Raw genomic sequence first — 57,671 nt, 5'->3', positions numbered from 1 at the left:
TCTGCTTCATATCAAAAATAAACGGAATATCATTCGGGAGTACCACCATAAAGACCCTGGTGAATGCTACTGCTGCCGCTATATTTACCACTGTTAACAAGATTACCTGGAATATCGTCGATTTTACGAGAAGGCTTGATTTAGCTCCAATTGCCTTCAATATACCAAACTGCGCTGTTTTTTGAATTGTCATAATGTAGAAGAACGCTGCTAAAACAAAAACGGCAATAACAATTAAAAATGAAAGCATCATATAAAGTGAATTTTGCTCAGCGGAATATCCGGGGATGCCCTTTACGATTTGACCTTTTTCTATCCATTTTCCATTTTCCACTGAATTAGCAATTTCTTTTTTCTGAAATTGATTGTTCTTCTTTAGAACGACGGCATTAAATTCATTCCCTTTATTCCCACCAGTTGTTTTCTTCCAACTTTCAAGAGAAATAAGGGCAACAGGAGTATGACTAAAGGTTTGATCCTCCATGAATCCTGCCACTGTAAACTCAAAACCACTCCGAGCATCTTCGAGAATGTCTCCAACCTTAATATTTTCAGATTTAAGCGAACGGTCTAGCAATAAAGCATTCATTCCACCTGTCATTAAGCCCTTTCCATTAACTAACTTTGGTTCTAAGAAACTGCCAGGTTTTATTGCCATAAAGGTAACATCAACTTTATTATCCGAATTCTTTTGTGCTAATGCACCCATTTGGATGCCGATTGGCTGTGCATCGCTGTTAGAATCTAGTTTTTCTATATCGAGGGTTAAGTGAGACCTATCAATACGATTGTCAGCACTTTTTTGCAAATAAAAGGAGTCTGCATCCATATTAATAATCGACGAAGCATTATTCATGGACAAGCCATTGGCCAATCCGCTAATCACAAATACTAATATTGCCACAAAAAAGAGAATAAAGCTGATTAATAAAAATCTTACTTTAAAAAAAGTCATTTCCTTAAACGGTAGAAAGTACATAAAAAAATTCATCTCCCTTGTTTCATTTCATAAGAAGGATACTTAATGAATATGAACGGAAGATGAACTACACTTTACAGTTTTGGAAGAATCACCTTGAAGGCAGATTCCTTGCCCTTTTGACTATTTAATTCAATTTTTCCTTGGTGCAAATCAATAATTGATTTAACGATGGATAGTCCCAACCCAGTACCTTCAACAGACCGCTCTCTTGAAACGTCCGCTCGGTAAAAACGATCAAAAACTCTTTCCTTTTCTTTATCATCTAGACCGACTCCAGTATCCTTGAATACCACTTCCAGTTGTGATTCAGATTCACGTAATTCTATATCAATTGTTCCGTTATCGCGATTATATTTAATGGCATTCGATAACAAATTCTCCCAGACTGAATATAACAAAGAAGCATCTCCATTAACCCAAGCATCATCTATGAGCTCGTAACTAATCATAATTCCTTTTTCCATGATACTCCATTGATATTGGTGAATGACCGTTTTTAATTGGCCGGAAACATCAACCCTACGAACATCCATTATATCCTTCTTGCTTTCAATGGAAGATAGAAGCAAAAGCTGTTTTGTCATTTTTGATAACCTGTCTGCTTCTGAATGCATGACTTGAATATACTTCTGCTTGTCCTGTTCACTTTTATCATTATTTTCGAGCATGTTCAAATACCCTTTAATATTCGCAAGCGGCGATTGAATATCATGTGAAATATTCGATATTAATTCTTTTCGGAGCATATCAACTCGTGCCAGTTTCTTGGACATTCTTGTAAAATTGGCTGCTAAGTTACCCAGTTCATCCATTCGCCCAATATCAAGCTTGATTGAGAAGTTGCCTTCGGAGATTTCTTTGGTAGCCTTGTTGAGCTTTCGTATCGGATCGACTAAATATTTGGTGCTGATCAGCACCAGGAATATACTTAATAAAATGGCAATGATCAGAAGCCAGCCAAATAATATATGCATTTCGTTAAACATAAGCTTTATATCAGGTCTAATAAACAAGGCATATTTTTTATTTTGGTATTGAAACGGTACCCCGATGGAATTCGATAATTCATTCGCAAAAAAGCCTGTTACAAACGTTTTGTGAGGAAACTGACGAATTCCATGATAAACAATTCCTTCTAATACCTTATCTGTTATCTTATCCGGCAAATCCTTCACTCTGAAGGAAGAGCCAAAATAACTCCTATCTCCGTCTTGATTTATCAACACGATTTGATAGCCAATCGAACCGATATGTTCAAAATAATCCTCTAAACTTATCAAGGGGTGCTTGCTTGCAAATTCCGCCATTTCTGAAGCAAATTTAGTTATCTTTTCATCATTTTGCTTCTTTAATTTAACCTGGTAATAAGCATTGGAGATGAAAAAGGAAATAATTCCACTTACAATCATTATCATGATCGTAATAAAAGCGAATTTACTATATAAAGATTTCATAATCATGATCTTTCTACCTCTAGGGAATAACCCACTCCTCGAATCGTTTTGATGGCAAAATCCGCTGACATGTTACTAAATCGCTCACGCAAACGTTTAATATGAACATCAACTGTTCTTTCATCCCCTTCAAACTCTAAACCCCAAACTTTCTCAATCAAATGACTGCGACTGAAAACCTGGTTCGGATGGGTGGCGAGAAAAGATAATAACTCAAATTCCTTTAAAGGCAGCATGAAGGTTTTGTTCTTTATTTTTACTTCATAGCTTTTCTTATTTATCGATAAGGAACCTAGATTAATATTCGCCTCACTCGTGTTGCCATATCTCCTTAGCAAAGCATTGACCCTGAATATTAGTTCCTTTGGTTCAAATGGTTTAATTAAATAATCATCTGTACCTGATTCAAACCCTTTTTCTTTATCTTCTATTTGGCTTTTGGCTGTTAGTAAAATAACCGGGATATCATACAATTTCCGGATTTTATTGGTTAAAAGAAACCCATCCATCACTGGCATCATTACATCCACAATGGCTAAATCACACAGTTCTTTTTCCAATATTTCCATTGCAGCAGCACCATTTTCTGCTGCTTGAATTCTAAATCCTTCTTTTAAGAACAAGGCTTTCACTAAATTACGAATATACACATCATCATCACAGATTAAGATTGTTTTCATTTTTCCTCCTACCCAAATACATTAATTCCATTTCATTTTACTTAAAGAGCAAACGCTTGGAAAGAATGAGCCTCTTATTCAAAATTGGGAGTGAATTCGACAAACTAACAACTTATGTGTTATGATTGAGTTGTCACATTAACAAACACTGTTTCAAAAATAAATAAAGGGGGAATAAAAGTGATACAGTTCAAAGACATTGTTAAGAAGTACCGGACAAAGACGATCATAAATCCTTTTTCATTAGATATTGAAGCTGGTCAACTAGTCGTTTTTATTGGACCGAGTGGCTGCGGGAAAACAACCTTGCTTAAAATGATCAATAAATTGATTCAGCCTACTTCAGGAAAGATTTTTGTCAACGGGACAGATATCTCCACCATGAATCCGATTGAATTACGGAGAAATATTGGATATGTGATTCAAAACACAGGATTATTTCCTCACATGTCCATCAAGGAAAACCTAGAGTTGATCCCGAAATTGAAGGGTGAAGACCAGGTTGCCATTGAAACAAAAACATTGGAATTACTCGAAATGGTTGGATTAGATCCCAAGGAATACTTGCACCGCTATCCGAAAGAATTAAGCGGCGGTCAGCAGCAAAGGATTGGCGTAGCCAGGGCATTCTCCACAAACTCCGATATCATCTTAATGGATGAACCCTTCAGTGCATTAGATCCCGTTACAAGAAGCTCACTTCAGGATGAATTATTCCAAATGCAAAAGGAATTAAATAAGACAATTATTTTTGTCACGCATGATATGGATGAAGCTATTAAAATAGCTGATAAGATTTGTATTTTAAAAGATGGAGATATCCTGCAATACGATACACCTGAAAATATTTTAAAAAATCCTGCTAATGAATTTGTCGAAGGGTTTATTGGAAAACGAAGAGTGTGGAACAATCCTGAATTATTGTTAGCCGAGGATATTATGATTCATAATCCTGTTAAAATTACTGCGATGCGCAATGTTTTACAGGCAATTGAGATTATGAAGGACAATAAAGTGGACAGCCTAATGGTTACAGATAAACACAACGTTCTTAAAGGGCTTGTCACTTTAAAAGGCATCCAATTACTAAATCGAAATACTTCCATTGAAATGATCATGGAACAAAATGTACTCTCTGTATACCAGGATGCGAATTTAATTTCTGTGTTAGCCATGATGAATGAACATAAAATCGGCTATTTGCCAGTTGTAAATAATGCTAAGCAATTAACAGGACTTATTACCCGAAGCAGCATTTTATCGGCATTAAGCAGCCAACTAATTGATTTGGAGGTGGCGTTTTAATGGGTAATTTTTGGAATTATATCACGAATAACTATCAGCAAATTTTTAATTTACTAGGACAACATCTTTATTTAAGCATCGTTTCGGTATTAATTGCGATTGTTGTAGGGATACCACTTGGAATTCTCATTTCAAGAGAACCAAAGCTTTCAAAGCCGATCATTGGGACGACCAACGTTATTCAAGCTGTACCGAGCTTGGCATTACTAGGTTTCCTGATTCCTTTCATTGGGATAGGCAGTACGCCAGCCATTGTCATGGTTGTACTTTATTCCCTGCTGCCAATTGTTAAAAATACGTATACAGGTTTAACAAATATAGATGGGGATATTCTGGAAGCCGCCAAAGGTATCGGTCTGACCAAGAGTCAAACAATGAGAAAGGTACAGTTACCATTAGCCTTCCCGATGATTATGGCGGGTATCAGAATTTCAGCAGTTACCGCTGTTGGTTTAATGACCATTGCTGCCTTCGTTGGCGCAGGCGGTCTTGGTTATCTTGTTTTTTCAGGTGTTCAAACAGTTGATAACAACATGATTTTAGCTGGTGCAATCCCTGCATGTATACTCGCGCTCCTTATTGACTTTATTGTAGGAAAATTAGAATCCTCTCTTTCCTATACAAGTAAAAAACGGTCGACATCAACTAAGGGTAAGAATTCGAAAAAATGGCTTATAGGGATTGCCTCTATTCTTCTTATTTTTGCAGGTGCATTTACGATCTATTCGAAAGCCAATGCAGAAGATAAAATTGTCATCGGATCAAAGAATTTTAGTGAGCAGTTAATTTTAGGGAATATGCTGGCGGATTTAATAGAAAATAAGACTGATATTCAAGTAGAACGAAAATTAAATTTAGGTGGTTCCCAGGTAGCTTTTAGTGCCTTAAATAAAGGCGATATCGATATTTATGTAGAATATACTGGAACTGGATTAGTTAATATCCTAAAGAAAAATCCAGAGAGTAATCCAGACAAGGTTTATAGTATTGTTCAAAAGGAATTCAATCAGAAATATGGGATTCAATTGTTAAAACCGATTGGATTTAATAACACCTATGCATTGGCTGTAAGACAAGATACGGCCGAACAATATGGATTAAATTCTATTTCCGATTTAGCCAAAGTGAGTAACAACTTAATTATGGGACCAACTCTTGAATTCCCCAACCGAGACGATGGCTTAATTGGACTTAAAAAAGCTTATAATCTGAATTTTAAAGGCGTTAAAGCAGTAGACGGAGGATTACGCTATACGGCACTTGATAAACATAAAAGTGATGTTATTGATGCCTTTTCTACTGATGGTTTACTTGAAGCATTTCATTTAAAAGTTTTAAAAGATGATAAAAATTTCTTCCCGCCATACTATGCAGTCCCGATTATTAAACAAGAAACATTGAAAAAGCATCCAGAATTACAAAAAACGATAAATTCTCTAGCTGGAAAGCTTACAGATGAAAAGATGCGGGAGCTTAACTATAAGGTTGACAGCCTCAAGCAATCTCCGGCAAAAGTGGCAAAAGAATTTTTAAAAGAAGAAGGATTAATTTAGACACAAAGAAGCCAGTTTCGGTTGAAACTGGCTTCTTTGCTACTATTCCTTTAAAAAATGTAAGACTCTGTCATAAGTTTTATCGTCACCGATGACAAGCAGCACATCCCCTTCCAATATGACCGCATATGGCCCCGGGGAGATAATCATGTCTCCGTTTCTTTTCATTCCAATAACTGTACCACCAGTATTTTGCCAAAATTTCACTTCGGAAATTGTTTTGCCGATATGGCTACAGTCCGGAAAGACTTCCACCTCAATTGGCGCTAATGGATTTGTGTGCCGAAGCTTGCCTGAATAATCCAAAATTTTTCGAAGTGTATCCAGCAGCTGTTCATCAAGCTTGTCTCTCTCATCGATTAACCGATTCATACTCTTTTCAAGATCTTTAATGCTTGCTAAATTGGAAAAACGATGAATATATTTGAAAGCATTTTCTTTTGATGCGATAACAATCCCACTGCCCATAGCCGAGTGAACAATATCGACATCCTCTAAAATTTTAATGGCCCGCCTGACGGTTTCCGGAGATACTTTATATTCACTTGCAAGTGTTGACCTTCCGTGAATCTTTTCTCCGACCTTAAATTCCCCATCGTGAATTCTATTGGCCAAATCAATTGCAATCCGCTCGTATGTTGGGATTTGTGCTCTTTGCATAAAAACACCGCCACGTTTGAACTATAAAGACTTATTGTTTACATTTACACTATACGCTTTCAAAACCTTGTTTTCCAGCAGGAGATTGAGTTATTTTCTTCAGTTTGGACATAATTGTAAGGAATTCTTTTGAATAGGATGAAATTATAATGAGAAAATTAATTATCATTTTAAGTTCGGTTTTTATCATTTTTATGGCCATCTTATTCATTTTCTATCTGATAAAAGATGATCATTCCAGATGGCAGGTGGCCCTAGGAGGTGTTTTAGCCGGCGGATTTCCGTTAATTTTATTACGTTTGAAAAATATTCCTTTTAATATACCTATAATTATCAGCTATTATATTTTTTTATTTTGCTCCTTATTTTTAGGGTCAATCTCGAGCTTTTACCTTCACTACAAATGGTGGGACTCCACGCTACACTTTTTCAAAGCGATTTTTATTGGAGTTGTTGGGATCGCTCTGTATAAACAATGCATACCAGATAATGTCCGTAGCGATGTATCTGCTGTTATCCTTTTTCTCTTTGTCCTCTCACTTGCTGTTCTTGCAAGTGTACTATGGGAGATTTATGAATTTGTTGGAGATTTAATATTGACCCACACTATGCAGAGGGGTGGTAATACAGACACAATGTATGATTTATTGTGTGGGTGTGCCGGTGGTCTCCTTATCGCTATATACGCCAGTGTTAGAAAACAAAAAGTTTAAAACGGGAGGACTCCTGAATGAATCGGAAACTCGTTATTCTTTTAAGTGCATTATACGTGATTTTCATGGCAATTTTAGCTGTCTATTATCATAATATTGGCCAATCCTTTAAATCGACGGTTGCCATAGGAGGTATTGCATGTGGTGCTGTCCCTCTTTTGTTGGCTTTATTTACGAAACTTCAATTTAATTTACCCATTGTAATCTCTTATTTAATTTTTTTAATCGGCTCACAATATTTGGGGTCCATCCGGGGTTGGTATAGCCTTGGCTGGTGGGACACCTTTATGCATTTTGTCAGCGGAGCGATTTTAGCTTTTTCAGGAATTGCTTTATATGAAAGATTGATCCATCGGAATGCCGGAGATGAAATATCCCCTTGGTTTGTCTTTTTGTTTACTTTATCATTTGCGGCACTGGGCGGTGTCTTGTGGGAAGTATATGAATTTAGTTCTGATCAATTTTTTAACATGACCTTACAAGGAGGCGGCAACAAGGATACCATGACTGATTTAATAGCTGATACTGTGGGAGGACTTGCTATTGCAATTTGGGCGGGGATACGGACGAAGATTAAGTTAAAAAGAGCATAAAAGAGGCTCAGGCCACGAGCCTCTTTTATATAAAACGGTCCTAATTAGCCAACTTTCACGATCGATACAGGTACACCATTCAGTACCGCATTCCCCGATATCGGATCAATTACCCGATTATCCGTCAGCAAGTTAACATTCACTCCTGGGTGCTCTTTTGCAACTCCAAGGCGTGTGCCTGAAAGATTATGTCCCCAGCCATGGGGCAGGCTTACCGTTCCAGGCATGATATCCTCGGTGATTTCCACAGTCACTTGAATTTTTCCTGTTCGGGATTGGACCAATGCCTTCCCTCCATTTTTTAATCCCAAGCTAACTGCATCACTAGTATGAATGAGCAGCGTACAACGGTCCTCCCCTTTTACCAGAACAGGGAGATTATGAAGCCACGAGTTATTGCTGCGCAAATCCCTTCTACCTACTAATAGGAGATCCGTGGATTTAGTTTCAAGTGTCCCTTTCAGACGTTCAACATCTTTTACTAAAATAGCCGGAGCTAATTCAATTTTACCTGAAGAAGTTTGCAAAATTTCAGTAATCCTTGGCTGCATCGTTCCAAAATCCATCCCATGGGGATTTTCCTCAAGCACGGATAAATTAAGTCCATCCGGTATTTCTCCAAAATGATCACCATACGGCCCTACCCGAAGATAAAAATCTAGTAAACGCTCTGGCCCTTTTCGATTTTTTAGCAGGTCAAAAATTTCTTGCGGTTTCCTCTCAGAAATCGGTGAATTCTCGTTTTTAATTTCGTGCTTAATAAGCTCCATCACAGTTAAATCATCTAAAACTTTGATTGGGTCACCTTGTAAATTATGCTCACTCACTTCACCAGCTAAATGGAGAAGAATCTTCCAGTCGTCCAATTGGTCTGGTGGAAGTTCAAAAACTGGTTTTGAATAATGGGCAATATTTCTAACTGCTAAATTGTAAAAAGTAATATCATAGTGTGACCGTTCTAAAGGTGAAGGAACTGGAAGAATCACGTTAGCAAGTCTAGAGGTTTCATTTAAGTAACAGTCTACACTAACCATGAAATCTAGACTCTCAAATGCCGTTGTCAGGCGCCCACTATTTGGTGCTGAAAGCGCAGGATTGCCGGCCAAACAAATAAAGGCTCTAATTTGTCCTGGCCCTTCGGTTTCGATTTCTTCTGCCAAGCATGAAACTGGCAGTTCGCCCAATACTTCCGGCATGGTACTTATCCTGCTTTGATAACGGTTATAACGCATGGACCGAGCTTTTTTTGAAACTGCACGTCTTGTTGCTGGATTTGGAAACATGACACCGCCTTGGCGGTCCAAGTTCCCCGTTAATACATTTAACACATCTATTAGCCAGCTATTCATCGTGCCAAATGGTTGTGTACAGGTTCCCATCCTTCCGTAAACAATTGCTCTTTCTGAACCGCTTAGTTCTCGGGCAATACGGCGAATGGCATCAGCGGGTATTCCACATTTTGCTGCAACAACTTCCGGTGTAAAATCCTGTGATAATGATTTCATTTCCTCTAATCCATTTAGTAGATTAACTAGTTTGCCTGGAGTAACCAAATCCTCTTCAAAGAGCGTATGGATTAAGGCAAAAAGAAAAAGCGCATCCGTTCCCGGACGGATAAACTGATGTTCATCTGCTTGTTTAGCGGTCAAGGTCCGTACAGGATCAATAACCACTAACTTCCCGCCGCGTTCCTGAAGCTCCTTCAACCTTCCTCTCATATTCGGTGCAGTCATTAAACTTCCATTCGATGCAAGCGGATTAGCCCCAATCATTAAAAAGTAATCGGTATGATCGAGATCGGGAATAGGAAGATTAGCATCACTGCCAAACATGATCTCAGAAGAAAGTTGTTTTGGCATCTGATCTAACGTACTGGCAGAAAATACACTACGACTTCCTAATGCTCTTAAAAACGTAGGGCCATATAACATACTCCCTAAATTATGAACAGTAGGGTTTCCTAAATAAACTGCGATTGAATTTCTTCCATGCTCCTTGATAATTGATTGCAGCCCTTTTCTCACTTCTGAAAAAGCTTCCTCCCAAGATACTTCCTGCCAATCCGATCCGCGGCGGATCATCGGCTTCCGAATTCGGTCAGGGTCTGCATGTAGTTCTTTGACACTGAATCCCTTTGGACATAAATATCCTTTGCTGAAAGGGTCCTGCTTATCTCCCTTAATGTGGACAACCTCCTGACCCTTCGTATAGATTTCCAGGCCGCAAGTTGCTTCGCACAATGGGCAAGTCCTGTAACTTATTTTTGTTTCTTGCTCATTCAAAATCAATTGCAATTCCTCCCGCACAAGAGATTAAGGATTTAAAATAAGTTTTCCAATTGTTTGACGGCCTTCTATAAGTTCATGTGCCAATCTCGCTTCTTCTAAAGCAAATGTTTTGCCTATTATTAATTTTAATTTTCCTTCACCAATATAATTCAATAAATCTATAACACTTTCTTTATACTTCTTAGAATCTTTAAGAAAATGAACTAACCAAAAACCGACAACACTTACATTTCGCTGCATTAGTATGGCTGGATCGAATTTAGTTTCCTGCCCGCCAGCACGTCCATAAATGACAAGTCGGCTATTAATCGCCATACATTTTAAGGTGTTTTTAAAAATATCACCGCCAACCATTTCAAGGGCAATATCAACCCCTTTGCCATCAGTTGCTTCCAAAACTTGTTTATGCCAATTTTCTTCGGTGTAATTAATTCCAACATCGGCCCCGAGTGAATATGCAAGTTCAAGCTTTTCAGCGCTGCTCGCTGTCGCTATGACTTTGCCTGCACCCATGATCTTCGCTAATTGCACCGCAAACGTACCTACTCCACCTGCAGCGGCATGGACCAGTACAGTATCACCCTTTTGAATTTGAGCAGAGCTTTTTAAGATGTGATAAGCGGAAACGCCCTGTCCTAAAATAGAAGCTGCCTGATTATAATCAACTGTTTCTGGTAACTTTATGAGCTGTGATGCATGAAGAGCGATATACTCTGCATATCCACCATCATCTGTCAAGGCAACAACCCGATCGCCAATTTTATATTCCGAGACGCCAGATGATACCTCTGAAACAACTCCTGCTACTTCTGCTCCCGGAATATAAGGAAGCGGTGTTTTTGCTAAATATTGTCCATACCTACGCGCTGTGTCAGCAAAGTTAACCCCTGCTGCCTTTACTTTCACAAGAACAAATCCAGGTTTTAATTCTGGTAATGATACATCCACAAATTGTAAAACTTCAGGCTTTCCATATTCTTTAAATTGAATCGCTTTCATCATCATTTCGTCTCCTTATTTCTAATTTTAAAAATACCAACCGGTTAGTATAATAATAGCACACAATCAAATTTCAGACTATTTAATTTTCACCACTTACTTCTTAAGCACAAAAAAACAGTTCCTAATTTACATGGAATTAAGAACTGCTTTTATTAAATGGATTGCTATTAAACTGTTACTGCAACAAAAAACTCCTCGTACAATGCCTGAACTGCTCTTTTTTCATCCACTTCTTTTACACCAAACATCATGCTCACTTCAGACGAGCCTTGGTTAATCATTTCAATATTGACCTGTGCTTTTGCTAGTGCTTTTGAGGCTCTTGCCATGGTTCCGACATTTTGTCTCATGCCTTCCCCAACAACCATGATAAGTGCAAGACTATGCTCAATTCTCACCTCATCCGCATGTAACTCTGCAAAAATCCGGTCTTTAATTTCTTTTTCCATAACTGAATCTAACTGGCTTTCACGTAAAATTACCGACACATCATCAATTCCTGATGGTGTATGCTCATAAGATAAACCGAAATCTTCTAATATCCCTAAAAGCTTGCGGCCAAAGCCAACTTCCCGGTTCATTAAATATTTACTTACATAAATGCTGCAAAAACCTTGATCACTAGCAATCCCAATTACAGGTCCATTTGTATTTTTCCGATCAGAAACAATTCTTGTCCCCGGTGCGGCAGGATTGTTCGTATTTTTGATATGAACAGGTATTCCCGCACGGAATGCAGGGACTAATGCTTCATCATGCAGGACGGTAAAGCCCGCGTAAGAAAGCTCCCGCATTTCCCGGTAGGTTAATTCTTTAATCTCCTTTGGACGATTAACAATATTTGGATTAACAGAATAGACTGCATCCACATCGGTAAAATTTTCGTAAAGGTCCGCTTTCATTGCATTTGCAAGAATGGAACCAGTAATATCTGAACCACTTCTTGAAAACGTGAATACTTCCCCTTCCTTACTATATCCAAAGAATCCTGGAAAAACTAGAAATCCTGGACGTTCATGGAGTGAAAATAAACGCTCATACGACTCTGTTAAAACCTGAGCATTCCCTGGTTCATCACTCACCAAAAGTCCTGCTTCCTTAGGATCAACATATGAGGCTTCTATTCCTCGCTTTCGGAAGTAGGTCGCAACCATTTTTGCGTTATTATCTTCACCACTTGCTTTCAGTCTATCCATAAAACGGTCTGGCTTACTTTTATCCCCATTCAACCTATCTAACAAGTCTTTTTGGATTTCTTTAATAATTTCAGCACCGAGTCCTAATTCGTCTGCAATTGAAGAATATCTTCCGATAACAGCGTCGAACGGTTTCCTTGGATCCCTATTGGATAAACAGAGATCTCCACATTCAATTAATAAATCAGTAACTTTGTCATCCTCAGAATATCTTTTTCCGGGAGCCGATACAACGACCACTTTCCGCTCTGGATCAGACATGACAATCTGGAACACCTTCTCAATTTGCTTTCCGGATGCTAAAGAAGATCCGCCAAATTTTACAACCTTCATCATGACAACTCCCTATTTAGTAAAAATATAATCTTAATTTTATTCCAATTCTGAAAATAATCAAGTGTTTTTTCCATTATACAAGGACATTTGTACATACACAAAGAACATACCTCTAATCAATAAAAAAACAGTGAGATTTCTTGACTTGAAATCCACTTTTAAAATCTCATCCACTAGAGCTACCGTATCATTTCAATAAAATGAGCAAGAATCTTTGCGGTCAGTCCCCAAATCACCTTATCCTCATAAAGATAAAAAAATTCTTCCAACGCTCTTGTGCGCCATTTATAATTTTCTCCGCCAGGAATTAAGTCAAACGGAAAATTTTCTTCTGGTTCTGCCTTAAATTCTATTCGATAAATTTCAGGACCTTTCTCAATAAAAAAGGCTACAGGAACAGAAAAGAGTTCACCCACCTCGGACGGATTAGCATGAATACTGTCTGGATTGTGTATAAAGCCCACAAATGGGTAAAGCATCATCCCAAATGGAGAAAACATAAAGTCGAGCGGGAAAACTTCAGAGATATCTTCCCTTTTTATGCCTAATTCCTCTGTTGTTTCACGTATGGCAGCAGCCTTTTCATCGACGTCCACTGGATCGATTCGGCCTCCAGGAAAACAAATTTCTCCAGGCTGCCTTCTTAAATGCTGCGAACGAACTTCGAATAATACATGTATTCCATCCTCTTTTTGAATGAGTGGCAGCATGACAGCGTATTTCGAAAATTTCTCACTGCCAAGTATTTTAGGAACATGATTTTTTAAATTCGTCAAAATGGTTTCGCGCTCCACGTTTTCACCCCTCATTTCGATAAATAGTATATATAGCTACAATACCATTTTTACAGTATAGTCTGTTAAATTTAAGCTATGTATACAAAAAAACAATCCATTCGCCACAGGGCTGGATTGTTTCACTATCACTATTCTTTTTTTTCAAACCAGGAATACATATAACCGGAATCCTCTAAATCCATAGCACTCTTTACTACTTTTAAAGGATGGAAGGTATCGATCATTACGGCAAGTTCTAGTGTTTCCTTCTTTCCAATGCTCGCTTCTGTTTTTCCCGGATGCGGCCCATGCGGGATACCACTTGGATGAAGAGTGATGGAACCCACTTGAATCCCCTTACGACTCATGAAATTGCCCTCAACATAATAGAGAATCTCATCGCTATTTACGTTACTGTGATAATAGGGAGCAGGAATCGATTCTGGGTGATAATCATAAAGTCTTGGGACAAAGGAACAAACAACAAAATTATTTCCTTCAAAGGTTTGATGCACAGGCGGCGGCTGATGAACCCTTCCCGTTATTGGCTCAAAATCCTCTATATTAAAGGCCCATGGATATAAATATCCATCCCAGCCAACTACATCCAAGGGATGATGCCCCAAAACATGAGAGTGTATCGCTCCACGTGATTTTGTTAATATCTCAAACTCTCCTTTTTGATCAAAGGTCTCCAAACTTTCCGGTCCTCTTATATCCCGTTCACAAAAAGGGCTATGCTCTAAAAGCTGTCCATATTCGTTTCGATACCTTCTTGGAGTCGTAATTTGACTAAAAGATTCTACAAAAAGTAATTTAGTCTTTTCATTCTCACTCGGTATGATTCGATAAATGGTCCCAATCGGAATGATGAGATAATCACCAGGCCGGTACGTAATCGTTCCAAACATTGTCTCAAGCCTGCCTGACCCGTGATGAATAAAAAGCATTTCATCGCCATCCCCGTTACGATAAAAGGTTTGCATCGGCTCTGTCACATTAGCTGTCCCAATCAGCAAATCCTGATTTCCCAAAATGTATTCTCTTGCCTTTAGCCCGTCGCCTTTCTTTTCAACCTTACTTGAAAAAAAATGACGGTGCTTTAAGGATTGCTTCTCCTCATATTCTGGAAAGTAATTTCCAACTAATTCAGATTTTACAATTTCTGTCGGCATGTATTGATGATATAAAATCGATTGAGTTCCTGAAAATCCTCGTGTACCCATTACCTGCTCTCTATAAAGGGTCCCATCCTCTTTTTTAAACATCGTATGGCGTTTATGAGGAATCTTCCCTAATTGACGGTAATACATCTCTTCACCTCTTTTCTTCAATTATGATATTCTCTAAAACACCAAGAAGATTAACCTCTAACTCTACTTTATCCCCTGGAGCCAGCCAGCGGTGCACATCTGTGCCAAGTTCTAGAATACAACCTGTTCCAACGGTTCCAGAACCGATTATTTCACCTGGATAAAGGGTAACGCCAGCAGAAGCCCTCTCAATCATTTCTCCAAATGAAAAATAGAGGTCCTTCAAATTGCCTTCAGATAGCTTGACACCGTTTACATGTGCTCTCATAGTAAGATCGAAGCCCTTCCCGGCTCTAAACGGTTCCACCTCATCTTTTGTGATAATCCATGGGCCAATCGAGGTAGAGAAATCTTTCCCCTTAGCTGGACCTAGGCCAACCTTCATTTCTTTTCTTTGCAGGTTTCTAGCACTCCAGTCATTCAAAACACAATAGCCAAAAATATATTCATCTGCCTCTACAGCAGAAATATTTCTTCCTTCTTTGCCAATAATACAGGCAACTTCAAGTTCGTAATCAAGCCAATCACAATCCGGAGGCATAACGATTTCTTCCCTAGGACCTTTAATGGCAAGGTGATTGGAAAAGTAAAACACAGGCATTTGATACCACTCTGGAATCATTTTTAGACCCCTGTTTTCTCTTGCCGTTTTCACATGCTGCTCAAAGGCATAAAAGTCACGGAAGCTTTTTGGATTAGTCAGCGGGGCTTTTAATTGAATCTCACTTAATGGATAAACCCCTTTTTTTGATACTGGCAATGATGAGGCGATTTTTAAATTCTGGTCACTACTATCAAGAAAATCAATTAGGTTTTTAGGCAGACTGCCATCTGATGCTTCATACATATCTACAGCATGTTTATCATCCAAAAGCCAACCTGCCCTGATTGTCCCATCTTGTTTTTCAAAGGTAACAAATTTCATGGTCTCACCTTTTCTATTTTCTTATCATTTCAAATGTTTTTGCCAAGGGGTCGGTAAACACGTTACCCGCCATTCTCCCAATTGGTTTTAATAGGGCAGCATCAATTCTTCCTTTATCAAATAAGTCATCGTTAACATGGACATGAATTACTTTTCCGATGACAAGACTGCCTGCACCCGGTTTGTCGCCAAAATGCAGTACTTGATATAGTTCACATTCAAGATGGACGAGTGATTCCTTAATTCTAGGAACCTTAACCTTTTGGCTCTGTTCTTTTGTTAACCCCGTTTCAACAATCTCATCCACATCCGGAGAAAATTCAATCGCACAATCATTCATTTGCTCGGCGATATTTTCACTGACAATATTAATCACAAATTGACCATTCTTTTCAATATTAACTAGCGTATCCTTTTTCGCTCCGTCCTTCCCTCTTCTCATTGGTGAAAAACAGACAAGCATCGGCTCGGCGCAAATAGCCGTAAAAAAGCTAAACGGTGCCGCATTGGCTATACCGTTTTCATCGGCTGTTGATACAAAGGCGATCGGCCTTGGTAAAATAGAACCAATTAATAATTTATAGGCCTCTCTCCATTCGAGCGTTTCCGGTGTGATCTCCACTCATTTCCACCACTCTTTCCTATAACAGCTAGTTTAAAAAAGGGAGAAATAATTCTCCCTTACTCCCGACCCTCTTCTGAATCCCCCTAAAAATACACCTTTTCTATTTATCTATTATTCTACAAATTGCCACGTCTTTCCTGTTCTCGTTCGATCGATTCAAATAATGCTTTAAAATTACCTTCCCCAAAACCACGGGCACCCTTACGTTGGATGATTTCCACGAATAGAGTTGGGCGGTCCACAATTGGCTTTGTAAAAATTTGCAGTAAATAGCCTTCATCATCACGGTCAACTAAAATATTCAGTTCACGCAGTTTTTCAATTTCTTCATCAATCTTACCAATCCGTTCTCCCAATGATTCATAATAGGTCGCAGGAGTTTTGAGAAACTCAACACCGTTTTTCTTCAAAGTGGCAACCGTTGATACAATATCTTCCGTTAAAATCGCAAGATGCTGGACACCAGGACCATTATAAAATTCAAGATATTCTTGAATTTGTGATTTGCGCTTACCCTCTGCCGGTTCATTGATTGGGAACTTAATCCGGCCACCGTTATGCATGACCTTTGACATCAGCGCTGAATATTCTGTCGTGATATCCTTGTCTGTGAAATGCTTCATCTCGATAAAGCCCATTACTTTGGAATAATACTCCACCCATTCCTCCATGCTCTCTACATTTCCAACCACATGATCAATCCCGATTAAGCCGGCATCCTCAACTGGAACGTCAGAGGAATAGGATTCAAATCCTGGCAGGAATGCCCCTTGATAATTTTTCCGTTCAATTAACGTATGGATGGTATCACCATATGTACCAAGAACGGCTTTTTTCACAACTCCCTTGTCATCCTTCATTTCATACGGCGCAACATGCGCAATGGCTCCACGATTTACCGCTTCCTCGAATGCCTTGTCTACATCATCTACTAATAGTGCGACATCCTTTACACCATCACCGTGTTTTTTAACAAATTGAGCCACTCTGCTGTCTTCGGTGTATGAGCCCGTTAGCACTAAACGGATATTACGCTGCTTTAACACATAGGAAACGGTTTCACGATTTCCCGTTTCAAGTCCAGAATAAGCAACCGGCTGAAATCCAAAGGCCGAACAAAAAAAGTGGCATGACTGTTTGGCATTTCCTGTGTAAATCTCTATATAATCCACATCTCGTACTGGAAAAAAGTCATTGACTAATTGGTCTGCTTTTACTCTTTTTTCTTTCAAATCAGAAACCCCCATTTAAAATAATAATATTCTGAATTTATTTTAATGGAAGGAATCTTATCCCCTCAAGAGCAGGGTGTAAAGCAATAACGCTTTTTTGCAATAAAGGAAAACTCTCGAACCATAATAATTTCGCGGACCAAAATAAAAAGAAACATGCCTTAGAATAGGGATGTTTCTTCTATCAATATAGTGAATAATATTAAAATTGGGTAAAAAATTTTTCTTTTACGAAAGAACGGCTCTGTCGCTTGCCATCTGAACGCCACGAATCCGTTTAAATTCTTCTAATAATCCTTCAATCGTAAGCTGTTGTTTATTTTCCTCATCGACTTCCAAAATAATCTGGCCTTTATCCATCATAATTAACCGATTACCTAGATCGATGGCTTGCTGCATATTATGGGTGACCATTAATGTGGTAAGGTTGTACTTTTTGACAATCTCTTTCGTCAAATTGGTAATCAACTCTGCCCTTGATGGATCGAGTGCAGCCGTATGTTCATCCAGCAGCAGTATGGAAGGTTCGGTAAAGGTAGCCATTAATAGGGAAAGTGCCTGACGTTCCCCTCCTGAGAGCAATCCAACCTTTGCACTTAGGCGGTTCTCCAAGCCTAGATGCAATGATTCCAGAACTTCTCTAAAATAATCACGTCGTTTTTTCGTCACTCCTCTATGAAGCGTTCTTGTCTTATTCCGTGAATAGGCCATCGCCAGGTTTTCTTCTATCGTCATACTTGGGGCTGTTCCGGCCATTGGATCTTGGAAAACACGGCCAATCAATTTTGAACGGTTAAATTCAGAAATATTGGTTACATTTTTATCGCCAATATGGACTTCGCCAACATCGGGAATTAAAACACCGGAAATGATATTCATTAGCGTGGATTTCCCGGCACCGTTACTGCCAATAACCGTCACAAAATCTCCTGGTTTTAGCGTAAGGTTTATATGGTCAATCGCAATTTTTTCATCAGGGGTACCCTCATTAAAAATTTTATGAATCTGATTTAATTGCAGCATGATGGTCCCCCTTTGCTTGAATCCCGTTCATTTTTTCCATTTTCCTGCGTGCCTTGCGTTTTTTCTCTTTTGAGCCTTCAATAATCTTAGGTGCTGTCAGAGCAATAATTACAATAACTGCCGTAATTAGTTTCATATCCCCAGGGTCCAAGAACTCAACGCGAAGGGCTAAGGTGACAACAATTCGATAAATAATAGATCCACCGATAACTGCCAGCGTAGCTCTGGCAATTGTTTTGGTACCAAAAAGTGCTTCACCGATAATAACTGAGGCTAATCCAATCACAATCATCCCGATTCCCATTCCAACATCGGCAAAGCCGCCTTGCTGGGCAATTAACGCACCCGAGAAAGCCACAAGCGCATTGGATAGGCCAAGTCCTAGCACAACAAGGAGATTGGTATTGGCTGAAAGACTGCGAATCATTCGTTTATTATCTCCGGTTGCTCTGATGGCAAGACCAATTTCAGTTCGCAAAAACAAATCGGTAAGGATTTTAATAATGAATGTGACAATAACCATAAAGATTAAAATTCCCCATGTTTCAGGGAGGCTGTCACCAAGACCCACCGCTGTTAGAATGCCATTAAAGAATGAATCGATTCCTGATTTTTCAAAAATGTCGCTGATCTTTGTAAATGCTGTATCCGTATTTAATAACGGAATATTGGAGCGCCCCATAATTCGCAGGTTAATAGAATATAGGGCAATCATCATGAGAATTCCGGAAAGTAAGTTATTGATTTTTCCAAAGGTGTGGAGCAGTCCTGTTAAACAGCCTGCTGCAAACCCAGCAAAAAGAGCAATAACCGTTGCCAAAAACGGATTCGTTCCTCCTGCAATCATTACCGCTGAAATAGCGGCACCCGTCACAAAACTACCATCTACCGTTAAGTCTGGAAAATCCAGAATACGAAAGGAAAGATAGACGCCCAGTGCCATAATCGCATAGATGATGCCTGCTTCAAAAGATCCAAATATGGCTGTAAACATTGAGATCATCCTTTCAATTATTTCTTTATGTATCAATCAAGAAGTCAACCCTTTCAGGCTGACTTCTTATAAATTCATAGCTGATTATTTTCCGTTATAAAACTCGCCGAGCTTGCTCCACTCTTCATTCACTTTTAGCCCTTGAGCTTCAGCCGCTTTCTTATTAATTACCAGCTTTAAGCTGTTTGGCAGTTCAACTGGAATTTCAGAAGGCTTTTTATTACCTGATAAAATTTCAGCCGCCATTAAACCAGATTGATAGCCAAGGTCATAATAGCTAAATCCACTTGCAGCAACTGCCCCTTTTTTCATTGAATCAAGCTCGCCAACGAAAAGAGGGATTTTTTTACTATTTGCCACAGCAATAACGGAATCAAGAGCGGTAACAACTGTATTATCCGTCGGGATGTAAATCGCATCAACACGTCCCACTAACGATTCTGCCGCTTGTTTTACTTCAGCAGTAGTCGAAACAGAGACATCTACAATTTTAGCTCCTTTTTCTTCTGCGATTTTTTTAACAGCATCAACCTGAACAACTGAATTTTGCTCACCAGAGTTAAAAATAACCCCAATGTTTTTTGCTTTTACTTCATCAGTAATGAAGCTGATCGTTTTTTTAGTTGCATCTGGGTGATTATCGGTTGTACCTGTGATGTTCTTACCTGGCTTGTCAAATGCCTCCACAAGTCCGGCTCCAACTGGATCTGTTACGGATGTAAAAATAATTGGTATTTCCTTGGTTGCATTTAGCGCACTTGTTGCACTTGGAGTAGCATTAGCAAAAATCAAATCTACTTTGTCACCAACAAAGTTTTTTGCTATTGTTTGAACATTGTTCATATCAGCTTGAGCATTTTGTTCATCAAATTTGACCTTAATGCCTTTGTCTGAAAGAGCCTTTTTAAAACCTTCAGTTGCTGCATCTAAAGATGGGTGCGGAGCAAATTGGCTAATACCAACTTTGAATTCCTTATCTTTACCACCCTTTTCTGCATCCCCTGATGATTCTTTACTGCCGCACCCTGCAAGCATCAGCATTCCCGCTAATGCAAAGGAAAGCGCACGTACTTTCTTCTTCATTTTTAGAATCCCCCTATCTTTGTTTTAAAAAAATAATTTTCTAAAAATTTATTATATTAAAAATTATTCTAGTATTTTTTTGTAACAAAAGCAATAGAAAATACTAAAATATTTTTGCGCTTTAAAGCGTTTAATTTAATAGATATTTGCAAAATAAAAATGCCTCCTAATTAATAGAAGGCATTCATGAGTATATTTTTAAGTTATGAACGAATTAAGTGAAATATGATTCCTACCAATCGCGAGTGTTATCAAGCAATTGATCAATTTCAACTGGTTTACCTTTATGACTATTTTTCCCAGATGTTAGATTAACAGTGGCTTCTAGTAATTTGTCAATATCAATCAATACGTTTCCCATATCTAACCTCCAAAGTAGTTTAGATTTTCCAATTTACCAAACTATTCGTATTGGCCATTTCGTCTATGGGGGTACTTTTTTAAATACTTTTCATTTCTTTGTTTCTCTTATCCTGCTTAAAAAAGAATTTCATCATTGGCGGGGTGACTATGGTTGTGACAAGAACGACGATGACTAAAATAGAAAATAGTTCTTCAGTGATTAACTTTGTTTCTAAACCAATAGAGGCAATAATTAAGGCGACTTCCCCACGAGAAACCATGGCTGCCCCTATTGCAAGGGAACTATTCCATGAAAAACGGGCGATTCTCGCACCAATGGCTGCCCCTATCAATTTTGTTAAGATTGCCAGAATACTAAGCACAAAGATTAGCCCCAAATTTTGTGAAACCCCATCGAAGCTAGCTTTGACTCCGATAGAAGTAAAGAAAACAGGGACAAAGATTGAATAGCTAATGGTTTCAACCTTTTCAAAAATTTCCTGCTTATATGTCGTTAAACTGATCGCCGCTCCGGCTATATATGCTCCTATAATTGTTGCTACTCCTGTTAATTCCGCCACATAGGCATATAGGAAGCAAATAATTAGTGCTGCAGAAATAAGTGATTCCGACACCTTTAACGGGGCAAACTTCTGTAATATCCATGGGACTACTTTCCAAGCTACTAAAATAGCACCACCGAAAAAGAGAACCTTTTTCAAAATAATCATGCTCAAATTAGCTTCTCCACCGGCCAAACTCATTAAAAACGCCAAAGCGATAATCACAAGTACATCATCAATGACGGCTGCACCTAAAATCGTTGTCCCTTCCTTTGATTGCATTTTATTTAGCTCTTTAAGTGCTTGAACGGAAATACTTACGCTGGTTGCAGAAAGTAATAATCCTAGAAATAACGCTTCCATTGTGGTCATCTTCATCATCAGACCTCCCAAATAACCTAGCGCCAACGGAACGATTATTCCATGTACTCCCACTAGAGTTGAAGCTTTCCCTGAGCGTTTAAATTCATCTAAATCTGTTTCTATGCCGGCAATAAACATTAGTAAAATGACACCAATTTGACTTAGTTCCTCTAAGGTAGCTGTTTCTGAAACTAATCCTAAAACAGCCGGACCCAAAATAATCCCAATGAGCAGCTTTCCTAAAACCGAAGGCTGCCCTAGTTTTACACTAATGTCTCCGGCTATTTTTGAAGCCAGTAAAATAATTGCTAACTCAAAAATCAATGTCACTTAAATCACCTATCTTTCTGCTAAAATAAAAAGAGCCTGTTAACTGGAAACAGGCCCTTTAATGCATACAAAAAAGCCTGTCTACCAAAGGATATAGATATCCCTTGGTGACAGACTCCTCCAAAAAATGAATATTATATTAATACTATTATAACGAACATTATGGTATTTTTCAAGAACTTTTTTATTGTTCTAATTCAACACGCATTTTCTTTTTCTTTGATTTGCTTAATCCCTCATAAACAATCGGCACAATCACAAGGGTCAACAGGGTTGAACTTGTTAAACCGCCAATTACAGTGACTCCTAAACCGCGTGAGATAACTCCGCTGCCCTCGATACCTAATGCTAACGGTATTAATGCACCGATTGTTGCGATAGCGGTCATCAGGATTGGACGAAGTCTGGTTGCTCCCGCTTCTAACAATGCATCTCTGGTGCTCAAGCCTTCTTTTTCCTTATTTAGTACCCGGTCAATAAGAACAATCGCATTCGTTACTACAATACCAATTAACATTAATGCTCCAATCATGGCTGAGATACTAATGGTTTCCCCAGCTATTAAGAGACCAACCAAACCGCCAATGATGCTGAATGGTAATGAAAACAGGATGGCAAACGGTGCTAGCGCCCCGCCAAACGTAATGACTAAAATTAGATAGACAATCGCAATCGCCGCAAGCATCGCTATCCCTAATTGCGTAAATGATTCTTTAATATCCTCAGTAACTCCTCCTGATTTCACAGTGACATTAGCTGGTAAAGATATTTTGTCTACTTTCTTCTGAATAGCAGCAGATGTTTTTGCAACATCCTTTTTCGTAATTTCGCCGCTGATAGAAACATAAATTTCTCCATTTCTTCTTGTAACCGTATCAGATGTCTTACCTTCGTTAATCTTTACTAAATCTGAAATCTTTACATCTTGTCCTAGAGCCGATTTTATTGTTTTATCAGTTAAATCGTTCACACCTGTAAGCTCTTTTTTCGGAACTTCCAGGTACACATTTAATTCTTCGCCATCTTTTTCAATGGTCGTGATTACAGGTCTTGTGCGATTCTGTGATAACTCCATCCCAATCTGTGCCGCGGTCAAACCTAATTTACTCAGCTTTTCTTGATCAGTTGTTAATGTGTATTCGTCATAGGTTTTTGACATGCTCGTATCAACATTTCGAATCGACTTATTCGCCTTCATGACACGCTCGATTTTTCTTACCGTCGGCTCGATATCTGTCAACTTCTCACCATACACATAGTAAGTAAGACCATTGCTTGAGCCGCCGCCAGAGAAATCTTGTGTTCCCCATTCTCCTTTACCCGTGTCCTTTTGCAGTTCTTTGATAACCAAATCTTTTTCTTTATCGAAATTTTCGGTGTCATTATCGTATTTTACAAAAAACATCGCTTGATTCGAAGCGCCCGGGTTCATTGGGTTTTCTCCGCCAACAGTATATTGAACCAGTTCCACCCCTTTACGCTCCTGAAAATAATCCTCTGCGTCAGTGGCAATCTTGGCCACCTCATCTTGTGTTTGCCCTGGGTCCGGCTTATAGGTGGCAACCACCATTTTCTCTTCATCAGATGGAATAAAACTAACTCCGATTAAGGGTGTTAATCCTAGACTACCTACTAATAAAAGTACTGCTAAACTTATTGTGATGATTTTGTGATTCAGGGACCAGTTTAATATCCGTTTATAGGCATGTGCCAGTTTCCCTGGTTTTTCTTCATCATGATGGTGTTTTAGATTAATTCCCTTTTTGAACATCGTATGTGCCATCATTGGAACAATGGTAATCGCTACAAGCAAGGACGCCAACAACGCAAAAACAATGGTTAACGCAAAGGGTAAAAACAATTCTCCAATTTGTCCCTTCACTAGTCCTAATGGTAAGAAAACAGCTATGGTAACAATCGTGGAAGACATGATTGGAATGAACATTTCTTTCGTCGCCGAACGAATGAGATTCTTTCCTGTCAATTCTTCACCTTTTAGTGACATTCTGCGGTAAATATTTTCGATCACGACGATGGAGTCATCAATTACACGCCCAATTGCGACTGTCATCGCTCCCAAGGTCATGACATTTAAAGTAATATCCATTTGGTTTAATAATAATATCGCGATTAAAAGTGAAAGCGGAATTGAAATAATCGAAATGAGCGTTGATTTAAAACTTCTTAAAAACAGCATGATGATAACGACTGCAAATAGTGCTCCAAATAACGCTTTATTGAGCATGGTGCTCACAGACTCTTCAATCGGCTTCCCTTGGTCAAAAGTTGTTTCGAATTCGGAGCCCTTCATTTTCTTCTCAAATTTCTTAATTTCAGCTTTTACCTCGTTAGCAACTTCAACCGTGTTGGCATCGGCAGCCTTTATGACTTGAATTCCAATTGCCTCTTTGCCATTTGTCCGGGAGATCGATTCAGCACGACCCACTTCCTTTATGTCTGCAATATCCTGGAGCGTGATGGTTGGTAATTGTGGTGTCTGCTGAATGGCACCTGTATTTCCAGTCTGTGGACCTTTAGTGCCTTGGATACCTTGGGTTGCACCAGACTGCTGTGGAAATCCTGTTGCCCCTCCCTGTTGTTGCACTGGCACGACAGGGATCTTCATTTCTTTTAAATCTTTTATCGATTTAATGTTTCCTTCAACCACTACAGATTTTTCAGTATCCTTGAAGGTGTATAATCCTAATGGAAAGGTTACATCAGAGCCTTTTATTAGGTTTTGAACGGTATCTTTAGTTAACCCGTATTGTTTTAGCTTTTCTTCCTTAAAGGTTAACTGAATTTCTTTGACTTCCTGTCCAGCTATTTTAACAGATGAAACACCTTTTAATCCTTCTAATGCCGGCTGGATCTGTTTTTCAACATCCATTGTTAATTGATCTAATGACTTATTATCATTGGCAACACTTAAAGCTAGAATTGGAAATGCATTGAAGCTAATCCGAGAGATTTCCGGTTTTACAGCACCTTCGGGAAGAGTTACATCAGTCAATGCTTCCTCTACTTCTCGCTTCGCTTCATCCATATCCTTTTCGTAGGCATACTCAATTTGGATTGCCGAAGCATTTTGGAAAGAGTTTGAGCTGACAGTTTTCACCCCATTAAGGTTTTTAAGGCGCTGTTCAATCGGCTCGGAGATTTTGTCAGCTACCTGTTCCGGTGCAGCTCCAGGGTATGCTGTAGTAACGGTTACCACTGGAATGGTAATATCCGGAAGTGTTTCCAACTTCATATTTAAACCGGAATATAATCCTGCTGCTGTAATAATTAAAGTGATTAACCAAACGGCAAACTTATTTTTCAAAGAAAAATTAATGATTCGATTCATATATTCGTTTCCTTTCTTTCTCAAAAGAATTAATAATTGACTGACTGGTCATAACATTACTTACTATAAAGGAAATGACTCATTGGGTCAACGATTGTTTTTAAAATTCTTTCTGACTGATTGGTCAGGAAATTCAAAATAAAAGCAGATAGGCTTTACACCTATCCGCTAATAAATTGCCACATTTTGTTTAAGATTATTAGTCCCATTGCTTTATTCTATCAATCACCATTTCCTTCAAAGTAGAAATAAACGTTTTTTCACCCTTGAAAGCTTTTTGTTTATGCCATTCATTAAAGCTAGCAATTGTAATTAAGAATAGGCCAGCAATTAATAAATAGAACCACCACGGCATATTACCCCAATATGGCCGCGTTTGCAGGAAAACATTAAGCAATAATACCCCCGCTCCTACAAAAAAGTACGATTTAATTTGCAAGAACATCCCAGCTACCATCGAAATCATTGAGAGTGAACCTAAAATTATCGCATCATAAATGGTATTGCTTTCTAATCCGTCCTGAATTAGGAGAAGGGAAATGACAATTAATACTCCCCATTGTATAACTTTTGTTACATCCGAGAATCTGCCTTTTAAAAGAATCCTGATGAAACTTACTAAAATAATAAATGGCAGAACCTCTACCTCACGTTCCCAAAGGGACGGAATATTAAGTTGATTGATGACCGAATAATACGGTTCTAATAAGTAAACTCCCCCAAGAATAGCCATAAAAACAGACAAATTTTCGGGAACTCTTTTTCTTTGCAGCCATAATGAAGCTGCAATAAGAACACCTGGGAGCGCATGGCTCCACAAGGATTGATTTTCAATAAAGTACATCAGCCAAAAATACAAGAATGAAATAATGGTGAAACCGTCTACCTTGATTTCTTGCAGTCTCTTTCCACTATGCAATAGCTGTTTAAAAACGGTTTGACCGAGTATTGACATTAAAATACCCAAACCGCCAGTTAAAAACATTTTTTCAAGTTCATTCAAGTTACCAATAAAGGAGAATTCCGCCGTGGCTAGGAAAGCTAAAAACAAAGGAATGATTCCTAGTAAGTCCCATTTTAATTTATGCAAGTAAAATACCGTAGCAAATGCATACAAACATGTCACTATATATGGCATTCCAGAAAATGGGTACGTACCTAACAAGATTCCAATCCCGATGATCGAAAATGGGACTAAGTAATAGGCTGATCTCCTTTGAAACTCTTTACTGACCAATAGTGTGAATATAAAAATAAGACAGCTTGTAATCGGAAATTCATAGTACCCAAAATATTGAATGAAGATTTCTTCCATTCCTAATGAAACCACTATAAATAAGACTATAAAGCTTTCATACAGAAACACTTTAATTTTCCATTCATTTGTTGCTAATTTTGTACTAAGTCCAAATACAAATAATCCGACAATAAAACTGTAGATAGATTCGCTGTTATAAGCAAACCACGTAAACGCAAGAGTTAATGGATAAATGAAGTGACCTGCCCAGGCGAATGCATTGGATAAATCCAGATCCTTTTTTCGGCTAAGCATTGCGATGAGAAGCAGGATTACCGCACTTGTTGAAGCAATTAAAGAATTAACCGTTTGATCGAAGAGAATTTTTTGTGAAAGTGCGTTAATAATAGAAAAGTAAGACAAAAATACAGCAGTACAAACGAGGTAAGGAACCCATCTAGTACCTGCTTTTTTATAGAAGTAATAATACATGCCAATACCAACTAATAAAATAAGTGGCTGAACCCATAAATCATTAATCGGGCTAAACAAGGCATGTGCAATACCACAGCTGTAAATAATTTGTGAAAGATACAATGAGTGTCGAACTAAGTCTTTTTCACTCAATTTTCTCCAAACAAAACTCGACAAAAGTACGAGTAGTGCCCCAGTCGCAAAATTAACTCCATAGCCGTATTCCTGAAAATAAGATTGGGAATTTGCATTTATTTCTTCCCCAAAGGCCACAATAGATAGGCCTAATGCACTAGGCAAGACCCAAAGGGCAGTCTCCTTATAATACTTCCGAATTTCATTTTTTAGTAGTAAATAGCAATTTAACACAACTAGCAGCAGCATGACTCCTAGCTCCCACCAGTTTAAAAAAACAACTGCTAAAAAAATCCCTAATGCCATAATTGCTAATCCAACGTCTTTGGAACTATCTTTAATGATCCGAATAAATTTATTAGGTAAGACTAACCCCAAAACAATAAACAAAATAAAGCCTGATAAGAAAATGGATAATGAACCACTTAAAGGGATCATCTTTCCTAACAAAGCAAAAGCTTCATAAATACTTGAAGCCATAAAAACAGAACTTAAATACGGAAATAATGTTATTTTACTATTATGGGTTAGATAAAGAAAGTTACTGGCTATGACTAGGTAGGCAAGGACCAGCACGACTGAAGGCTCACCTGAACGTAATAGAATGCCTTCTAGACTAATATAGATAAAGGCAAATCCAGAGATGATTGCGCTTGTATACTGGAAAACTTTATTCAGAGAAAATTTATCCCCAAGTACCTTTGGTACAAAAACGATACCAAAACCAACCAATGCATAAATAATCTCACCAAAATAATCGAGGAAACTATGCTCAATTAATTGGTAAACACCAAACACTAGCATGATAGTAAAAATAAAATGATATTCCTTTCTTCCGCTTACAAACATCATCGATAAATAAATAACTGCCGTTAGAAGGAGATTGAAGCTGTATAAGACTTCGTTATCGTAGAAAAACAGCATGAATAGCGTACAAAGAACTAAATTCACTTGTACATATGGGATGAATTCTTTTGTAAACAATTTAATAGCTTCTTTGCCCTTAAATCGATGAAAGATGATGATCAGAATGGCATTAAAAAGCATTATCCCTAGATAAAAGAAATCAACTCTTAGATTAAACGATGCCATTAAAAACGCTGACCCAGCAGAGAGTGAAACAAATGTAAACCAAACAAATAATCTAGATTTCAAATTCTTTGCAATGAAAACGTAGACAAGAAGCGGAAGAAAACTACCCAGTATTCCAAGGACAAATTTTCCCTCACCATATATCGATAAATAAGTCCCTAAAAGACCAAACCATCCAAGGGAAAGGATAAAAATCGGCAGGAACAAACTACCCAGAACAATAAAGGCGAAAGCCGTTTTATCTATTTTTAATACCTTTTTTGCCAGCATTGCAATACCATAAAATAATAGCGAAACAATTGCTATGGAACCGCTTTTCATGATACTTGTCATCGATTCCCAATTACTTGTAGCTACGAATAAACCTCCAATTAGCAGGAAAATAACCCCAATATTCAGCGACCAGGTAATATTCCTTTCGCGTACCTCTTCTGGTGAAAGTGTTTTCTTTACTTTTGGGGGTTTCTTAGGAACCGTTTGTTTAATAATTGGCCCTTTCTTTTCAATAGGCCGTTGAATTTCTTCTTCGTTAAGTAAATCCAAATGGTACTGATGATGGGCATTCGCAACAATTTCGACAATTCCATCTGTTAAGTATCCTTCTTCTCTTAAAGTGAAAAGTTCCTTCCTAAAAACTTTTCTTCTCTCTTCCCTACTATTCGTCTCCATACCAATCCCCCCAACGAATTTTAATGGGCGTTTAGCCTTCTAATTTTTCATATCCGTATATTTCCACTATAGTGAAATTTTACACCATTTAGGGTTATTTTTCAATAATTTCATCCAAGAAAGTGAAAAAGCTGTGCAATTGATTGCACAGCTTTAACGCTCTTTTTCATATAATTCTGCATCGATCCATTCGTCAAGACGGATGATACTTTGTTTGGCTCTTTCAAAATCAATCTTACGGTAATGGTGCATGCCACCTTCTTCTTCATCCTTTTCGTCTGCCCACTTTACAATTTGCTGCAATGGTGTCCGGACGATATCATTCGAAGGTAAAAATGAATCTGTATGAAATAAAATGGCCAAAGCAATCGTCTTTGCTTTTATCGGATTTTCACCGAGACGAATCAATAGCTTATGCGCCCTTTCTGCTCCTTTTATGGCATGAATATCATTCTGCTTGTACAATTCATAATCCCATTTTCCGTTTTTATACCATGTATAGTGCCCCATATCATGAAGAAGACCTGCTTTGGAAGCAATATCAACATCTAAATTGTGCTCTCTTCCTAAATGAAAAGCATGATACGCTACAGCAATCGCGTGGGCAAGCCCTGAACGATTTAAATATTTTTGTGCAATATGATGTTCAAAGATATTTACTAATTTAACGTCTCGCATGTGCTCTCCCCCTGCTATGGCATATTTTTTATTTATTATATGATAATCAAAATTACTTAGCTATTTTAATATGGTAAAAAAATAAAAAAAGCCGTGAGCTTTTCTGACATAGCCCACTGCTTTTTATTTGATATTATCGTTTCATCGTTTTGATTTTCGGTAACCTGCATCCTGTGCTTCCTTTTCCGTACAAAACCAAACGATGTTATCGACTGTTGAAGAATAATATGAACCACCAGGAACATGGTAAATATGAGAATTAGCATTGCCTTTAATTTTCCCTTTACAATCCAGATTTGCTTCTTGGTCGTCGTTTGGGTTATTCTGAAAGTTGTTTTCAGGTGTGGAACCCGATGGTGATGACGAGATTTTTTCTCGGCCCCCCTGAGCAGTTGTAGAATGATACCCATCTTCCTGGGCATAATTTTCTATTGACCAAATGCCGATACCCTTTTTTTGTGCTTCTTTTTGAATCGTATAAAATTCATCTACATACTTTGTATTCGGCGCATAAATATAGGCAACACGAGCTAGTCCCTGTTCTAAAAGCATTTCATTAAACATTTTCCCATTGATATAAATGTAAGCAAGCAATCGGCCATACTTGTCACGGCCTCCACCAATTCCAGGTTCAATTTCAACCTTTGTTCCTACTGAGAGGATCTTTTTAGTGTAATTAGATGCTTCAGGTCCAAACGGCTGAACACCTAAGCGGGGATGATGCGTTTCTGGCGTATCAACACAAAGCATTCTAATCTTTTCTACTTTTCCATTTAAACCGATCTCCACCGTATCCCCATCAATATTTTTTACAATCGTGGCAGGAAGTAATTTCTTATTATCACTTTCAATGGATGAGATAGGCTCTTTTATTGTTTCAGTCTCATTTTCCTTTTTTTGTTCATCTTGCACAGCGGGAATCGTTTTTTTTGGTTGGCTCTTTTCCGTAACATTACCGCTTGTACAACCAGACAAAATGGTAAATGCGGAAATAAACAATAATAATATCAGTTGTAAATATTTACCTTTCATCAATGGTTCCCCTTTCGACTTTACCAACTCAACAGAAAAAAGAGAGAAGAAGGACTCTTCTCTCACTTTTAATTATTATCAGTAGTCTTTGTCACTTTTCCTTTTGGTCCTAAATATTCATAATCGTTAGGATTAATCGGTGTATATCCTTGCGGCTTGTAGAAGCGTAATAAGTCTTTATAAACAACCTCGTCAGACATTTGCAACTCCGTATTTACTTTATCACTAGTATCCTTACAAGCAGTTGATTGAGCCATTACCTCACCAGTTGTTGTTGAGTAGCACTTATCTTTGATTTGGATAACCTCTGGAGAGACAAAGTCACCATTTCTGAATAAAGCCCAATTGCGGTGATCTTTAGATAATAAATCTGAGCCAAACTCCATGTAATCCTTGGTATCAATTCCTAGTAGGTGTAAAAGTGTCGGACGAACGTCAACTTCACCGCCAAACTGCTTCTGAATACCGCCTTTTACGCCTGGTACGTGGATAAATAATGGTACACGCTGTAGATTAGCATTGATTGTTGGAGTAACTTCATCTACTCCAAGAACCTTTGCCATCGCATCGTTATGATTTTCAGAAATACCATAATGGTCACCATACATAACAATGACAGTATTATCATATAAGCCAGAAGCTTTTAAATCGTTAAAGAATTGCTCAAATGCCTGATCCATGTAATGAGCTGATTGGAAATACTGGTTTACAACCGTATCCCCGGTATCACCAGCAGGAAAATCAGTGTCTTCTGGGTCCATTTCAAATGGGAAATGGTTCGATAAAGAAATAAACTTTGTATAGAAAGGCTGCTTTAAACTTGTTAATAATGGCATTGATTCTTTAAAGAAAGGTTTATCCTTCATGCCATAGTTCTTAGTATTTTCATCGCTCATGCTATAGTATTCAGCATCATAAAACTGATCATAACCTAATGCTTTATACATAACATTACGATTCCAGAACGTTTTATAGTTTCCGTGGAATACAGCTGAATTATATCCATACCCCTTTAAGATAGCTGGAGTTGCTTGATAAGTGTTTTGTGCTTTATTAACAAACACTGCACCCTGTGCCATTGGATATAATGAGTTTTCCATTAAAAACTCTGCATCAGAAGTTTTTCCTTGACCTGTTTGATGGTAGAAGTTTTCAAAATAAAACGTATTTTTATCGCGTGTTAAAGAGTTAAGAAATGGAGTAACTTCCTGTCCGTCAGGCATCTTGTAATTAATCATAAAGCTTTGGAATGATTCCATTGAAATATAAATAACGTTCATACCTTTAGCTTTTCCAAAGTATTCTGGGTTTGGTGCTGCGTAATTCGCTTTACGGTAGTTCTCCACATCCGTTATATCACTTGAATCAGCCAATGCCCGTTGACTTGAAGACTTGATGTTTTGAATTACATCGTAAATAGTAAAGTTATAGGCACCCAAGTACTTCACTAAATAATTTCGGTCAAAAGAACGTGTAAGAAGTTGTGGACGATCCTTTTCGGCTAACCCAAGATTAAATAAAAATGTAGTGATTGAAAATAGAAGAACAATTTTAAATGATTTTCTGTTGGTTACCGTTACTTTCTTAAACACGGTTAATGCTAAAGCAATTAAGATAAACGTATCGGTAAAATAAAAAATATCAAAGGGAGACATTAAAGAAAGTGCACTGTCTCCAAGTTGACCCGCATTTGTCTTAGTCTGCATTAAAACGGGAACTGTAATAAAATCATTAAAAAAGCGATAATAAGCTATATTAGCGTACAACAAGAAAGATAAAAGGAAGTTTGTAATAATCATGACAAGCTTTGTACGCTTTTTAAAGAGCAGTGCAATTCCAAAGAAGAAAAGCGCTGAACTTAATGGGTTAATTAATAACAAAAATTTCTGCAGGCTATTATCAATGCCTAAATTAAATTCAATTTGATATGCCGCATATGTTTTGATCCAGAATAATACAACGGCAATAGCGAAGAATGTAATATGACTGTTGCTGAATTTTTTAGGTAATCTAATTTTATTCATCTCTATAATTCTCCTCTCACTTACCAAATTAAGCTCCGGTAAACGAACCTCAATTACTATAACATAAATCTAAAAAAAATAAAAACATAAATTATCCCAATTCAAGTAAGATATGCGCAATAATTTCCTTCTTTTTTCTAACCTATTCGACAAACCGATTCCCCATTCGGCTTGGGCAAATCTTTATTTAATATCCTTTTAATCTTATGATAAATCTATGTTGGACATGACTATTTTCAATCCTCAATTATATAAGACGATTTCATTCATAATTAGTTTCATCTTTTTTATCAATTAATTACATCCAAATGGTGGAAAATTCGATATTGAAATCATTTCTACCTATCTTATACCTGAACTCATATGGATGCAATATGATATTAGTCTTAACTTTAATAATAGGGATTTTGCATGACTTTAATACTTGCTGGTTAGTCTAAATGTATAGTGAATTATATAAAGGAGAAATTAACATGCCAAGAATGAGGCCTGAATTTACCAAAAGTCCATATTTCGTTGATGAGCCTGGAAATTGGCATTTGAAACCAGGTGCTCCAAAAGAATTACAAGTTGAACTCACAAATTACCTAAATAGCCTTGAAGAAATGAATGAACCCGGTACCATTAATGGAGTTCAAATTGAACCATATGAACGATAAGTAGCGTTTTTAACCGAGTTTCTTCTATATTATATAGAGGAAAGCGGTTACATTTTTATCAATATGAAGGAGTGAGAGCATGAATGCAAATCGAGTAAAACAAATATTATCATCTTCAGCAGATATCGAGGTCAAATATAACGGTGCCTCTGTTTGGATTGACCAATTAAATGAAGATGGAAAAACGGCTACTGTCCATTTACGTGGTCCACTCGAAGAAAGAACAATTGTGGAAATAGGTGAACTGAACGAAGTTTAACTTTAGCTAAGACCAAAAATAAGGCAGGTTCAATACCTGCCTTATATCATGTCCTCATTTTCCTTATTAATGTCGCTAGGGTGAGGCTGTTCCTGTTGTACAATACTTCCAAGGACTTCTCTATTATATTTACCAGCATCTTTTCCTGCTCCAGGCGCAATATTTGCCATTGGCAGCTGTTCTAATTCTTTCCCTCTTGGCATCCTTCATCACTCCTTTCTTATAACATAACCATCTATCAGCAAATTATCTGTAAAATTGAAAAACCAGCCAGAGGCTGGATTTAATGATTATGGTTCGCAATACTATGTTTTGCTAAGAGCTGAATCGTCATATCATCCATCGGAGGATTATGAAGACCTGCTCGAACATCTCGATAATAGCGTTGTAGAGGATTTTGCAGGGATAGACTTTTAGCTCCAACGATTCTCATTGAAAGATCAACTACAGAAATAGCCGTATTGGTAACAGTAAGCTTTGCAGCCCCGAGTGCCGGACCCATTTTATCTCTTGCCTGATCATCAGATTGCTCCCATTGCTTAGCTACACCATACAAAATATACTCTGCTTGCATTAGTTTTAACTCTATTTCACCTAATTTCTGCTGAACATTAGGTAAATCAATAATCGGACCTACGATACTGTTAGGTGTATACTCCTTGGCAAATTGAATGGCATACTGCCTTGCCGCTTTGGCTATTCCGAGATAACAAGCAGGAATGTGGAGCAGCCACCCATTTGCTTTTTTACCTTCAGGGCGGACCTGATCCACAAAATACTCATCAGGAATCACAACATTTTGAAGAATTAGATCATGGCTTCCTGTTCCTCTTAATGCAATACTATCCCATGTTTCTTTAATCTCTACCCCTTTCGTTGAACGAGGTATAAGAAAGTTGCCAATTTCATTCGAATCTTTAATGGTCGCACTTACGATAAAGTAATCTAAAACAGGAGACATGGTTGTGAATGTTTTCCCCCCATTAATCACCCAGTTACTCCCGTTCTTACATGCGGTGGTTTCGGGTCTACCGCCTCTTGTGGGACTTCCTGTTTTGGGCTCTGTTGCTGCACTGTTTATTAATGAGCCCTTCATCACTTTTTCACAAATATATTTAAAAACTGACTCCTTCCAAGGCTTTTTTTCACCTAGATTAAGAAGAATTCCCATATGCCAGCCGATTGAAAGGGCTGTTGCCCCATCTCCTTCAGCGATTATTTCCTGTAAGCGAATGAATTCATAAAGGGAAATACCTTTTCCTCCATTCTCTCGTGGAATAGTTAAGGATGTATAGCCTGAATCTTTTAAATCCTGAATATTTTCAAATGGAAAGCTTCCTTCAATATCCACTTGATGTGCCTTAGTAATAAATTTTTTTGATAAAGTTCTCATTAACTCCAATCGTTCATCCATAGTTTTTAATTCATGAAAATTCATAGAACATCTCTCCAATATACCTTTGTTACATCTATAGTAACATGCTACCAATCATCTATCATTTTTTATCGTTTGCTAAAAATTAGGAGTGAGAAATTTGTCTGTTTTTGGTATAATTTCATATATAATGGCAATTGGGAGGCAACTTAAATGTGGCAAACTTTATAAAGGATTTATTTCTTCATTTTTTTATTATGATGATTATACTTTTGTCATGATGCTAAATTATGCCATTATTAGTATTCCATTCTATTACTTGAGAGATTGGTATAAACAATCTTCCCTCTCAAGAAAACTATCGATAGCGTTTCTTTTTTACTTGGTTATTTCGATTACGCGGTTTATTGCCATTTACAATTTAAATAGAAGTGATCATTTTTTTTATTTGCTATTATTTTCGATTATTTCCTATATTTCTTTAGCATTCGTTATTTATTTGATTGAAATTAATGAATTACAATTATTTTTTATGCAGAGGCTTCAACATGCAGAAAAATTAAATTCGATTAGCCAACTGGCTGCATCTGTTGCACACGAAATACGGAACCCAATGACAACCATTCGAGGATTTATGCAACTTTTAAGGGACTCAAAAAATTTAACACCCGACCATAATATGTTTGTTGGTATTTCACTTGACGAATTAAATCGTACGCAGACCATTATCGATGATTTTCTATCATTAGCACGTCCTAATACCAATGAAAATCAAATGGTTAATATCTCAATCCTTTTACGAGAAATTACTGATTTTATGCGTCCATATGCGATGATTTCAGGAACTGAGATTCTTACGGAGATAAATGATCATTTAATGATCAAGTGTAGTCCGCATGAATTTAAACAGTTAATCCTTAATTTAATGAAAAATGGAATTGAAGCGATGCCAAAGGGTGGACAACTAAAAGTAAAGGCAACCTCTGAAGGCCCTAGCATTATCATCATCATTCAAGATGAAGGTATCGGGCTCACTGAATCACAATTAAAACGACTTGGGCAGCCTTATTATTCCACCAAATCACGTGGAACTGGTCTAGGGCTTTTGATTTCTTATGATATCTTAAAGAGAATGCAAGGTAAGGTTCGGATTGATAGCAAAGAAAATGTTGGCACTAAATTTATGCTTATTATACCAAAACAGCCCCCCTATCCGATGTAATTGGGGGCTGTTTTACTCTAGATTTGCAAATCGCTCAAGATCACGATTTTCGCCAATGACAACGAGGACATCGCCATGGTCAATTTTTTTATCAGCCGAAGGTGATATATCAATTTCATTATCATGACGAATAGCAATTACATTTATATTATACTCTGACCTTAAATCTAACTCTCTTAGAGTTTTATATACCATTTTTTCTGGTATTTTAACTTCTTCAACACTATAATCCTTGGATAATTCAATAAAATTCAAAACATTGGGTGATAAAAGCTGATGAGCGACTCTTATACCCATGTCCCAATCAGGAAATACAACCCAATCTGCTCCAACTTTTTTTAAGACTTGCCCGTGCAGCTTGTTTAATGCCTTGGCAATTACTTTTTTGACACCCTGTTCCTTTAAAAGTAAAACACTTAAAATGCTTGCTTGAATGTCATTGCCGATCGCTACTATGACAGTATCGAAATTTCGAATCCCCACTGATTTCAAGGCCTCTGCATCGGTTGAGTCCGCAATTACTGAATGTGTAACATATGGATGGGAATCCTCTACCTTTTCCTCATTCACATCAATACCGAGTACTTCCTGGCCGGATTCAAATAATTTGTTCGCAATACTTATCCCAAATCTTCCTAAACCAATTACTGCGTATTGATCAGCCATATAGTTCAAAATCCTCACTGATGTAGAATTTACCCTATCATGATTTTGCCTTTCGGATATCTGAAAGCATCAGGGTTTCTCCGCATTGTTACTGCAAAAGCAATCGTTAACGGTCCGACCCTTCCTGCAAACATTGTAAAAATAATTAATCCCTTACCAACTGCAGATAATTCTGGCGTCAAGCCCATTGATAGACCTACCGTTGCAAATGCTGATGTAGCTTCAAATAATATCATTAAAAAATCTTTCCCTGATTCTGTAATGGTTAATAAGAACGTAGTAATCATAACTAAAAACAAACCGCTAATCGTGACGGTCAGGGCTTTATAAATGGTTTCATAAACAATCCGCTGACGATAAAAGATAACATCCTCTTTACCGCGAATTTGTGACCAAACTGCTCCAATTAAGGTAGTAAACGTGGTCGTTTTAATACCTCCTCCCGTTGACCCCGGTGATGCACCAATAAACATTAAGATAATAATTAATAACAGGGATGAATGCCATAAATCTCCAATATTTAAGGTATTAGCCCCGGCCGTTCGGGCTGTTACCGATTGAAACAACGATCCAAGCACCTTTCCTGAAAGTGACAATGGTTTAAGTGTTTTCTCATTTGATAACTCTAAGAAAAAAATACCGATTGTCCCGACGACCAGCAAAAATAAACTTGTCATTAGAACAACCTTTGTATGTAAAGATAATCGTTTTGACCGCCTAAATTCAAAAACTTCATTCATGACGATAAAACCAATCCCACCTAATGTGATTAACATACACACTGTTAATGTCACGGTTGGATCATCCACATAACTTGTTAGGCTGTGAAATTCACCCATTAAATCAAATCCAGCATTATTAAAATTGGAAATGGAATGAAATATTCCGAAATAGATTGCTTTTCCAATAGGCATGTCCAAAGAAAATCGTATAGCTAGCGGGACAGCCCCGGCTGTTTCAATCACTGCAGTGAAAATTAATATTCTCCTTGCTAATCGAACAATTCCTTCCATTGAAAGGTTATTTAATGATTCCTGAAGTAATATTCTTTCTTTTAAAGAAATTCGTTTACCAAGCAAGAAAGCAAAAAGCGTCGCGAAGGTCATAAACCCCAGGCCGCCAATTTGAATTAAAGATAAGATAATTAATTGGCCCAACATCGTGAAAGTTGTTCCGGTGTCGACAACAACAAGGCCGGTTACACATGTTGCAGAAGTTGCTGTAAATATAGCATTTAAAAATGACAATCCCTGTCCATTCGTTGTCGAAGCGGGTAATGTTAATAAAAGTGCACCGAATAATATGATAACGGCAAAACCCAAAACAAGAATCTTTGGTGGATCAAGAAAGCTTTTTTTGTGTGGCATAATTTTCTCCCAATCCTTGGTTTTATTCAATATTAATATTTCCAAACCCAACATTAAATATTTTTGTAAATTTGATAGAATTGTGTCTTACCTCACTGTCAATTATGAAAAATTGTTCTATAATACTCAAAGAAAAATTTTCTATGAAAGGGGGATCATAATGTATCAAGGAACAAGACAACTCTTTATTCAAACAGGAAGCCTCGTTGCGGGATTTATGGTTTGGGTGCTGATTTCTTCACTAATGCCTTTTATTAAGGAGGATATTCATCTTACTTCCACGCAAATTGCATGGGCAACAGCTGTCCCTGTTATCCTTGGATCACTTTTAAGGGTTCCTATTGGATTTTGGACGAACCGCTATGGTGCAAGATTATTGTTTTCTATAAGTTTTATCATTCTCCTTTTGCCAATTGTCTTAATGAGCTTTGCTAAAACATTATTCATGTTAATTTTGGCAGGGTTTCTTCTCGGTATAGGAGGAGCTGTTTTTTCCATTGGGGTTACTTCACTGCCAAAATATTACGGAAAAGCAAAACATGGTTTAATAAATGGAATTTATGGAGCAGGAAATATTGGTACGGCAATAACATCCTTTCTCGCACCAGTCTTAGCCAATCAATTTGGTTGGAGAACAACCGTACAGGTATTCCTGATTATCGTATTGCTTTTTGCTTTCATAAATTTTCTTTTTGGTGACCGAAAAGAAATAAAAGTGAATAATTCATTATCGGAACAAATCAAAGCAGTATATAGAAACCCAAAGCTTTGGTTTTTAAGTTTGTTTTATTTTATTACTTTCGGATCTTTTGTTGCCTTTACTATTTACTTGCCCTCTTTTTTAGTAAATCATTTTGAATTAAATAAAGTGGATGCTGGGTTACGCACGGCTGGATTTATTGCTTTGGCAACCATTTTCAGACCGATTGGGGGCTGGCTTGGGGATAAAATCAATCCTTTTCTTATCCTCATGGCTGTCTTTTTCAGTCTAACATTTGCTGGTTTTCTTTTATCATTTACACCTTCCCTGCCGATTTACTCTTTTGGCTGTTTGTTGGTCGCCTTTTTTGCAGGCATTGGAAACGGGGCAATTTTTAAGCTTGTCCCATTATATTTTTCGAAGCAAGCAGGTATTGTTAATGGAATTGTAGCTGCAATTGGGGGACTTGGAGGTTTCTTTCCACCTATAATTTTAACTATTCTTTTTAATTTTACAGGCCATTATGCGATTGGATTTATGTCTTTATCGGAATTTTCTTTAGCAAGTTTAGTTATCGTCGTTTGGCTTTATTATCAGGAAAAACTTGATATTTCTTCAAAGATAGTTAATCATGCAGTAGATGGTATCTGTGTCACTGATATAAATGGAATTATTCAAAAGGTCAACCCGGCATTTACAAAGATAACAGGTTATACACAAAAAGAAGTAATTGGCAAAACACCGAGCGTGCTTCAATCGGGTGAACATGACAACGAATTCTATAAAAAAATGTGGGATGAGTTAAAGACAAAAGGACTTTGGGAAGGCTATGTTTGGAACAAGCGAAAAAACAATGATATATATCGTGAATGGTTAACGATTACTGCAATCAAAGATGATGCAGGGGAAACTAAAAATTATGTCGGTATGTTTTTCGAAGATAATCTAGAATAAATTCAGAGATCCTCAACACGAGGGTCTCTTTTTATGTCCATTTCATTATGGATCCGAAAATATTACAACTTTTTGTCTTTGAAAGCCAGTTCACAATTCCTTCACCATTTTTGTGACGTACGTCACAAAAATCACGTTACCATTTGATTTATAGTAACAACATAAACAACAACTTAAACGACATCATAAAAAATATTTGAAAAAGGACATAGGGGGAATATATTATGGCTCGAATTAATTATTGGAATCCCGAGGATGAAAAATTTTGGAACGCAGAAGGAAAAAAACATGCTAGGAGAAATCTTTGGATCTCTGTTCCATCGTTAATGCTTGCATTTATCGTATGGCAGATTTGGTCTGTTGTAGCAGTAAGACTTAACGATATCGGTTTTCATTTTACCGAAGAGCAATTATTTACGCTTGCTGCCATTCCAGGTCTTGTTGGGGCAACACTACGATTTGTTTATACCTTTGCAGTTGGATCGATTGGTGGCAAAAACTGGACCGTAATCTCTACCGCAATATTAGCTATCCCAGCTATCGGTATTGGTTTCGCTGTTCAAAATCCAGATACTCCATTCTCAATCATGTTATTGCTTGCAGCACTTTGCGGTTTAGGCGGAGGTAATTTCTCATCTTCTTCCGCAAACATTAGCTTTTTCTTTCCAAAAAAAGAAAAAGGTACAGCATTAGGAATTAACGGCGGTTTAGGAAACATGGGTGTTTCAGTTGTACAATTTGTTACTCCATTGATTATTACTTCAGGAACTTTCGCTTTAGTCGGTGACAAACAAGTATTAGCAAACGGTCAGGGAGTATGGTTACAAAATGCAGCTTTTATCTGGGTAATCCCTATCGTTATTATGACCATTCTTGCTTTATTTAAAATGGATAACGTCCCAGGCGCGAAACAATCTGTAGCAGACCAATTTATTATTGTAAAACGTAAGCACACATGGATAATGACTGCACTATATGTAGCAACTTTCGGTTCATTTATTGGTTATTCTGCGGCATTCCCGCTTTTACTTAAATCTCAATTTCCTGAACACATCTCACTTGCCTTCCTTGGTGCGTTAGTAGCGGCGGCTGCCAGACCTGTCGGCGGCTGGATGGCGGATAAACTTGGCGGTGCAAGAGTAACAGCATATGTATTAGTCATTATGGGAATTGGAGCTGCAGGAGTTATTTACTTCTTAAATGGAAAACAATTTGCAGGATTCTTAACCGCTTTCTTGGTTCTTTTCTTTGCATCAGGAATTGGTTCTGGCTCTACCTTCCAGATGATTCCAAATATTTTCATTCCTAAAGAAGCAGCGCCAGTAATTGGTTTCTCTGCAGCCTTTGCAGCATATGGATCATTTTTCATTCCAAAACTATTCGGATGGTCTGTTAATACAACCGGTACTCCTGTAACTGCTTTCTACTTCTTTATTGGTTTCTATGTTGTCGCATTTGGACTAAACTGGTTCTTCTATCAACGAAAAGCAACAGTTTCCAAATCCGTAGTTAAACAGGTTGGATAAGTAAAAAGAGAGTCAGGCACCATTTGGTACCTGACTCTCTTTTATTATTAGTTCAATATTTTAACGGTAATTTGTTTTTTACCCCATTGAATCGCTTTTTGTTCAGATGGAATAAACACGTCAATACGATTTCCTTTAATCGCTCCTCCTGTATCAGCAGCGGTGGCAACACCGTATCCCTCAACATATACTTTACTTCCTAATGGAATAACAGAAGGGTCAACAGCAATTACCTTTGCGTTCGGGTTAGCGTTTAAGTCAACACCTGTGGCAGTTGTACCGGAACATCCTTCGCAGGAAGCCGTATAGGCTGTAGCCTTGACTGTAATTTCTTTTGTCTTTTCCGGTTCACTCACCTTAACCTCAGGCTTAGGAGCAACTTCAGGCTTAGGAGCAACTTCAGGCTTAGGAGCAGCTTCTACTGGTGCTGCTGGTTCAGCTTTAGTTACAGCAGGACTAGCTGCAGCTTCTTTTGCTGGCACAGGTTTATTTATATCCTTTTCGGTTAATCCCTCATAGATTACAAGATTTAAACCAGGATGGATTAAATCAGTATTTAATTTATTCCATTCTTTTATTTGAGGAACTGATACTTGGTAATTTTGCGCAACATCCCATAATGTATCGTCCTGTTTTACTGTATATTGTTTTTCCGTTGCAATCGTTAATACATCTCCTGGATGGATCAGGTCTGTAGAAAGGTGGTTCCATTTTTGAATGTTTTCTACTGATGTGTTATGTACTTGTGACAGATCCCAAAGGGTATCTCCTTTTTTCACAGTTAATTCTGCCGCTTGTACATTAGCGCCTACAGTTCCTGAGAGTGCAGCAACTGCGATGAATGTTTTTAGTTTACTAATCATTGTTTGTTCCTCCCATGTTCTTTCGTTGCTAACTTGTACTCATGATAACATGAAATTTTCTGAAACAAAGAACAGGGAGATGTTAATTGAATGACAAGGATGGCAATTATATTACGATAATATTTCTAAGTAACCGAATAATCTGAATAATAATATTAAAAAAATAGTGCAGTATTACTACCACACTATTTTATAACACCCTTTTTTAAATCTTCGAAATGGACACAGCACAGGCTTTGAATTCGGCTGTTCCGGAAATAGGGTCATATTCATTTAATGTTAAAACATTTGTTGGGGTTTCACTCCAGTGGAAGCTCATAAAGACAAGACCAGGTACCACTTGTTCCGTAATCTTCGCCTTTACCTCAAGCTCCCCTCTTCGCGAACGAACGTGAACAACCTCACCATCGTCGATGCCGAGAACCGCTGCATCATCAGGATGAATATCCACTGTTTCTTCGGTTTGCTTAATCTTTACTCCTGCTGCATAATGACGGGTCTGAGAATGAGTATTGTAAGACTCATAACGTCTACCAGTTGTTAACACAAACGGATATTCATCATCAGGTAATTCTAATGGAGCTGTATAATCAACCGGTACAAATGGTGATTTTTTTACAATAGGCTCAGCTTGATGGAACCTTTCATGCATAATGAAGGTTCCAGGATGATTTTCATCAGGACAAGGATAATGTATACTGTACTCTTTATCAAGCCGCTCATAAGAAATACCGCCATACATCTCCCAAGCCATTCTTCTGACTTCATCCCAAATTTCCTCACTGTTGTTATAATGCATCGGGTAACCCATTATTGTAGAAAGCTCGCAAAGAATTTCCCAGTCCTCTTTAATATTCGGATGACCCTCAACCGCTTTGCGGACCCGTTGAACACGGCGGTCTGTATTGGTATACGTTCCATCCACCTCTCCCCACGAACGTGCAGGCAAGACGACATCCGCCATTTTAGCCGTATCAGTTAAGAAGATATCTTGGACGATTAATAAGTCGAGCTTTTCAAATAATTTTTTAGTATGATTCATATGAACATCGGCAAGAAGCGGGTTTTCCCCAATAATATATAAGGCCTTTAGTTCTCCCATTTCCAAGCGGTCAAATGTACGCGTTTGTGTATCACCAGCCTGTGGATTTAGCACAACATTCCATTCTTTTTCATAACGAGCACGAAATTCCTCATTTGCTAAGCTCATTGCTCCAGCCAATTGATTTGGCAAGCAGCCCATATCTCCCGCACCTTGAACATTATTTTGTCCTCGTAATGGCATGATTCCTGTCCCTTGTTTCCCGATGTTTCCAGTTAAAAGCGCTAGATTGGCAATATCAAATACATTATTAACACCGCAGTGATGCTCCGTAATCCCTAGGGTATAGGCGATCATTGAGCCACTGGAATTTGCATACTCTCTTGCCGTAGCCACAATATCCTCGGCTGCCACACCGGTTATCGATGCCGCATATTCAGGTGTATATAATTCAACCTGTTTTTCCAACTTATCGAAGTCAATTGTAAATTGGTTGATAAACTGAGGGTTGTATAAGCCTTCCTTGAGGATGACTCGAATAAATGCGTTGATAAGGGCAATATCAGATCCCACGTTAATTTGAAGATGACGATGGGCGATTTTCACCATATCAATTTTCCTTGGGTCAATCACGATTACTTTTAGTCCTGATTTAGCCGCTTTTTTTATACGGTTTGCAATAATCGGATGGGCTTCAGTCGTGTTGGATCCCATTAACAACAAAACTTCAGCTTTATCGAAGTCTTCGAGCGTATTTGTAGGGAAACCGCTTCCAAAAACAGTTGCCAGACCGGCAACGCTAGGAGCGTGTCACGTTCGGTTACATCCGTCTATATTGTTACTTTGAATAACAGTCCTCATGAATTTCTGTGTAATGTAATTGGATTCATTAGTGCTCCTGGCACATGCGAACATGCTAATTGCATTTGGGCCCCAGTTAGTTTTGATTTCAGTTAACTTACCAGCAATGAATTGATAGGCCTCTTCCCAAGTTGCTTCCACAAGCTGTCCGGCTTTTCGAATAAGCGGAGAAGATAATCTATTTTTAGCATGCACGTATTCATAGGCAAAGGCACCCTTTACACACGTTTGGCCTTTATTTACCGGGGCTTCCTTATCTCCGCGGATTTTCATAATTTTGTTGTCCTGGACCTCTAGGACTAAACCGCAGCCAGTACCGCAGTATCCACAAATCGTTTTTACAAAGCTTGCTTCTCCCACTGTTTTCCCTCCCATAAAAACATAATTACCTATATAAACATATTAATCTATTTATTACGAATGTAGATTTATTTTTTTATAACTTTTTGACATTTTTATGAATGAAGATTTTGGATATAAAAAAACGAGAGATATGCTCTCTCGTTTTTAAGCTGTTTTAGCCGGCAATAGAATATTAAAAGTAGTTCCTTTATTTGGTTCACTTTCAACGAAAACTTTACCGTTATGACTTTCAATAATTTTGAAACTTACCATAAGTCCTAAACCATTTCCTGTCTTCTTGGTTGTATAAAATGGTTCTCCTAGCTTCTTTAGTTTATCCTTAGGAATTCCGACACCAGTATCTTGAATGGAAATTTGTACGTTATTTTCATGAATAAGAGTCCTAACATGCAAATCCCCGCCATTTGGCATTGCTTCAATTCCGTTTTTAATAAAATTTAAAAATACCTGCTTTAAGCGGTTTTCATCACATTCAATTTGGATGATTTCCTGATTACAATCAAAAGAAAGGTGGACATTTTTCTTTCTTGCTTCAAACTCCAATAATGAAACAACGTTTTTAATAACAGGAACAACATTTTTTTCTTCTAACTCGACTGCCTTTGGTTTTGCTAGCACCATAAAATCTTCAACGATAGTGTTAACCCGTTCGATTTCATCGAGAATAATGTTTAAAAACTCCAATCGTTCCGGATCACTTTCATCTAACTGCAAAAATTCGGCATAACCCTTCATTGAAGTAAGCGGGTTACGAATTTCATGGGCAACTCCTGCTGCTAATTGTCCCACGGCTGCAAGCTTATCTTGACGATGGAGAACTTCTTCGGTTTTCTTTCGTTCCGTAATATCATTTCTTATAGCTAAATATTGGTATGGTTTCCCTTGATCATTTACAAATGGAATAATCGTAGTATCTACCCAGTAAAAAGTTCCATCCTTTGCTTTATTGCGAATTTCTCCCTTCCATACCTTGCCTTCGCCAATTGTTTTCCAAAGATTTTTGAAAAACTCCTTAGTATGATAACCTGAATTTAAGACACGATGATCTTGTCCGATAATCTCTTCACGACTGTATTTTGAAATTTCACAGAACTTATCGTTTACACTGGTTATTTTTCCTTTAGCATCTGTAAATGCAACAATCGAGGATTGATCCAAGGCAAATTTAATATCATTATTTTCCTTGATGGTTTCTTTTAGATGCTCCTCAGCTTGTTTTCGATTAGAAATATCTGTTCTAATTGCTACATACTGATAAGGCTTCCCTTTACTATTCAAAAATGGAACAATCGTTGTATTGACCCAATAAAGTGTCCCATCTTTAGCGCGATTACAAATTTCACCTTTCCACACCTTGCCTTGACCAATCGTACTCCAAAGGTCCTTAAAGAAATCCTTTGAGTGAAAACCGGAGTTGATAATTCGATGATCCTGACCAATTAATTCCTCACGGCTATACTTGGAAATTTCACAGAATTTCTCATTTACAGTAGTAATTTTTCCTTTCTCATCCGTAATGGCCACAATGGAGGATTGATTAAGAGCAAAGGTTATATCCCTTACTTCTTTTGTTGATTCTAAAAGATTTTTTTCAGCTAATTTTCTTTGTGAAATATCCGATCGAATCGCGATGTATTGAATCGGCTTCCCTTTTCTGTTTAAAAATGGAATAATGGTCGTGTCCACCCAATAAAAAGTGCCATCCTTTGCTTTATTTCTAATTTCTCCACGCCAAATCTTCCCAGATTGAATGGTTTTCCATAAGTCCTGGAAAAACTCCTTTGAATGGTAACCTGAATTTATGACCCGATGATTTTTCCCAATGATTTCGTCCTTAGAATACTTTGATATTTCTTCAAATTTATCATTAACATAAACGATTGTTCCATAAGGATCTGTAATAGCCACTATTGTTGAAGCATCAAGTGCTGCTTTAATGTCCTTTAAGTTTGTATCAGAAGCCGCCAGCTGTTTACTTATTAAAGTACTAGATACAATCAGTCCTCCGATAATAAGTACGGATATAAATATCACCAGATAAATGAAAAAAGAACTGTCAGTGTTTGAAGTATTCACTAATTCATTCGATTTACCAAATATGGTGGCCTTCTTTAAAAGGGCATTCCCTACAGCTATCGAACCAGAGATAATGATGGCACTAACAGGTTTTAACCAGACCAGATTCCCATATATGTAGCTTTTTGTAGGAAAAAGGAGTGATAATGAAAATAAAAAGGATGAAAAAATTAATAAACCAGAAAAAATAAATAAAAGAAGATTGTATTTTATCGTTATATTCATTGCATAAATCCCAATAATATGAATAGCAATAACAGCAAGTGTTAAAAGTAAACTTCCTATAAATAAATGATAAAATCGAATTTTCTTATCGAAAAATGGAATAAAAGCCATTCCTGTAAAAGCTACTCCAATAAAAATGGAAAGAATGGTAAGCGGAATATGATAGCTGGCTAACAAATTTGTATCGGCTGCAATCAGCCCCATAAAATTCATTACCCAAATCCCAATGCCCATCGACAGTGTTCCACCAAGAAACAGCATCCGCTTATTTTGATCCGACGATCGAATTAATATAAACATATCTAATGCTGTATATGAAGCCATTATGGTTAAACCAATAGCAATGATAAAGAAATAAGGGTGAAATGTTCCCACTATTGCATTCATTAACAAGCATCTCCCCAATATCTAGTCTTTTTCTACTATGATTGTAATGTAAAGCAATCGATTATGGAAGTATGAAATTTAGAAAGCTCTTTTTTAGCTTATTCTAACCAATTTTTTTCCTTACATGAACGTAACCTTCTTTATGAAAATCAGAAACCGTGATAAAAGACTTATTTTTAAAATTGTGCAAATTTTTTTAAAAAAGGTCTACACATTTTCGTTTTTTTTGTTTATACTGTACTATAACAAAACGAAAATTATTAAACTGTATTAATAAAGGAGGAGTATTAATGTTAGTGAGTCCAGTTGAGTTTTTTCGTAATTTGCCTAAAAAGGAATGTCCAGAATGTGGTCAGCATATGGAGGAACAGGCTGAATCTTATTTAATGGAATGTGATCGTTGTTTGTCAAAAAAAGAGGAATAATTTTTTTGCACACACTGTACTATAACAATAAAAATATTTAATATATTGTATTACCAAAGGAGGAGATTTACATGTTAATGAGTCCGGTTGAGTTTTTTCGTAATTTACCAAAAAAGCAATGTCCTGAATGCGGTCAACATATGGAGGAGCAAGCTGAATCTTATTTAATGGAATGTGATCGCTGTTTATCCAAAAAAGAGGAATAGAATGAAAACTCTCCACAGCTGGAGAGTTTTTTCAATTTATTCATTAATTACATTTTGAATTAAAAATATGTAAGCATAAAGCAATTTCCTGAAGCAAAAGCTGTAGATAAGGAGTTGATTCAAATGACGAAAAAAGAAGATTATCTGACTACAGCTCCAAAAGAAAAACTTAGTACTGTTAATACAGGTGCAGTTTTTCCTAACTTAAAAAATGTTCCTGGTGACTCAGTTGACGAACATGAGGCCCTTGAGGAAGCTAATACCATTCTTGCCGAGGGCGAGATTGGCCAGCAAAATGAAAATCTTTAATATAGAAAAGACTGTCCATGCTTCTTAGACAGTCTTTTTACACAACCATTTTTATATTTTAGGAAGCTCACGTATTTCCTGTGCCATTTGATTACCACACATTGGACATAGTAAATCATCCGTAACAAAATCTTTTCTCATCCAGCCAATACATGAATCATCCATACAGGAGTAAATCTCAGTATCCACTAGGATTGTTTCAATTTCTTCGTCTTTTGCTCGTTTACCATAAAAAATTGGAACCGCCTCCTTTTTTTATAGTATGTCCTAAAAAATCCCTTTCATAGCGATAAAATATTTTTATAAGGGGGTATAAATCAATATGAAAGCAAATTCTAAACACGTTACTGTGGCTGGAACAGATATAGAGGAAGTGAAAAGGTTAAACGCGCAATCAGGCCTTAGCTATAATGAAGTAAAACAGCTGTTAGCTCAACAATATTTGAAAAACAAATGAAACGAAGCCTTCCTGAATCGGAAGGCTTTTTTAGTTATTCTGTATAATCAATCGTAATATTTTCCTCGTGCCTCTTTGAAAAAATTTTACTTTTCTTACGGTTTTCCTTTGATTGAAAAATAATATCAAAGTCGTAATCATCTGGATATAACTCATTCGCTGGGATATAGAGCTTAAGTCTTTTATGGTTTATAGACACTTTCTCCCCTTTGATTTGGACCATATAATTCCCATGAGGATCAGGCCCCGCATAGATGATGCCAAATTCATTCGAAGGTGATACCTTAACATTGTCACCTTGTTGATAAACAGGAATCTCCAGATCTGTTTTCGGTGCTTTCTTATGGTTCTGATATTTATTGATGATTACCTGCTTCTCTAATTCCTTAAGCTTCCATGGATCGGTTATCGTGGTTGAATAGTTTTTTTCTTCCTTATAGGTAATATGGTGTGCTCTGTCAATTATTTTCGGATGGATGCCGAGCTTTAGAGCAATGGCAAATGCCTGACTCTCCCCTCCTCTACCTATATTTAAGCGGTACGTTGGGCTAAGTGTGTTTAGGTCAAACTCCATTGAACCATTTATAAAACCTGTGTGATTTTCAGCAAATTCCTTAATTTCACTATAGTGAGTGGTTGCCAGGATGATAGCCCCTTTTTCATAAAGAGTTTCTAGAATCGCTGTCGCAAGTCCCATCCCTTCACCTGGATCAGTACCTGAGCCAAGCTCATCTAATAATGTTAACGTACGGTTATTTGTTTCCTTGAGAATTTCAATGATATTGACGATTCTTGAACTAAATGTACTTAAATTTTCTGATATACTTTGCCCATCACCTATATCCACCAAAATCCGTTCGAAAATACATATATTACTTCCTTCCGTTGCTGGAATATGAAGCCCGCATTGCACCATTAAGGTTAAAAGACCGACAGTTTTGATTGTAACCGTTTTTCCGCCTGTATTTGGACCCGTTATTACTAATGCTTTTTGATTATGACCTATTTCAAATGATAAAGGTACAGCTTTCTTACCTAATAATGGATGCCTTGCTTCTATAAGTTTAATTTCATCCGATTCATTTACCAGCACCTTACAAGCATTAATAGAACGGCAATACTTGGCTTTGGCAAATAAAAAATCATAATGAACCATGATCTCCATAGCAAGACGGATTTGCTGCTCTTTTTCTTCGACTAAACCAGTTAAATAGGTTAATACTTTTTGTACTTCGATCTCTTCATCAGCATGAAGCCAGGAAAGTTGATCCTGATATACACCCATTTCTTCTGGTTCCATAAAAAGAGTGGAGCCTGAAGCTGAAGTATCAAGCACTGTACCTTTTATTTTGTTTCGATATTCCTTTTTAATAGGAATGACATATCGCCCATTTCGTTGGCTTATGACATTCTCTTGTAGGTAAGTCTTATATTTGTTTGAGCGGATTAACTGCAAGCTTTTTTCTTTGAGTCGCTCCTCTTGGATAGCAATTTGTTTCCTGATTTTTAGCAATTCTTTACTTGCATAATCGTCCACCCTGCCATTTCGGATACAGCGAATAATTTCACCAGCTAATTCAGGTATTTCGTCGATTACATCCACATAGGCAGAAACTCTTGGAGCATAGAATTCTTTATCCGTCATGTATCTTTTCATTTTTCTACAGCAATCCAAAAAATCATAAAGCTTCGATAGTTGTTCTGGTCTTAATGCTACACCTTTATTCATGTTATTCATTAACTGCTCCATTCCATCCATACCATGAACCGGAACACTTGCACTTTTATTCAATATCTCGACCGCCTCTGAAACTTCATCAAGCCATGCCTCAATTTGTTTTTTATTAGTTGATGGAGCAAGTTGATCGATTTTTTCCTTTCCCTCTTTCGTTAACGCATATTGAGCAATAGTTTCCTTTATTTTCATAATCTCCAACGATTTAAAAGTATGCTGATTCAATTTATTAACCTCCCAAATATTAAAATAGCCGCAATGAACAATGTCATTGCGGCTAAAAATAAAATGAGTTTCTCTACTCATTTTGCATACGGAAATTACCCCAAAATAAAAAACTGTCTACACGAGTGTACACAGCAACATTGGTAAAAAGATGTATGCTTATGTTTGCCCATTGTTCTTAACTTCATTCCAAAACATACTTAAACAAGCTTTTTCACTAATCGCGAAAAAACTGGTAGTAAATCGAAATGAAAATATCCAATTGATTGGATTAGTTAAGAACGACACCTAACATAAAACATACTCCTTCTTTTTTGAAAAGTAGAATTCTTCTAAAGAATACGATATTTGGAAGGTGATGTCAATATTAGCATGACAAAATGGGCTTAAAGTAAATATGGGATTATGTATGGAATCACGAACGATGTTAACACAGCTGCAATACCCATCGCTGCCCCGGCTACCGCTCCTTGAATCTCCCCTTCTTTTACTGCCTCTGCCGTTCCAATTCCATGTGCAATGGTTCCTATTGATAGTCCTCTGGCAAAGGGATGATCTATCTTAAACCACTGAAGGAATTTTAGACCAAACATTGCCCCAATCATTCCAGTAATTATTACAACAGCTGCAATAAGCGATAGATTCCCGTTTACTATTTTCCCTATTTCTGTTGCAACCGGCACCGTTACCGATTTAACAGTAAAGGAAAGGATAATCACCTTCGAAAAATGAAAGATTTTTGCTAATATAACCGCAGATAAAATGGTCATAACCGATCCGAAAAATAAGCCAATAAAAGCAGCACTCAAGTATTTAGAAAGAATGTCACGATTTTTGTAAATGGGTAATGCCAATGCCACGGTTGCCGGCCCTAGTAAAAAGGTCAACATGTTTTTTGCAGGGACATATTCATCGTAGGAAACATGTGCCATCAATAATATGGCAATAATGATAACCGTACTTAAGAACACGGGATTCGTTAATGGTGATTGATATCTTTTCGATAAAAACCTTGTAAATAAATAGACAAGTACCGTTATGAATAAATTAAAGAGCGTGATCATGGTCATGAACCTTCACTTTGCCCTTCTCTTTTTTCATTATAACGAATTGGGTAGCTTTCCCGGCAGATAACAGTCCTATTAATGCACTTATTATTAGTACCAATAGAATGGTAAATCCTTGTTTTAAAAAAATATCCCCAAGAGTCATAAGTCCTATTGAGATTGGTATGAAAAAAAAGCCTAGGTGTTTTAACAGCCATCCAGCAGACAGTTCAACTTGTTCGATTTTAATCCATCCCATCGATAGGAAGGCTAAAAGTAGAACAATCCCAATTACATTTCCTGGTATTTGCAAGTGAAAAAAACGGGATAATTGATTACCGATTTGATAAAAGACTATGAGTATGATCATTTGAAAGGAAAATTTCCATACCTGTTTCATTTTTTCCCCACCCATCTGCCTATAATTGAAACAAATGAAGTCTTATTATTCAAAAAATTAATAATAATATTCAAGTATATAGCATTAACCTCCCTTTCGCATTAGTTTTGTTCACAAATTATCCATATCTTTTTTCGTTAAACTTCTTTATCTTAATGATAGGAGGGATACGAAATGAAAAAGATTTATCTTATATGCGGTTTAGCGGTGTTCCTTGGTATTACCGCGGGAATTTCATTTTTCCTTATTCGTGATGCAAACGCTAAAATACCAGCGGATATTACCCTAATTAACCAAAATAAAGACTCTTATAATTTTGGTAAAGATAAAACAAAATTAAAACTTGTCGAGTTTATTTACACCCATTGTCCTGACATATGTCCAACCACAACACAAAAGATGGTGGATTTGAAAAAAGATTTAGTTAAAAAGGGAATATTCGGAAAGGATATTGAATTTATAACGGTTACCATTGACCCTTATCGTGATACACCGGAAATCTTAAAGAGTTATATGGATGGTTTTGAAATACAAAACGATGAAAACTGGCAGTTCTTAACTGGGGACAAACAACAAATAAAAGCGGAACAGCAAAAAATCAAAAAAGTCACGGAAGCATTGCAATTCCAATACAAAGACCCGGGAAATGGCCAATTTATTCACTCCACCTTTACTTACTTAGTGGATGAAAACAACAAATTTATTGAAAAATTTCCTATGGGGAAAGATTTTAACAAACAAGAAGTATATGACAAAATCATAGATGAAATAGAATAATAAAAAAAGCGGTTAGTCCCACAGGATTAATCGCTTTTTATTACCTAGTTTCCTATTTAATTCACGGATGAAGGGAATTTTTTTATTTGCTGTAGAGATAAAAGGTAATTGGACTTTGGTTTTGTTAAACTCGCTTTAATCCCTGCTTTTTTTAATTTGTTAACGAGTTCAGTAAGCTGTTTTTTTGCCATACTTTTCACCTTCTTTAAAACTTCTTAAACCAATTCTACAACAAATTTATGAATAAAGTGTGAAAACGGGAAAAATTTTTTAGAAAATTTTTCTTACACAATATTTCTCTGCAATTGAATTCGCTCTTCCACTCTATTAATGATATAATTAAAAGATATTTTTGTTTTGGAGGATGTTTTAAATATGATTACCGTAAGTAATGTAAGTTTAAGATATGGAGACCGGAAATTATTTGAAGATGTAAACATTAAATTTACTCCTGGAAATTGCTATGGTTTAATCGGAGCAAATGGCGCCGGTAAATCCACTTTTTTGAAGATTTTATCAGGCGAGATTGAATCTCAAACTGGTACAGTACAATTAGGCCCAAATGAACGAATGGCCGTTTTAAAACAGAACCATTTTGAATACGAAGAATTTGAAGTATTAAAGACCGTTATTATGGGTCATACGAGACTCTACGAAGTGATGCAGGAAAAAGATGCGATTTACATGAAAGAAAACTTTACCGACGAAGACGGCATGAAGGCTGCTGAACTTGAGGGTGAATTTGCTGAATTAAACGGTTGGGAAGCGGAACCAGAAGCAGCTATTCTTTTAAAAGGGCTTGGTATTGGTGAAGACCTTCATTATAAAAAAATGGCTGAGTTAACTGGTTCTGAAAAGGTAAAAGTTTTATTGGCTCAGGCCTTGTTCGGCAGACCCGATGTTTTACTTTTGGACGAGCCTACGAACCACTTAGATATCAAAGCAATCCAGTGGCTAGAGGATTTCTTAATTAACTTTGAAAATACCGTTATCGTGGTATCCCATGATCGTCATTTTCTTAATAAAGTATGTACCCATATTGCCGATTTGGACTTTAGTAAAATTCAAATTTATGTTGGGAACTATGATTTCTGGTACGAATCAAGCCAGTTAGCATCAAGAATGGCATCCGATGCCAATAAAAAGAAAGAAGAAAAAATTAAAGAACTGCAAAGCTTTATTGCTAGGTTTAGTGCGAATGCCTCTAAATCAAAGCAGGCAACTTCTCGGAAAAAGCTGTTAGACAAAATTACTTTAGATGATATCAGACCATCATCACGCCGTTACCCTTTCGTGGGATTTACTCCTGATCGTGAAATTGGGAATGATTTATTAAGGGTGGAAGGCTTATCAAAAACTATTGATGGTGTTAAGGTCCTTGATAATATCAGCTTCTTTATGAACAAAGGAGATAAAATCGCTCTCGTTGGCACTAATGAACTTGCCAAAACGACACTTTTCAAAATATTAATGGGAGAAATGGAAGCGGACAGTGGTACTTTTAAGTGGGGAATTACCACGTCACAAGCTTATTTCCCTAAGGATAACTCCGAGTATTTTGAAAACAGTGACTTAAATCTTGTTGATTGGCTTCGTCAGTTCTCTCCAAAAGATGATAGTGAAAGCTTCTTACGTGGATTTTTAGGAAGAATGCTATTTTCAGGCGAGGAAGTATTAAAGAAAGCAAGTGTCCTTTCCGGAGGGGAAAAAGTTCGCTGCATGCTCTCTAAAATGATGCTAAATGGAGCAAATGTGCTTCTACTTGATGAACCAACAAACCACCTTGATTTAGAATCAATTACTGCGCTTAACAATGGACTGATTAATTTTAAGGGTTCGCTTGTTTTTGCTTCCCATGACCATCAGTTTATTCAAACAATTGCAAACCGAATTTTTGAATTAACTCCAAATGGCTTAGTTGATAAGCAAATGACTTATGATGAATACCTTGAAAACGATGAGATTCAAAAGCAAGTAGCGGAAATGTATAAATAAAACTAATGGGCGCCACAATGATGTGGTGCCCTTTTTCCTTTACATTCTTTTCTGCTTTCTTCTTGAAGATGGCTCTTCTCTCGAACCAGTTTCAGTGGTAGTTGTCCCCTGCCCTTCTACTTGTGGAGAGTTAAGCCCAATTGTGGATGGATCAGCTTTACGTTTACTACGTTTACCCATTTAAAACACCTCCCATTTTAGCTTTTGGAAGATTATCGTAACTTATGCGGAATATTTCCTTGAAACTTAGACATGATAATTTACAGGAGGAGGTGTTTTGTATGGCAAAAATTGGAGTAGAACAATCTCTTACAAATATTTCACAGGTACTGCGTGAAAAAGGGTATGATGTCGTCGATTTAAAGCAGGAATCAGACGCTCAAAACTGCGATTGCTGTGTCGTTTCCGGTCTTGATTCTAACGTAATGGGAATGCAGGATACCACGACAAAAGCTTCGGTCATTGATGCGAACGGACTGTCTGCAGATGAAGTATGCCAACAGGTTGAAAGCAGACTGCAATAATCATTTTGAAAGACTAAAGGATTTCACTTTAGTCTTTTTTATTCTTCTTTTTTCGCCTGAATGTTTACTTTCGGGCTCTTTTCTGTTGAACGCTTTACCTTTATTTCATTTGGAATCTTTTCTTCTTTTTCCTCTTCCATCAAATGTGGGGTAAATTCGCTTCCATAAGTAGCACCTATATTCAGCTTTCCCTTTAATTCTTTAATTCCGAGTTGTCCAAAATTATTATTTAGCTCATATTTGTCCAAAATGATTTTTTCTATATTAATTTTTTCAATTATAATTGGCGGATCGTTTTTGCTCCCGTTTGTATCAGCTGGATTTTGGTCTTGGATTGTTTGCAGCGATTTTTTCATTTCTTCCAGACTCTTTTCTAAGGATATCAATTTTTTCTTTAATTCCTTTTCGTAATCATTTTTACGGAATATGGGGAATAAATCTTTTAATGACATGCTCACAAACGCTCCCTTATTTCCTGCCTTACTTTCATTTATATGGGGAAATTCGTTTAACATGTCCACTTGGATCAAGGAGGTAGGAAAAAAATGTTCTTTATTCCAACAAAAGTTAACCTTGGGGTCATTAAAATCACAGGAGTTGGTCTGGGCTCAACCTTCACAATCGGAGGTGCACAATTAATATCACGGAATAACACGAACAAGAAAAACCAAGGATTCGGGCAGCAATTAGCTGATTTTTCTACTATATCATTGCCCATTCATAGTGTTGACGATGCTGATATTCTAGACGCCATTATTTTTCACAGTTAGTCAATTGGAATGATTTCACCCTTTTCAACGAATCGTTGGTAGCTGACTATCAATAGACCATTCCAAAATTTAGCATGCAACTCGTTCGGAGCGACTGTATCCGGCAAGGTAATCTGTCGCAAAAATTCACCGTAAAACCTTTCTGTATAGGTCTTTTTTAATTGTGGATGAATTGGTGAAGCTACGCCCTTAATGGTCAAAATGTTGCCATTTAACCCTAATTCTATATTTTCTTTCATTACACCAGGTAGTTCGATCAGGACAATGACTTCACTTTCACCTTCTAATATATCGATTATAGGAAAGGTGCGTAGCTGTTTTTCCTCCTGGCCTGTCTTTCTGTTTATATTTAAACCATCATTAGGAGTATTAAATTGCTGATCGTTCATCATAAATTGTTTAGTAAACTCCTGATCAAAAATATTGTTCCAGAAATCTCCACCCTGCATATTTTTGGCAAGATCCATCCATTGTTTTAACTTATCCATATCCATATTTCCACACCACCTTCGCGCTTATTTCCATCATACTATTCATTTATAGAAATTAATCCAACTTTTCTATATACCTCATAAACATTTCAGAACCGCATATATTTATAAGCAAGTATGAGGAGGGAGATATAATGCCAACTCCAGTTCCATATATTAATATAAATATCTTTATGATTAAAATTAATTCCTTTGAAAATGCTTCTGCAGTAAATATTGGTCAAAACCTTTTGGCAGAATGGCATAATTCTGATAAAAAAAATCAAGGCTACGGACAAAATTTTGGAGATTGTAGTGATTTTGTTGGAACAAGAAGTTTTGTCGATGATAAAGATCAAATTGACTCTCCAACCTCCTTCGACTCTCAACCTATTAATACCGTAAAGGAGTGAGCGCTCTTGTTATTTGCCCCAATGGTAGTCAATTTACTTGGATTCAAAGTTAATATCGTCGACCAGGGCTCAAATATTGTGATGGGACCGAATCAACAGCTCGATTTATTTGTTTCAACAAAACGTAATCAAGGATTTGGCGAGTTAAACGGCGACGTTTCTACTGTCAATATTCCTATTCAAGCAGTCACTGACCAAGATGTCATTGATAGTGCTTCTGCAAAAAACAGTGTCGTGTAGACGTTAACCAAAAAAAACCATGAAAAGGAGTCTAATCCTTTAGACTAACCTAAAAAAATGAGACACTATAAAACACCTTCGAAATGGTACACTTAATAAAAGTGCTAAATCGG

General features: G+C 37.2%; 56 protein-coding genes and 1 pseudogene (1 of these 57 running past the window's edge). 19 read left to right on the top strand and 38 right to left on the bottom strand.

The genetic code is table 11. The features are described 5' to 3' along the window. The 3 genes from ABES02_RS15730 to ABES02_RS15720 all read right to left on the bottom strand — a co-directional run. Positions 1-979, bottom strand: partial view of an ABC transporter permease gene (locus ABES02_RS15730; RefSeq protein WP_430136653.1) — the 5' portion only. 110 nt of this gene lie to the left of the window's left edge; 979 of the gene's 1,089 nt are visible here — the first part of the coding sequence; its start codon is at positions 977-979; its stop codon lies beyond the left edge, outside the window. Between the two features lie 74 nt (positions 980-1,053). Further along, positions 1,054-2,442, bottom strand: a complete 1,389-nt coding sequence (locus ABES02_RS15725; RefSeq protein WP_430136651.1) for a HAMP domain-containing sensor histidine kinase — start codon at positions 2,440-2,442, stop codon at positions 1,054-1,056. Then, on the bottom strand, positions 2,439-3,116 hold the full coding sequence (locus tag ABES02_RS15720) for a response regulator transcription factor (protein ID WP_430136649.1): 678 nt from the start codon (positions 3,114-3,116) through the stop codon (positions 2,439-2,441). The genes ABES02_RS15725 and ABES02_RS15720 overlap by 4 nt, the downstream gene beginning before the upstream one ends. Positions 3,117-3,296: 180 nt before the next feature. Here ABES02_RS15720 and ABES02_RS15715 point away from each other — a divergent pair, with 180 nt between their 5' ends. Both ABES02_RS15715 and ABES02_RS15710 read left to right on the top strand, forming a co-directional pair. Next, positions 3,297-4,421 (top strand): ABC transporter ATP-binding protein, encoded by a 1,125-nt coding sequence (locus tag ABES02_RS15715; protein WP_430136647.1) that lies wholly within the window; start codon positions 3,297-3,299, stop codon positions 4,419-4,421. Further along, entirely contained in the window at positions 4,421-5,974 is a 1,554-nt protein-coding gene (locus tag ABES02_RS15710; RefSeq protein WP_430136645.1) for a glycine betaine ABC transporter substrate-binding protein, read from the top strand. Before ABES02_RS15715 ends, ABES02_RS15710 begins: the two co-directional genes overlap by 1 nt. A 42-nt stretch (positions 5,975-6,016) precedes the next feature. Here the strand turns inward: ABES02_RS15710 and ABES02_RS15705 are convergent, their stop codons facing one another. Then, positions 6,017-6,634, bottom strand: a complete 618-nt coding sequence (locus ABES02_RS15705) for a TrkA C-terminal domain-containing protein (RefSeq protein WP_430136642.1) — start codon at positions 6,632-6,634, stop codon at positions 6,017-6,019. A gap of 149 nt (positions 6,635-6,783) precedes the next feature. Between ABES02_RS15705 and ABES02_RS15700 the strand changes: the two genes are divergently transcribed. Both ABES02_RS15700 and ABES02_RS15695 read left to right on the top strand, forming a co-directional pair. Beyond that, entirely contained in the window at positions 6,784-7,347 is a 564-nt protein-coding gene (locus tag ABES02_RS15700) for a membrane-spanning protein (RefSeq protein WP_430136640.1), read from the top strand. Positions 7,348-7,364: 17 nt separating this feature from the next. Next, positions 7,365-7,940 carry a hypothetical protein gene (locus ABES02_RS15695; RefSeq protein ID WP_430136637.1) on the top strand — a complete coding sequence of 192 codons (576 nt, stop codon included), beginning with the start codon at positions 7,365-7,367 and terminating at the stop codon, positions 7,938-7,940. A gap of 44 nt (positions 7,941-7,984) precedes the next feature. Here ABES02_RS15695 and ABES02_RS15690 read toward each other — a convergent pair whose 3' ends face one another. The 18 genes from ABES02_RS15690 to ABES02_RS15605 all read right to left on the bottom strand — a co-directional run bounded on the left by ABES02_RS15690 (position 7,985) and on the right by ABES02_RS15605 (position 33,021). After that, the gene (locus ABES02_RS15690; protein ID WP_430136634.1) at positions 7,985-10,228 is read right to left on the bottom strand and encodes a molybdopterin oxidoreductase family protein; all 2,244 of its coding nucleotides are present in this window, start codon (positions 10,226-10,228) and stop codon (positions 7,985-7,987) included. Positions 10,229-10,252: 24 nt separating this feature from the next. After that, complete coding sequence (locus tag ABES02_RS15685; RefSeq protein ID WP_430136745.1) at positions 10,253-11,227, bottom strand: quinone oxidoreductase family protein; 975 nt, start codon at positions 11,225-11,227, stop codon at positions 10,253-10,255. A 170-nt stretch (positions 11,228-11,397) separates the two neighbouring features. Next, on the bottom strand, positions 11,398-12,759 hold the full coding sequence (locus ABES02_RS15680; protein ID WP_430136631.1) for an aspartate kinase: 1,362 nt from the start codon (positions 12,757-12,759) through the stop codon (positions 11,398-11,400). 182 nt (positions 12,760-12,941) lie between these two features. Then, positions 12,942-13,556 (bottom strand): NUDIX hydrolase, encoded by a 615-nt coding sequence (locus ABES02_RS15675; RefSeq protein WP_430136628.1) that lies wholly within the window; start codon positions 13,554-13,556, stop codon positions 12,942-12,944. Between the two features lie 131 nt (positions 13,557-13,687). Continuing rightward, on the bottom strand, positions 13,688-14,851 hold the full coding sequence (locus ABES02_RS15670; RefSeq protein ID WP_430136625.1) for a homogentisate 1,2-dioxygenase: 1,164 nt from the start codon (positions 14,849-14,851) through the stop codon (positions 13,688-13,690). A 4-nt stretch (positions 14,852-14,855) separates the two neighbouring features. After that, complete coding sequence (locus ABES02_RS15665) at positions 14,856-15,776, bottom strand: fumarylacetoacetate hydrolase family protein (RefSeq protein ID WP_430136622.1); 921 nt, start codon at positions 15,774-15,776, stop codon at positions 14,856-14,858. A 13-nt stretch (positions 15,777-15,789) separates the two neighbouring features. After that, positions 15,790-16,398 (bottom strand): flavin reductase family protein, encoded by a 609-nt coding sequence (locus ABES02_RS15660; protein ID WP_430136619.1) that lies wholly within the window; start codon positions 16,396-16,398, stop codon positions 15,790-15,792. Positions 16,399-16,517: 119 nt separating this feature from the next. Next, positions 16,518-17,648: a 4-hydroxyphenylpyruvate dioxygenase gene (gene hppD, locus ABES02_RS15655; protein ID WP_430136616.1), complete on the bottom strand. Its 1,131-nt coding sequence runs from the start codon at positions 17,646-17,648 to the stop codon at positions 16,518-16,520. A 213-nt stretch (positions 17,649-17,861) separates the two neighbouring features. Then, positions 17,862-18,656 (bottom strand): ABC transporter ATP-binding protein, encoded by a 795-nt coding sequence (locus ABES02_RS15650; protein ID WP_430136613.1) that lies wholly within the window; start codon positions 18,654-18,656, stop codon positions 17,862-17,864. Continuing rightward, complete coding sequence (locus ABES02_RS15645; protein WP_430136610.1) at positions 18,631-19,650, bottom strand: ABC transporter permease; 1,020 nt, start codon at positions 19,648-19,650, stop codon at positions 18,631-18,633. Before ABES02_RS15645 ends, ABES02_RS15650 begins: the two co-directional genes overlap by 26 nt. Positions 19,651-19,734: 84 nt before the next feature. Beyond that, positions 19,735-20,733: an ABC transporter substrate binding protein gene (locus ABES02_RS15640; protein WP_430136607.1), complete on the bottom strand. Its 999-nt coding sequence runs from the start codon at positions 20,731-20,733 to the stop codon at positions 19,735-19,737. Positions 20,734-20,965: 232 nt separating this feature from the next. After that, a complete protein-coding gene (locus ABES02_RS15635; RefSeq protein ID WP_430136604.1) occupies positions 20,966-21,094 on the bottom strand; it encodes a hypothetical protein in 129 nt (42 codons plus the stop codon). A gap of 79 nt (positions 21,095-21,173) precedes the next feature. Beyond that, entirely contained in the window at positions 21,174-22,331 is a 1,158-nt protein-coding gene (locus tag ABES02_RS15630; RefSeq protein WP_430136601.1) for a cation:proton antiporter, read from the bottom strand. A 184-nt stretch (positions 22,332-22,515) separates the two neighbouring features. Next, complete coding sequence (locus ABES02_RS15625; RefSeq protein ID WP_430136598.1) at positions 22,516-25,680, bottom strand: efflux RND transporter permease subunit; 3,165 nt, start codon at positions 25,678-25,680, stop codon at positions 22,516-22,518. A 199-nt stretch (positions 25,681-25,879) separates the two neighbouring features. Continuing rightward, positions 25,880-29,287: a hypothetical protein gene (locus ABES02_RS15620; RefSeq protein ID WP_430136596.1), complete on the bottom strand. Its 3,408-nt coding sequence runs from the start codon at positions 29,285-29,287 to the stop codon at positions 25,880-25,882. A gap of 153 nt (positions 29,288-29,440) precedes the next feature. Then, positions 29,441-29,965: an HD domain-containing protein gene (locus ABES02_RS15615; RefSeq protein ID WP_430136593.1), complete on the bottom strand. Its 525-nt coding sequence runs from the start codon at positions 29,963-29,965 to the stop codon at positions 29,441-29,443. A 141-nt stretch (positions 29,966-30,106) separates the two neighbouring features. Further along, entirely contained in the window at positions 30,107-30,997 is an 891-nt protein-coding gene (locus ABES02_RS15610; RefSeq protein WP_430136590.1) for a thermonuclease family protein, read from the bottom strand. A 68-nt stretch (positions 30,998-31,065) separates the two neighbouring features. After that, positions 31,066-33,021 carry an LTA synthase family protein gene (locus tag ABES02_RS15605; protein WP_430136587.1) on the bottom strand — a complete coding sequence of 652 codons (1,956 nt, stop codon included), beginning with the start codon at positions 33,019-33,021 and terminating at the stop codon, positions 31,066-31,068. A 473-nt stretch (positions 33,022-33,494) separates the two neighbouring features. Here ABES02_RS15605 and ABES02_RS15600 point away from each other — a divergent pair, with 473 nt between their 5' ends. Further along, positions 33,495-33,680 carry a hypothetical protein gene (locus ABES02_RS15600; protein WP_430136584.1) on the top strand — a complete coding sequence of 62 codons (186 nt, stop codon included), beginning with the start codon at positions 33,495-33,497 and terminating at the stop codon, positions 33,678-33,680. 79 nt (positions 33,681-33,759) lie between these two features. Beyond that, complete coding sequence (locus tag ABES02_RS15595) at positions 33,760-33,939, top strand: small, acid-soluble spore protein, H family (protein WP_430136581.1); 180 nt, start codon at positions 33,760-33,762, stop codon at positions 33,937-33,939. Positions 33,940-33,980: 41 nt separating this feature from the next. Here ABES02_RS15595 and ABES02_RS15590 read toward each other — a convergent pair whose 3' ends face one another. Continuing rightward, a complete protein-coding gene (locus tag ABES02_RS15590) occupies positions 33,981-34,142 on the bottom strand; it encodes a hypothetical protein (protein WP_430136578.1) in 162 nt (53 codons plus the stop codon). An 80-nt stretch (positions 34,143-34,222) separates the two neighbouring features. After that, positions 34,223-35,377, bottom strand: coding sequence for an acyl-CoA dehydrogenase family protein (locus tag ABES02_RS15585; RefSeq protein ID WP_430136575.1), 1,155 nt, complete (start codon positions 35,375-35,377; stop codon positions 34,223-34,225). Positions 35,378-35,474: 97 nt separating this feature from the next. On the opposite strand from ABES02_RS15585, the gene ABES02_RS15580 reads away from it, so the two are divergent. Continuing rightward, on the top strand, positions 35,475-36,536 hold the full coding sequence (locus ABES02_RS15580; protein ID WP_430136572.1) for an ATP-binding protein: 1,062 nt from the start codon (positions 35,475-35,477) through the stop codon (positions 36,534-36,536). A gap of 12 nt (positions 36,537-36,548) precedes the next feature. Here ABES02_RS15580 and ABES02_RS15575 read toward each other — a convergent pair whose 3' ends face one another. After that, entirely contained in the window at positions 36,549-37,202 is a 654-nt protein-coding gene (locus ABES02_RS15575) for a potassium channel family protein (RefSeq protein ID WP_430136569.1), read from the bottom strand. Between the two features lie 29 nt (positions 37,203-37,231). Continuing rightward, complete coding sequence (locus ABES02_RS15570) at positions 37,232-38,569, bottom strand: TrkH family potassium uptake protein (protein ID WP_430136566.1); 1,338 nt, start codon at positions 38,567-38,569, stop codon at positions 37,232-37,234. Positions 38,570-38,729: 160 nt separating this feature from the next. On the opposite strand from ABES02_RS15570, the gene ABES02_RS15565 reads away from it, so the two are divergent. Both ABES02_RS15565 and ABES02_RS15560 read left to right on the top strand, forming a co-directional pair. Next, on the top strand, positions 38,730-40,223 hold the full coding sequence (locus tag ABES02_RS15565; RefSeq protein ID WP_430136562.1) for a nitrate/nitrite transporter: 1,494 nt from the start codon (positions 38,730-38,732) through the stop codon (positions 40,221-40,223). Between the two features lie 224 nt (positions 40,224-40,447). Then, positions 40,448-41,749 (top strand): NarK family nitrate/nitrite MFS transporter, encoded by a 1,302-nt coding sequence (locus tag ABES02_RS15560; RefSeq protein WP_430136559.1) that lies wholly within the window; start codon positions 40,448-40,450, stop codon positions 41,747-41,749. A 47-nt stretch (positions 41,750-41,796) separates the two neighbouring features. Here ABES02_RS15560 and ABES02_RS15555 read toward each other — a convergent pair whose 3' ends face one another. From ABES02_RS15555 to ABES02_RS15540, 4 genes and pseudogenes are all read right to left on the bottom strand, one after another. Continuing rightward, positions 41,797-42,612 (bottom strand): LysM peptidoglycan-binding domain-containing protein, encoded by an 816-nt coding sequence (locus ABES02_RS15555; RefSeq protein WP_430136556.1) that lies wholly within the window; start codon positions 42,610-42,612, stop codon positions 41,797-41,799. A 205-nt stretch (positions 42,613-42,817) separates the two neighbouring features. Next, positions 42,818-44,710: a formate dehydrogenase subunit alpha gene (gene fdhF / locus ABES02_RS15550; RefSeq protein WP_430136742.1), complete on the bottom strand. Its 1,893-nt coding sequence runs from the start codon at positions 44,708-44,710 to the stop codon at positions 42,818-42,820. Between the two features lie 6 nt (positions 44,711-44,716). After that, positions 44,717-44,890 (bottom strand): annotated as a pseudogene (locus ABES02_RS15545) (hypothetical protein); the annotation flags it as partial. Positions 44,891-45,022: 132 nt separating this feature from the next. After that, positions 45,023-47,566 (bottom strand): PAS domain-containing protein, encoded by a 2,544-nt coding sequence (locus tag ABES02_RS15540; RefSeq protein ID WP_430136553.1) that lies wholly within the window; start codon positions 47,564-47,566, stop codon positions 45,023-45,025. 290 nt (positions 47,567-47,856) lie between these two features. On the opposite strand from ABES02_RS15540, the gene yhfH (ABES02_RS15535) reads away from it, so the two are divergent. The 3 genes from yhfH (ABES02_RS15535) (at position 47,857) to ABES02_RS15525 (ending at position 48,506) form a co-directional block, all read left to right on the top strand. Then, positions 47,857-47,991, top strand: coding sequence for a protein YhfH (yhfH, locus tag ABES02_RS15535; RefSeq protein WP_430136550.1), 135 nt, complete (start codon positions 47,857-47,859; stop codon positions 47,989-47,991). A gap of 71 nt (positions 47,992-48,062) precedes the next feature. Continuing rightward, positions 48,063-48,197 carry a protein YhfH gene (gene yhfH, locus ABES02_RS15530; RefSeq protein WP_430136548.1) on the top strand — a complete coding sequence of 45 codons (135 nt, stop codon included), beginning with the start codon at positions 48,063-48,065 and terminating at the stop codon, positions 48,195-48,197. Positions 48,198-48,320: 123 nt separating this feature from the next. Further along, positions 48,321-48,506, top strand: a complete 186-nt coding sequence (locus ABES02_RS15525; protein ID WP_430136546.1) for a hypothetical protein — start codon at positions 48,321-48,323, stop codon at positions 48,504-48,506. A gap of 51 nt (positions 48,507-48,557) precedes the next feature. Here the strand turns inward: ABES02_RS15525 and ABES02_RS15520 are convergent, their stop codons facing one another. Continuing rightward, positions 48,558-48,743 carry a cold-inducible protein YdjO-related protein gene (locus tag ABES02_RS15520; protein ID WP_430136738.1) on the bottom strand — a complete coding sequence of 62 codons (186 nt, stop codon included), beginning with the start codon at positions 48,741-48,743 and terminating at the stop codon, positions 48,558-48,560. A gap of 85 nt (positions 48,744-48,828) precedes the next feature. On the opposite strand from ABES02_RS15520, the gene ABES02_RS15515 reads away from it, so the two are divergent. Further along, positions 48,829-48,963: a hypothetical protein gene (locus tag ABES02_RS15515; RefSeq protein WP_430136543.1), complete on the top strand. Its 135-nt coding sequence runs from the start codon at positions 48,829-48,831 to the stop codon at positions 48,961-48,963. A 34-nt stretch (positions 48,964-48,997) separates the two neighbouring features. Here ABES02_RS15515 and ABES02_RS15510 read toward each other — a convergent pair whose 3' ends face one another. The 3 genes from ABES02_RS15510 to ABES02_RS15500 all read right to left on the bottom strand — a co-directional run bounded on the left by ABES02_RS15510 (position 48,998) and on the right by ABES02_RS15500 (position 52,369). Beyond that, complete coding sequence (locus tag ABES02_RS15510) at positions 48,998-50,923, bottom strand: endonuclease MutS2 (protein ID WP_430136540.1); 1,926 nt, start codon at positions 50,921-50,923, stop codon at positions 48,998-49,000. 386 nt (positions 50,924-51,309) lie between these two features. Further along, positions 51,310-51,993 carry an LrgB family protein gene (locus ABES02_RS15505; RefSeq protein ID WP_430136537.1) on the bottom strand — a complete coding sequence of 228 codons (684 nt, stop codon included), beginning with the start codon at positions 51,991-51,993 and terminating at the stop codon, positions 51,310-51,312. After that, positions 51,971-52,369: a CidA/LrgA family protein gene (locus tag ABES02_RS15500; protein WP_430136535.1), complete on the bottom strand. Its 399-nt coding sequence runs from the start codon at positions 52,367-52,369 to the stop codon at positions 51,971-51,973. The genes ABES02_RS15505 and ABES02_RS15500 overlap by 23 nt, the downstream gene beginning before the upstream one ends. 174 nt (positions 52,370-52,543) lie before the next feature. On the opposite strand from ABES02_RS15500, the gene ABES02_RS15495 reads away from it, so the two are divergent. After that, positions 52,544-53,146, top strand: coding sequence for an SCO family protein (locus ABES02_RS15495; RefSeq protein WP_430136532.1), 603 nt, complete (start codon positions 52,544-52,546; stop codon positions 53,144-53,146). 56 nt (positions 53,147-53,202) lie between these two features. Here ABES02_RS15495 and ABES02_RS15490 read toward each other — a convergent pair whose 3' ends face one another. Beyond that, on the bottom strand, positions 53,203-53,337 hold the full coding sequence (locus ABES02_RS15490; protein WP_400428728.1) for a hypothetical protein: 135 nt from the start codon (positions 53,335-53,337) through the stop codon (positions 53,203-53,205). 184 nt (positions 53,338-53,521) lie between these two features. Between ABES02_RS15490 and ABES02_RS15485 the strand changes: the two genes are divergently transcribed. Continuing rightward, positions 53,522-55,141, top strand: coding sequence for an ABC-F family ATP-binding cassette domain-containing protein (locus ABES02_RS15485; RefSeq protein ID WP_430136529.1), 1,620 nt, complete (start codon positions 53,522-53,524; stop codon positions 55,139-55,141). A gap of 39 nt (positions 55,142-55,180) precedes the next feature. Here ABES02_RS15485 and ABES02_RS15480 read toward each other — a convergent pair whose 3' ends face one another. Then, the gene (locus ABES02_RS15480; RefSeq protein ID WP_430136527.1) at positions 55,181-55,321 is read right to left on the bottom strand and encodes a YuzL family protein; all 141 of its coding nucleotides are present in this window, start codon (positions 55,319-55,321) and stop codon (positions 55,181-55,183) included. Positions 55,322-55,422: 101 nt separating this feature from the next. On the opposite strand from ABES02_RS15480, the gene ABES02_RS15475 reads away from it, so the two are divergent. Then, positions 55,423-55,665, top strand: a complete 243-nt coding sequence (locus tag ABES02_RS15475) for a YkuS family protein (RefSeq protein WP_430136524.1) — start codon at positions 55,423-55,425, stop codon at positions 55,663-55,665. Positions 55,666-55,703: 38 nt separating this feature from the next. Here ABES02_RS15475 and ABES02_RS15470 read toward each other — a convergent pair whose 3' ends face one another. Continuing rightward, positions 55,704-56,117, bottom strand: coding sequence for a hypothetical protein (locus ABES02_RS15470; RefSeq protein WP_430136520.1), 414 nt, complete (start codon positions 56,115-56,117; stop codon positions 55,704-55,706). A 93-nt stretch (positions 56,118-56,210) separates the two neighbouring features. Here ABES02_RS15470 and ABES02_RS15465 point away from each other — a divergent pair, with 93 nt between their 5' ends. Then, the gene (locus ABES02_RS15465; RefSeq protein ID WP_430136518.1) at positions 56,211-56,435 is read left to right on the top strand and encodes a hypothetical protein; all 225 of its coding nucleotides are present in this window, start codon (positions 56,211-56,213) and stop codon (positions 56,433-56,435) included. Here the strand turns inward: ABES02_RS15465 and ABES02_RS15460 are convergent. Next, the gene (locus tag ABES02_RS15460) at positions 56,432-56,929 is read right to left on the bottom strand and encodes an Hsp20/alpha crystallin family protein (RefSeq protein WP_430136515.1); all 498 of its coding nucleotides are present in this window, start codon (positions 56,927-56,929) and stop codon (positions 56,432-56,434) included. The genes ABES02_RS15465 and ABES02_RS15460 overlap by 4 nt on opposite strands. Before the next feature lie 131 nt (positions 56,930-57,060). On the opposite strand from ABES02_RS15460, the gene ABES02_RS15455 reads away from it, so the two are divergent. Together ABES02_RS15455 and ABES02_RS15450 are read left to right on the top strand one after the other, a co-directional pair. Further along, positions 57,061-57,318, top strand: coding sequence for a hypothetical protein (locus ABES02_RS15455; RefSeq protein WP_430136512.1), 258 nt, complete (start codon positions 57,061-57,063; stop codon positions 57,316-57,318). 6 nt (positions 57,319-57,324) lie between these two features. Further along, positions 57,325-57,558: a hypothetical protein gene (locus ABES02_RS15450; protein WP_430136509.1), complete on the top strand. Its 234-nt coding sequence runs from the start codon at positions 57,325-57,327 to the stop codon at positions 57,556-57,558. Positions 57,559-57,671: the final 113 nt, after the last annotated feature.

The sequence above is a fragment of the Neobacillus pocheonensis genome (assembly GCF_050477905.1).
Classification (GTDB): domain Bacteria; phylum Bacillota; class Bacilli; order Bacillales; family Cytobacillaceae; genus Neobacillus; species Neobacillus pocheonensis_A.
This window is presented reverse-complemented; position numbering and strand designations above follow the sequence as displayed.

Coding starts and splice junctions, on each gene's coding strand:
- ABES02_RS15725 (WP_430136651.1), bottom strand. CDS start 2,442: ATGATTATGAAATCTTTATATAGTAAATTCGCTTTTATTACGATCATG.
- ABES02_RS15720 (WP_430136649.1), bottom strand. CDS start 3,116: ATGAAAACAATCTTAATCTGTGATGATGATGTGTATATTCGTAATTTA.
- ABES02_RS15710 (WP_430136645.1), top strand. CDS start 4,421: ATGGGTAATTTTTGGAATTATATCACGAATAACTATCAGCAAATTTTT.
- ABES02_RS15705 (WP_430136642.1), bottom strand. CDS start 6,634: ATGCAAAGAGCACAAATCCCAACATACGAGCGGATTGCAATTGATTTG.
- ABES02_RS15700 (WP_430136640.1), top strand. CDS start 6,784: ATGAGAAAATTAATTATCATTTTAAGTTCGGTTTTTATCATTTTTATG.
- ABES02_RS15695 (WP_430136637.1), top strand. CDS start 7,365: ATGAATCGGAAACTCGTTATTCTTTTAAGTGCATTATACGTGATTTTC.
- ABES02_RS15685 (WP_430136745.1), bottom strand. CDS start 11,227: ATGAAAGCGATTCAATTTAAAGAATATGGAAAGCCTGAAGTTTTACAA.
- ABES02_RS15680 (WP_430136631.1), bottom strand. CDS start 12,759: ATGAAGGTTGTAAAATTTGGCGGATCTTCTTTAGCATCCGGAAAGCAA.
- ABES02_RS15670 (WP_430136625.1), bottom strand. CDS start 14,851: ATGTATTACCGTCAATTAGGGAAGATTCCTCATAAACGCCATACGATG.
- ABES02_RS15665 (WP_430136622.1), bottom strand. CDS start 15,776: ATGAAATTTGTTACCTTTGAAAAACAAGATGGGACAATCAGGGCAGGT.
- hppD (WP_430136616.1), bottom strand. CDS start 17,648: ATGGGGGTTTCTGATTTGAAAGAAAAAAGAGTAAAAGCAGACCAATTA.
- ABES02_RS15650 (WP_430136613.1), bottom strand. CDS start 18,656: ATGCTGCAATTAAATCAGATTCATAAAATTTTTAATGAGGGTACCCCT.
- ABES02_RS15645 (WP_430136610.1), bottom strand. CDS start 19,650: ATGTTTACAGCCATATTTGGATCTTTTGAAGCAGGCATCATCTATGCG.
- ABES02_RS15640 (WP_430136607.1), bottom strand. CDS start 20,733: ATGAAGAAGAAAGTACGTGCGCTTTCCTTTGCATTAGCGGGAATGCTG.
- ABES02_RS15635 (WP_430136604.1), bottom strand. CDS start 21,094: ATGGGAAACGTATTGATTGATATTGACAAATTACTAGAAGCCACTGTT.
- ABES02_RS15625 (WP_430136598.1), bottom strand. CDS start 25,680: ATGAATCGAATCATTAATTTTTCTTTGAAAAATAAGTTTGCCGTTTGG.
- ABES02_RS15620 (WP_430136596.1), bottom strand. CDS start 29,287: ATGGAGACGAATAGTAGGGAAGAGAGAAGAAAAGTTTTTAGGAAGGAA.
- ABES02_RS15615 (WP_430136593.1), bottom strand. CDS start 29,965: ATGCGAGACGTTAAATTAGTAAATATCTTTGAACATCATATTGCACAA.
- ABES02_RS15610 (WP_430136590.1), bottom strand. CDS start 30,997: ATGAAAGGTAAATATTTACAACTGATATTATTATTGTTTATTTCCGCA.
- ABES02_RS15605 (WP_430136587.1), bottom strand. CDS start 33,021: ATGAATAAAATTAGATTACCTAAAAAATTCAGCAACAGTCATATTACA.
- ABES02_RS15600 (WP_430136584.1), top strand. CDS start 33,495: ATGCCAAGAATGAGGCCTGAATTTACCAAAAGTCCATATTTCGTTGAT.
- ABES02_RS15595 (WP_430136581.1), top strand. CDS start 33,760: ATGAATGCAAATCGAGTAAAACAAATATTATCATCTTCAGCAGATATC.
- ABES02_RS15590 (WP_430136578.1), bottom strand. CDS start 34,142: ATGCCAAGAGGGAAAGAATTAGAACAGCTGCCAATGGCAAATATTGCG.
- ABES02_RS15585 (WP_430136575.1), bottom strand. CDS start 35,377: ATGAATTTTCATGAATTAAAAACTATGGATGAACGATTGGAGTTAATG.
- ABES02_RS15575 (WP_430136569.1), bottom strand. CDS start 37,202: ATGGCTGATCAATACGCAGTAATTGGTTTAGGAAGATTTGGGATAAGT.
- ABES02_RS15570 (WP_430136566.1), bottom strand. CDS start 38,569: ATGCCACACAAAAAAAGCTTTCTTGATCCACCAAAGATTCTTGTTTTG.
- ABES02_RS15565 (WP_430136562.1), top strand. CDS start 38,730: ATGTATCAAGGAACAAGACAACTCTTTATTCAAACAGGAAGCCTCGTT.
- ABES02_RS15560 (WP_430136559.1), top strand. CDS start 40,448: ATGGCTCGAATTAATTATTGGAATCCCGAGGATGAAAAATTTTGGAAC.
- ABES02_RS15555 (WP_430136556.1), bottom strand. CDS start 42,612: ATGATTAGTAAACTAAAAACATTCATCGCAGTTGCTGCACTCTCAGGA.
- ABES02_RS15540 (WP_430136553.1), bottom strand. CDS start 47,566: ATGAATGCAATAGTGGGAACATTTCACCCTTATTTCTTTATCATTGCT.
- yhfH (WP_430136550.1), top strand. CDS start 47,857: ATGTTAGTGAGTCCAGTTGAGTTTTTTCGTAATTTGCCTAAAAAGGAA.
- yhfH (WP_430136548.1), top strand. CDS start 48,063: ATGTTAATGAGTCCGGTTGAGTTTTTTCGTAATTTACCAAAAAAGCAA.
- ABES02_RS15525 (WP_430136546.1), top strand. CDS start 48,321: ATGACGAAAAAAGAAGATTATCTGACTACAGCTCCAAAAGAAAAACTT.
- ABES02_RS15515 (WP_430136543.1), top strand. CDS start 48,829: ATGAAAGCAAATTCTAAACACGTTACTGTGGCTGGAACAGATATAGAG.
- ABES02_RS15505 (WP_430136537.1), bottom strand. CDS start 51,993: ATGACCATGATCACGCTCTTTAATTTATTCATAACGGTACTTGTCTAT.
- ABES02_RS15500 (WP_430136535.1), bottom strand. CDS start 52,369: ATGAAACAGGTATGGAAATTTTCCTTTCAAATGATCATACTCATAGTC.
- ABES02_RS15495 (WP_430136532.1), top strand. CDS start 52,544: ATGAAAAAGATTTATCTTATATGCGGTTTAGCGGTGTTCCTTGGTATT.
- ABES02_RS15490 (WP_400428728.1), bottom strand. CDS start 53,337: ATGGCAAAAAAACAGCTTACTGAACTCGTTAACAAATTAAAAAAAGCA.
- ABES02_RS15485 (WP_430136529.1), top strand. CDS start 53,522: ATGATTACCGTAAGTAATGTAAGTTTAAGATATGGAGACCGGAAATTA.
- ABES02_RS15480 (WP_430136527.1), bottom strand. CDS start 55,321: ATGGGTAAACGTAGTAAACGTAAAGCTGATCCATCCACAATTGGGCTT.
- ABES02_RS15475 (WP_430136524.1), top strand. CDS start 55,423: ATGGCAAAAATTGGAGTAGAACAATCTCTTACAAATATTTCACAGGTA.
- ABES02_RS15470 (WP_430136520.1), bottom strand. CDS start 56,117: ATGTCATTAAAAGATTTATTCCCCATATTCCGTAAAAATGATTACGAA.
- ABES02_RS15465 (WP_430136518.1), top strand. CDS start 56,211: ATGTTCTTTATTCCAACAAAAGTTAACCTTGGGGTCATTAAAATCACA.
- ABES02_RS15460 (WP_430136515.1), bottom strand. CDS start 56,929: ATGGATATGGATAAGTTAAAACAATGGATGGATCTTGCCAAAAATATG.
- ABES02_RS15455 (WP_430136512.1), top strand. CDS start 57,061: ATGCCAACTCCAGTTCCATATATTAATATAAATATCTTTATGATTAAA.